We start from the raw sequence: 53,438 nt of genomic DNA on the forward strand, positions 1-53,438 counted from the left end.
GATCGACGCAGTGAAGGACACCCCGCGCTGGGATCAGGTATCGCTGACCGACCGCCAGGTCGCCCGCCCGCAGGAAGGGCTGATCGTCGTCGCCTACAAGGCAGAAGCGCAAAAGGGCGGCGAGGCGTATCTGGCCTATTGCACCTCGACCTACCGCTGGATCGAGCACGGCGTCTGGACCGTCGTCCAGCACCAGCAGACCCCGCCGCTGACCTCGAAGGGCGAATAAGCGCTACGCCGAACCAGACGTCATTCCAGCGAAGGCTGGGATGACGCCGGGTGGCAGCGGCACGATCCAGCCGTCCCGCTCACGCCTCCAACTCGACGTCCCAGTACAGCCAGTCGTGCCACGTCTCGTGCAGATGGCCCGGCGGGAACCGCCGCCCCTGTTCCTGCAACTGCCAGCTCGTCGGGCGGATCGGCGCGACGTACAGCGGCATCGCCGCCTGCTTGGGCGTGCGGCCTCCTTTGCGCAAATTGCACGGCGCGCAGGCGGTGGCGACATTCTCCCAGGTCGTGCGGCCCCCTTGCGCGCGCGGGATGACGTGATCGAACGTCAGGTCGTGCGCCGCCCCGCAATATTGGCAACTGAACCGGTCGCGCAGGAACAGGTTGAACCGGGTGAACGCCGGAAATGCCGATGGCCGGACATATTGCTTGAGCGCGATCACCGACGGCAGCTTGATGCTGGCGGACGCGCTGCGCACTTCGCGCTCATATTCCGCCACGATGTCGACGCGGTCGAGGAACACCGCCTTTACCGCCGTCTGCCACGGCCAGACGCTCAACGGGTAATAGCTCAATGGCGTATAGTCCGCGTTGAGCACCAGCGCGGGACAGCCATCGGGATGGCGGAGGCGATCGGGATGGTACATGAAGTCCCCCTCGCGTAAAGGTCGCAGCCGATATGATCGGCATCGATTACGCTGGCATGACAGCACGGCGCGACCCCATGAGTCAAACCGGTGCCGTCGTCACCCGCTTCGCCCCCAGCCCCACCGGGCCGCTCCACCTCGGCCACGCGCTCGCCGCGATCGAATCGCATGATCGCGCGCGGACGTCGGGCGACCGTTTCCTGCTGCGGATCGAGGATATTGATGCCGGCCGCAGCCGCCCCGAGCATGTCGCCGGCATCGTTGCCGACCTCGACTGGCTCGGGCTGGCATGGGACGGCGAGGTAGTGTTCCAGTCGCAGCGGATGGCGCACTATGCCGCCGCCCTCGACCGGTTGCGCGCGCAGGGCCTACTCTACCCGTGTTTCTGCACCCGCTCCGACATCGCCCGCGAGGTCGCCGACAGTGCGTCGGCCCCGCACGGCGCGGACGGGGTGCGCTATCCTGGCACCTGCCGCGCGCTGCCCCGCGACCCCGCGCTGCTCGCCCGCCCGCACGCATGGCGGATCGACATGGCGCGCGCGGTCGCGCTCGCGGGTCTGCTCACATGGACCGACGAGATCGCCGGCACGATCGCCGCCGATCCGCTCCCCTCGGGCGACGTTGTCCTCGCGCGCAAGGACGCTGGCACCAGCTATCACCTCGCCGTCACCGTGGACGATGCCGCGCAAGAGATCACCCACGTCGTGCGGGGGGTTGATCTGTTCCACGCTACCCACATCCACCGGCTGTTGCAGGCGCTGCTCGACCTGCCGGTCCCGACATGGCGCCACCACCGGCTGCTGACCGGCCCCGATGGCCAGCGCCTTGCCAAGCGCAGCGGCGCGTCCGCGCTGGCGCTGCTGCGCGCGGGCGGCGTCGACGGACCGGCACTGGCCGACGATCTGCGTGCTGGCCGGCTACCGCTTGGCATCGGCACCACAAGTCCCTAGCTTCAGGCCCATGAACACCTTCCTCGTCCTGTTGCTGATCGCGGCGATGATCGCTGTCGTCGTCGCGCTCGTGCGCGGCATCGTGTCGTTTCTGGCGCAGGGCAGCGCCGAGGTGCGCGGTGAGGGGCCGAGCGAACACGCCATCAAATCGAACAAGATGATGCAGGCCCGCGTGCTGTTTCAGGCGATCGCGATCCTGATCGTCGTCGTGCTGCTGTTCGTCGCCGGCCGCACCTGATGGTCAAGCTCAACCGGATCTACACCCGCACCGGCGATGCGGGGACGACCGGCCTTGTCGACGGATCGCGCGTGGCGAAGGATGCCGCCGTGGTGCAAGCGATGGGCGATGTCGACGAGGCCAATTCGGCGCTTGGCCTTGCCATTGTCGCATTGGGCGACGATCCCGCCATGGCGACGCTGCTGACGATCCAGAACGACCTGTTCGACGTGGGAGCGGACCTTGCCACCCCCGCCGGCATCGACGGTGCGCTGCGCATCGTCCCCGGTCAGGTGACGGCCGTCGAGGCGGCGATCGACCGGGTCAACGCTGACCTCACGCCGCTCACCTCGTTCATCTTGCCCGGCGGGACGGGTGCCGCCGCCGCGCTGCACCTCGCCCGCGCCATCGTTCGCCGCGCCGAACGCTCGGCGGTCGCCGCCGATCATATCGCGCGGCTCAATCCAGATTTATTGGCCTATCTCAATCGCTTGTCTGATTTTCTGTTCGTACTGGCCAGAAAGCTGAACAAAAACGGGACATCGGACGTTTTATGGGTGCCTGGGGGGGAGCGCCCCCGGCCATAGCAGCGGGAGCAGGCCGGAATGCAGTCGATACCGGCCTCCGCCACTGCGCCATGTCTCTGGCTCGCCGATCGCTTCCGCGCCGTCCGCGCGCTTACCGACTCGCTCGCCGCGCCGCTGTCCGATGCCGATGCCAGCGTGCAGTCGATGGACGATGCTTCGCCGGTAAAATGGCATCTGGCGCACACCACCTGGTTCTTCGAAACCTTCGTCCTGCGCGACCTTGTACCCGGTTATGCGCTCCACGACGACCGGTTCCCGTTCCTGTTCAACAGCTATTACGAGGCGGAGGGGCGTCGCCACGCCCGCGCCCGGCGCGGCATGATTACCCGCCCGTCGCTGGACGAAGTGCGCGGCTACCGTGCCGCCGTCGACGCCGCACTGATCGCTGCCTTGCCCGATCTGCCGCCAGCCGCGCTCGAACTGGTGGCCCTGGGATGTCATCACGAGGAACAGCATCAGGAATTGTTGCTGACCGACATCCTGCATCATTTTAGCGAAAACCCGCTCGAACCGGCGATGTTCGCCCCCGAACCCAAGCGCCCGGTCGCCGTGCCGCCGCCGATCGGCTGGATCGAACACCCCGGCGGCATCGTGCAGGCCGGGCATTGCGGCAAAGGCTTCGCGTTCGATTGCGAAGGCCCGCGCCATGATACGCTGCTCCACCCCCATGCCATTGCCGATCGCACCGTCACCAACGGCGAATGGGCCGAGTTCATCGCCGATGGCGGGTACACGACCCCGAAGCTGTGGCTCGCCGACGGCTGGGCGTGGGTGCAGGCCAACCGCATCGACGCCCCGCTGTACTGGGAGCGGCGCGGCGACGTCTGGACCCGCTTCGGACTCGACGGGCGCCGCGCGATCGATCCCGCCGCGCCCGTCACCCATGTCAGCTTCTTCGAGGCCGACGCCTATGCGAGTTGGGCCGGCGCGCGCCTGCCGACGGAATTCGAATGGGAGGCGCATGCCGCGTCCCACGATCCGGCGGGCGGCAACCAGCTCGACGCCGCCGGCCCGGTCGAACCGCGCCCCGCCGCGCACGGCCCCGCCTTTTTCGGCGACGTGTGGCAATGGACGGGCAGCGCGTACCGCCCCTATCCCCGCTTCCGCGCGGTCGAAGGCGCGGTCGGCGAGTATAACGGCAAGTTCATGAGCGGCCAGTTCGTGCTGCGCGGATCGTCGTGCGCCACCCCGCGCGGCCATGCCCGCACCTGTTACCGCAATTTCTTCTATCCCCACCAGCGCTGGCAATTCACCGGCGTCCGGCTCGCCAAGGATCTGTGATGCTGCTGACCGACGAAGCGCCGATGGCGACCCGCGCCGACCCCGCGTTCCGCGCCGACGTGCTCGCCGGGCTGCGCTTGCCGCAAAAGGCGATTCCGGCGCGCTGGTTCTATGACCGGCGCGGCTCCGAACTGTTCGAGGAGATCACCGCGCTCCCCGAATATTATCCGACGCGCGCTGAAACCGCGATCCTTCACACCATCTGCCCCGAACTGGTCGGTGCGGTGGGGGATGGGGTTGCGGTGGTTGAATTCGGCTCGGGATCGTCGGTCAAGACGCCGATCGTGCTCAACTGCATCGAACCGGCGGCGTATGTCCCGATCGATATTTCGGGCGACTTCCTGCGCAGCTCGTCGGCCGCGCTGGCGAAGCAATTCCCCGGCCTGCCGGTGCTGCCGGTCGAGGCCGATTTCATGAAGCCGGTGCCGCTGCCGGCGGAAGTCGCCGACATGCCCAAGCTCGGCTTCTTCCCCGGATCGACCATCGGCAACATGGAGCCGCAGGCCGCGACCACGTTGCTCGCCGCGATGCGCGACTGGCTGGGCGAGGGGGCGTTGCTGCTGATCGGCATCGACCGGATCAAGGATGCGGCCATCCTCACCGCCGCCTATGACGATGCCGCCGGCGTCACCGCCGCGTTCAATCTGAACCTGCTCGAACGGATCAACCGCGAGTTGAACGGGACGGTGCCGATCGACGCCTTCGTCCACGAAGCGCGCTGGAACGACGATGCCGCGCGCATTGAAATGCACCTGAAGGCGGTGCGCGACATCCGCTTCACCATCGACGGCCACGACCTGTCGATGACGGCGGGCGAGACGATCCACACCGAAAACAGCCATAAATACAGCGACCGCGACGCCCGCCTGTTGCTGCGTGCCGGCGGCTGGACTCCCCGCCAGCAATGGTGCGGCACTGACGGTGCTTTCTGCGTAATTCTTGCCGAAGCCCGCCCCTTGCCCATCGCGCCCTGACGCAAGGGAGGCATCGTCATCCCGGCTAACGCCGGAATCCACTGTGCCACAACCGCAAAACCGTTACCGGACCCACAAAAGCGCAACCTTCACCGCACCACCTGTACCGTCCACGTGCGGATGAAATCGATACTCCCGCGACATTCCTCCATCTCGCGCCGCTCGATCAGGCGGAACTGCGCCCCGTCCCATGCGAAGCGCTGGCCGATCCCGCAATCGCCCAGCCCACGCCCCTTGGCATCGCTCGACAGTATGTCGTCAGCGAAATCGGCGTTGATGAGGAACGGCGTGCTCGCCGCCAGCCCCAGCGACCCGCCGTCGAACACCGTCGGCGTATCGAACGCCGCCGGCACGGCCTTGCCCGCCGCAACCACGAAGATTGCCGTCACGATATTATACGCCCCGGTCAGGCACGGCACCAGCGCCAGCGTCCGCCCCCCGCCCAGTGCCTTGGTGGTGACGTCGGGCAGGTCTTCGCCCTCGCACTTCGCGTTCTGCCGCATCGCCTTGACCAACTGCGGGTCGAGCAGCGCCGCCTCGCCCCGAATGGTCGGGGCCAGCACCACCGGCAGTGCCGGGACTGCCCGGTCGTCGGGGCGGTTCCCCTTGGCGATCAGCGCCCCGGTCGTGCCGGCGCGACCCTGCTGCGCATCCGCCCAGCGCAGCGCCGCCGACGCCCCGGTCAGCGACAGCGTACCGATCGCCTGTCCGTCGCCACCGGTGATCGCCGCTGACCGTCCGCCCGCGATCGCGCGGGCGATCGTCGCCGCCGGCGCGCCGGTCCACTGCGTGAACTCGCCCGCCCGCGCGCCGCCGCGCACCACCGCCACGTCATCGACCGTGATCGTCAGCGGCAGGCGCGGTTCGCCCTCGCTCTGTACCCGCACCCGGATCGCCCCGTCCGGCCCGGCCGCCCGCTCGATCGACAACAGCACCGGCGGTGCCGGGGCATCCTCGTTCATCAATGCGTTCGCCTGACAGGTGGCGCCATTGTCGCATCCCACCGTCCAGTCGGTGAAGGTCTTGAGTCCGCCCGGCGCCGGTGCGGTCCGGCTATCGGCGACCGTGGCGGGCGAGGATGCCGCCGGGGCGGGGGTGGCGCCGTTCCCGCCGGGGTCGCGATCGGTCGAACCGCCGCAGGCGAGGAGGGGCAGGGCGAGGAGCAGGGACAGGAGCGCGCGCATGGCCGATGCGTTACCGCCATGGACGAACCACGCAAACCCGCTATCGCGGGCGACAGGGCAGAATAGTCGAGAGAGGTAGCATATGCAGACGGTTGGAGTGATCGGCGCCGGACAGATGGGCGCGGGCATCGCGCAGGTATCGGCACAGGCGGGCTATGCCGTGTTGCTGTCCGACGTATCGGTCGACCGCGCGCAGGCGGGCAAGGACGGCATCGCGAAGCAGCTCGCCCGCGCGGTATCGAAGGAAAAACTGACCCAGGCGGACGCCGACGCCGCGCTCGAGCGGATCACGCCGGTCGGCGATCTCGCCGCCATGGCCCCGTGCGATCTGGTGATCGAGGCCGCGACAGAGCGTGAGGCCATCAAGCGCCAGATTTTCGAGACCGTCGGCAAGGCGCTGTCCGACACCGCGATCCTCGCGAGCAACACCTCGTCGATCCCGATCACCCGGCTGGCGCAGGCTTCGCCCGATCCGGCGCGTTTCGTGGGCGTGCATTTTTTCAATCCCGTGCCGGTGATGGGCCTGATCGAACTGATCCGCGGCCTCGCCACCAGCGACGTGACCGTCGCGGCGGTCGAGGCGTTCGGCCAGAGCTTGAACAAGCGCATCGTCCATGCCAACGACGCGCCCGGCTTTATCGTCAATCGCGTGTTGATGCCGATGCTCAATGAAGCCTGTTTCGCGCTAGGTGAGGGCGTGGCGACGATCGCCGACATCGACGCCGCCTGCCAGTTGGGGCTGAACCATCCGATGGGGCCGTTCACGTTGGCCGACTTCATCGGCCTCGACACCTGTCTGGAAATCACCCGCGTGCTGTTCGAGGGGACGGGCGATCCCAAATTCCGCCCCGCGCCGCTGCTGGTGAAATATGTCGAGGCCGGCTGGTACGGCCGCAAGGTCAAGCGCGGCTTCTACGACTATAGCGGCGCCGAACCCGTCCCGACGAGGTAAAGGACGCTTGACGTAAAGCGAGCTTGTCATGTAAAGCGTCCTTCACAATAGTGGAGGACGCCAACATGCCCATGCCGCAGGAAATCAAACGTTACACCGTCCGACTGGTGAGCGTCATGACGCTCTACGGTGTCGCGCTGGTCGGGGTTAACCTGTGGTTCCGCTACAGCGCGCCCACCGGCGCGCTGGCCTATCTGGCGGCGGTGTTGCCAGCGATGCCGATCGCGCTGGTATTCGTGGTAATCGGGCGGCTGCTGGTCGAGATGCACGACGAATATCTCCGGGCACAGATGGTCCGCGACATTCTGGTGGCGACCGGAGTCACCCTGTCGATCACCACCGCGCTGGGCTTCCTTGAAGGGTTCGACCTGATCGGGCACGTCCGGGGCTATTATGCCGCGACGATCTGGTTCGGTGCGCTCGGCGTCGCGACCTGCACCCGCACGCTTGCCAGCCTGCGGGGATCGGAATGAACAACCACCTGAGAGCCCTGCGCGCCGAGCGGGGCTGGTCGCAACAGCACCTGGCGGAGCGGCTGGAGGTATCGCGCCAGAGCGTCAACGCGGTCGAGACGGGCCGCTACGACCCGTCGCTCCCACTCGCCTTCCGCATCGCCGAACTGTTTGACCTGCCGATCGAGGCGGTCTTCGTCAGCCCGTCGCGCGGTTAGAGTGGTTTTCGATCAGATTGGATCATCATCACGGAGCCGGTTTCGGTTGGGGGCAAGGCGCGAGGAGGGCGCGATGCTGAAGCATCGTGACCGACGAGCAACGCAGCCCCGGATCGAAACCGGCCCGCCGCGCACGCGGTCGCCCGCAGGGCGATGACGATGGTTCAATCTGGTCGGAAACCACTCTAGATGAACATCCCCACCGTATTGCGCGCGATTGCGGGAATGATGATGCGATCGACGATCTGGATCAGGATCAGCACCACGAACGGCGCGAAATCCATTGCCCCGAAGTCGGGAAGGATGCGCCGGATCGGGCGATAGATCGGCTCGGTCAGCGTCACCAGACCACTGTAGAGCTGACGGACCACGTCGTTCTGCGTGTTGATGACGTTGAACGACAGCAGGATCGACAGGATCGCCTGAACGATGATGATCCACCACAGGATGTTCAGGAGCACCTGGACGATTTCGAGCAAGACGTTCAACGCAGCACCTTTCGAATGACGGCCTGACTATAGGGCGTGCGGGGCGGCACTCCAAGCCTCAGGCGCGAACCAGCGTGCCTGCACCCTGTTCGGTAAAGATTTCGAGCAGCATCCCGTGCGGCACCCGACCGTCGAGGATGACCGCCGCATCGACGCCCTTGGCTACCGCATCGACGCACGTCTCGACCTTGGGGATCATGCCGCCCTTGATCGTGCCGTCGGCCTGCAACGCGGCGATACGCGCGGGGTCGAGGTCGCGCAGCAACTCGCCCTGCTTGTCGAGCACGCCCGCGACATCGGTCAGCAGGAAGAAGCGCGACGCCCCCATCGCGCCTGCGATCGCGCCCGCCATGGTATCGGCGTTGATGTTATAGGTGTGGCCGTCTGCGCCCAACGCCACCGGGGCGACGACCGGAATGAAACCGTCGCGCGCGAGGCTGTGGAGGATCGTCGGGTCGACATTGCTGGGCGTGCCGACGAAGCCCAAGTCGACATGGCGCTCGATGCCCTGCGTCCGGTCCGGCTCACTGCGGTTGACCTTTTCGGCGGTGACGAGCTGCGCGTCCTTGCCCGAAATGCCGACTGCCTTGCCACCCGCCTGCGCGATCCACGCGACGATTTCCTTGTTGATCTTGCCGGCCAGCACCATTTCGGCGACCTCGGCGGTGGCGGCGTCGGTGACGCGCAGGCCATCGACGAAGCGCGATTCGACGCCGAGCCGCTTAAGCATCGCGCCGATCTGCGGCCCGCCGCCGTGGACGACGACCGGGTTGATGCCGACCGCTTTCAGCAGCACGACGTCCTCGGCGAAATCGCGCGCCAGTTCGGGGTCGCCCATCGCGTGCCCGCCATATTTCACCACGAACGTGCGGCCCGCATAGCGTTGCAGATAGGGCAGCGCCTCGGTCAGCGTTTCCGCCTTGGCGAGCATGCGGGGGTCGGGTGCGTTCGTCATGGCCGCGCCTTTAGCGGCCTATCGCGGGCGAGGGAAGAAGTTGGGTTCACGCGGAGGCGCGGAGTGAAGAAGGGAAGTGAATTTTCGCGCAGAGGCGCAGAGGCGCAGAGAGGGTGTGGACCGGAAGAGTTCGGCCTGTTCGGCGAAGCCTCTCGCTTCGCTGTATCGGCAATCAGAGAGCCGCTATCGCGGCAGGCGCAACCTCTCTGCGCCCTCTGCGCCTCTGCGCGAAAACCTCTTCTTCTCCGCGTCTTCGCGTGAAACCGAATCCCTATTCCTACCGAACCCGATCGAGCCACCGCCCCAGGCCGACGAACGCATAGATCAGCGGCGGCACCAGCACGATCGACAGAACGACCTTGGCCAGCATCTGCCCGACCACCAACTCGCCGATCGGGAACACGCCATAGAAGGCAACCGAGATGAAGATCAGCGTATCGACGATCTGCGACAACACGCTGGCGATCGCCGCGCGCAGCCACAGCAGCTTGCCTTGCCCACGCTTCAGCCAGTCGAAGATCGTGACGTTCAGCGTCTGCGAGATGCCATAGGCGAGGATACCCGCTCCCCAGATGCGCGGCGTGGCACGCATCATCAGGTCGAACGCCGCCAGTCGTTCGGGTTCCATCGATGACGACGGCGGGACTGCCAGCACGACCAGCAGCAACACGATCGAGGTCACGAGCGGGATGAATCCGAACTGCACCAGCCGGTTGGCGACCGACCGGCCATGCAGTTCCGCCACCGCGCTCGACACCGCGACCAGCAGCAGGAAAGCGAAGATGCCCGCTTCCACCGCCAGCGGCCCGATCGCGACCTGCTTGTTGCCCAGCACCCCGGCGATGCACACCATGCCGCCGTAGAAGATCGAGAGCAGGAACAGCGACCGCGGCATGTTGATGGTCGCAGGGGCGGAGGAGGGTGTCGTCATGACCCCTGCTACCGTTCAAATCGCCCATATGCAAAAGCGTTTGTCTCGGCTGGCATCGGCGAGCGCGCCATGGCATGTCACCGGCGTTTGGGTTGCCTTGGCGGACGGGCGACGGGGTAGGGTAGTTCAGCTTCACATGACACGGTTTCTCATCGGCATAGCCGGCATCGTCGTGATTCTCGCGATCGCCGTCGCGCTGTCCACCAACCGCCGGGCGATCCGGCCGCGCGTCGTGGGGTCGGCCTTTGCGCTTCAGGCCGGGATCGCCGTGCTGGTGCTCTATACGCCATGGGGCAAGGGCGTGCTGGGCTTCCTGTCGGGTGGCGTCGCCAATCTGCTGGGCTATGCCAATGCCGGCACCACCTTCCTGTTCGGGCCGCTGGCCCGGCCCGAGATCGGCGGCACCAGCTTCGCCATCGCCGCGCTGCCGGTCATCATCTTCTTCGCCTCGCTGGTGTCGATCCTCTATTATCTCGGCATCATGCAGTTGGTGGTGCGCTGGATCGGCGGCGGCATCGAAAAGGTGATCGGCGTCAGCAAGGTCGAATCGCTGTGCGCTGCCGCCAACATCTTCGTCGGGCAGAGCGAATCGCCGCTCGTCATCCGCCCCTATCTGTCGGGCCTGACCCCGGCGCAGTTGTTCACGGTGATGACCAGCGGCATGGCCGGCGTGGCGGGGACGATCCTCGCCGCCTATGCCTCGATGGGCATCCGCATCGATTTCCTGCTGGCGGCCAGCTTCATGGCGGCGCCGGGCGGCATATTGATGGCCAAGATCATCATGCCCGACACGCCCGAGCCGCCCGCCGGCGAATTGCCGCTGGGCGACGACCGCGAGGCCGAAGCGATCGCGCTGGCCGAGGCGACGCATGACGAGGAGCGCCCGGCGAACCTCATCATGGCGGCGGCGCAGGGCGCGCAGACCGGCGTCAAGCTGGCGGTCGCGGTCGGCGCGATGGTGCTGGCGTTCGTCGCGCTGGTCGCGCTCGCCAATGGTTTGCTCGGCGGGGTGGGCAACTGGTTCGGGGTCGCCGACCTCAGCTTCCAGCGGCTGCTCGGCTATGTCTTCGCGCCGGTCATGTTCCTGCTGAACGTGCCGTGGAGCGAGGCGGGCATCGCCGGCGGGCTGTTCGGGCAGAAGGTCGTGCTGAACGAATTCGTCGCCTATATCTCGCTCGGCGAAGCGGGCAGCGCGCTGTCGGCGCGGACGATCGCGATCGTCACCTTCGCGCTGTGCGGTTTCGCCAATTTCTCGTCGATCGCGATCCAGATGGCGGTGACGGGCAGTCTGGCTCCCAATCAGCGGCCGATGATCGCCCGGCTCGGCATTCGCGCGCTGATCGCGGGCAGCCTTGCCAATCTGATGTCGGCGGCGCTGGCGGGGTTGCTGATCGCCTGATTGTAACCCTTTGTTTACCGGGGTTCCGGTAGCCTTCGGGCGGGTCTTCGTGCGGGGCCATAACGGGTGGCAAGGGCAGGCGTGATGGAGCAGGGGCTGATCGATGCGGGGGCGCTTGCGGCCGCGCGCGCCGAGCTTGGCGGCAACTTCGTCCGCATTCTCGGCTATTTCCGCGAAGATGGCGTGAAATCGGTTTCGGCGATCGAATCGGCGATGCGCGATTCGAATGCGGCGGCGATGGTGTTGCCGGCGCACACGTTGAAGGGCGAGTCGCGCCAGTTCGGCGCGGAAATGCTGGCGGACATCGCCGAAGGGATCGAGACGATCGCGCGAAGCTGCGTCGAGACGCACGACGATCCGTCCGAGGCGCTGGAGCATGTCGCCCGGCTGCGTCCGTTGTTCGACGCGACGCTGGCGGTGCTGGAGCGGACCAGCAACCCGCTCGCCACGCGCCGGCCCGCCGGTTTCGGACGGCGCGTCGCCGTCATCTGACCGGGCCGGGACCCGACCGCATCCTTCGGATACGGTCGGGGATAATCCTCAGCCTTCCATCTTGTCGTATTCGGACTTCGAATTGAGCTGGATGTAGTTGTGGATGCCCATGCGTTCGATCATCTCGAACTGGGTTTCCAGCGTGTCGACATGCTCTTCCTCGTTCATGAGGATTTCGGCGAACAGGTCGCGGCTGACGAAGTCGCGCACGCTTTCGCAATAGGCGACGGCTTCACGCAACTGCGCCACCGCCTCGACCTCGATCGCGAGATCGGCCTTGAGCACTTCCTCGACCGTTTCGCCGACGCGCAGGCGGCCCAGAAGCTGGAAATTGGGCAGGCCGTCGAGGAACAGGATGCGCTCCGCCAGACGGTCGGCGTGCTTCATCTCGTCGATCGATTCATGCCGTTCGAACTGGGCGAGCTTGTAGACGCCCCAATGGTCGAGCAGGCGATAGTGCAACCAATATTGGTTGACCGCCGTCAGCTCGTTCCTGAGCGCCTCGTTGAGAAATTCGATGACCTTGGCGTCGCCCTTCACGGATACCGTCCCTTATCTGATGATCGGTATCGTTCTACGCGCATCGCCGGCAATGTGACAGCCAAAAATCGGCGGAAATCCGCGACTTTGGGCGGTTGCGAACGCTACGCAGCCGCGCGTTCCGAATCGATAATGGCTCGCGCGAACGGTACGCACTGGCCACATTTCGCCTGGCAGCCGAGCGCGCGATAGGCCTGGCAGGTGGTGTTCGCACCACAGCGCGCCGCGTGGCGGACATCGCGTTCCCGAATGGCATTGCAGACGCACACGACCATGATCGACCCCTCGCTCTGGACAGGGCCTTGATAGCGCTAGTGCAAATCGGTCGCAACACTTATTGCGTTTCAATCGCAAGTTTCATTGAGCGCTGATCCGTATCGGTTGTACCTGCCACCGCGACAACGACCGCCACAGCCACTCGAACGGGCCATAGCGAAAGCGCGACAGCCACCACGGCGACCAGAGCAGCATGGCGATGCACATCGCCGCGACGAACGGATAGAGACCCGCGCGCGAAAAGCGTCCGAACAGGCCCAGCCCCCAGCCGTAGAACAGGAAGCACATCACGATGCTGGTCGCGAGATAGTTGCTGAGCGCCATCCGCCCGACATCGGCCAGCCGCCGTGCCAGTGGTCCCTGTGCCCGGCCGGGCAGGACGAGGACGGCTGCCCAGCCGGCGATCATGATCGCACGGGGCATGATCGCCAGCACCAGCGGCCCTGCGACGATCGCCAGCGTGTCGAGGTCGCGCGACGCCATCCATGCCGCGATCAGCGTATAGCCGCCACCGCCGAGGCCGATACCGGTGATGGCCCAACCGAGGTAGCGCCGCTGCGACCACTGGCCGGTCAGCATGCCTGATCGCAGCGCGGCCATGCCGAACACCATGTACGCAAGGGTTTCGAACCCGATGAGGACGGTGTTCGACAGGTTGATCGCCAGTTGGTTCAGATTATGCGCGACGATGCCGCCGAACCCGCCGCGGAACAGCGCCAGTTGCGCGGCGATCGTGGCGGGATCGGGCACGCCGAAGCCTTCCTCGAACTCGCGAAGGCCGGCGGCGGCCTGCGCGGTATGGGCCGTTGTCATCGCCAGAAACGACAGCGGTATCGATCCCATGAGCAGCAGGTCGACGACGCTCAGCGCCACGCCGAACGCGATCAGCCGCCACGGTTCATGATGGCGGAACAGGAATGCGACCGACCCGATCAGCGCATACTGGACGAGGATATCGCCCGACCACAGCAGCACGGCATGCGCCAGCCCCAGCACCAGCAGCCACGCCATGCGCCGATAATGGACTAGCGCCGCATCGTCCCCGGCGCGATCGGCGATCAGCAGCAGCGAAGCGCCGAACAGGAACGAGAACAGCCCGCGCATCTTGCCGTCGAACGCGACGAATACCGCATAATAGGTCCAGCGATCCGCCGGCCCGTCCAGCCCATAGGCGCGCGGCGACAGATACGCCGCCTCCGGCATCGCGAACGACACGATGTTGAGGAATACTATCCCCATCACCGCTACCCCGCGCACCGTATCGAGCGTGGCGATACGGTGCGCGGGGGGAAGGTCAGGCAAGGGCGGCGTCTGCACCCATGAGCGCCGGGAAGAAGCCCTCGTGCGCGGTGCGCAGATCGGCGAGCGATACCGCGAAATCGCCGTCGGCCAGTTCGAAGATGATCCGGCTGCCGATGGTCCGGCCGATCGGCTCGGCATCGACCCCGGCCTTTTCCGCGCCCTGCAGGAAGCCCAGCAGTGCATGGTCGTGGACGGTGACGATATAGACGCCCTGATCCTCGGCGAACAGCGAGCGGGCGATGTCGTCGAACGGCAGCTTGCGGTCGAGGATCGCACCGACGTTCCCGGCGAGTGCCATTTCTGCGACCGTTACCGCGACGCCGCCGTCGGACACGTCGTGGCATGCGGTGATCTGACCCGACAGGATCGCCTGGCGGATATAGCCACCGGTGCGGCGCTCGCCATCGAGATCGACCGGCGGTGGCGGGCCTTCCTCACGGCCGTGCAGCTCACGCAGCCACAGCGACTGGCCGAGCGGGCCGGTACGGTCGCCGACGCGCAGGATGATGTCGCCGGTTTGCTTGAACGCGATCGTCGCCGACTTTTCCCAGTCGGCCAACAGCCCGACGCCGCCGATCGCCGGGGTCGGCAGGATCGCCGAGCCACCGCCGGTCGCCTTCGATTCATTGTAGAGCGACACGTTGCCCGACACGATAGGGAAGTCGAGCGCGCGACACGCCTCGCTCATCCCGTCGAGGCAGCTGACGATCTGGCCCATGATTTCGGGGCGCTGCGGGTTGGCGAAGTTGAGGCAGTTGGTGACGGCCAGCGGCGTCGCGCCGACCGCGGTAAGGTTACGATACGCCTCGGCGATCGCCTGTTTCCCGCCCTCGACCGGATCGGCGAAGCAATAGCGCGGCGTGCAGTCGGTGGTCATCGCTAGCGCCTTGCGCGTGCCATGCACCCGCACCACCGCCGCGTCGCCGCCGGGGCGCTGCACCGTGTCGGCACCAACCATGTGGTCATATTGTTCCCAGATCCAGCGGCGGCTGGCGATGTCGGGCGATCCCATCAGCTTGAGCAGATCGGCGGCCGGATCGGTGGATTCGGGCACGTCGGTCAGTTCGGCGGGCTTTGGCGTTGGCACATGCGGCCGGTCATAGAGCGGTGCGTCGTCGGCAAGCGGCCCTAGCGGAATGTCCGCCACCACATCGCCCTGCCATTTCAGCACCATGCGGCCGGTGTCGGTAACATGGCCGATCACCGCGAAGTCCAGTTCCCATTTGTCGAAGATCGCCTTGGCGAAATCCTCGCGGCCGGGTTTCAGCACCATGAGCATCCGCTCCTGGCTTTCCGACAGCATCATCTCATACGGGGTCATGCCGCGTTCGCGCTGCGGCACGTCGTCCATCACCAGTTCGATGCCGACCCCGCCCTTCGACGCCATTTCCACCGACGAGGAGGTGAGGCCGGCCGCACCCATGTCCTGAATCGCGACGATCGCGTCCGACGCCATCAGTTCGAGGCACGCCTCGATCAGCAGCTTTTCGGTGAAGGGATCGCCGACCTGCACGGTCGGGCGCTTCTCCTCGGCATCCTCGCCGAAATCGGCCGAGGCCATGGTCGCGCCGTGGATGCCGTCGCGTCCGGTCTTGGAACCGACATAGACGATCGGATTGCCGATGCCGCTGGCGGCCGAATAGAAGATTTTGTCCGTGTCGGCGATGCCGACGGTCATCGCGTTGACGAGGATGTTGCCGTCATACGCCGGGTGGAAGTTCACTTCCCCGCCGACGGTCGGCACGCCGACGCAATTGCCATAGCCGCCGATGCCGTGGACGACGCCCGCGATCAGATGGCGCATCTTGGGATGATCGGGCCGGCCGAAGCGCAGCGCGTTGAGGTTCGCGATCGGGCGCGCGCCCATCGTGAACACGTCGCGCAGGATGCCGCCGACACCGGTCGCCGCCCCCTGATAGGGTTCGATGTACGACGGGTGGTTGTGGCTCTCCATCTTGAAGATCGCCGCCTGTCCGTCGCCGATGTCGATGACGCCGGCGTTCTCGCCCGGGCCGCAGATGACCTGCCGCCCGGTCGTCGGCAGCTTCTTCAGGTGGATGCGGCTGGATTTATAGCTGCAATGTTCTGACCACATGACCGAGAAGATGCCGAGTTCGGTGAGGTTCGGCTCGCGCCCCATGGCGTGGAGCACGCGCTCATATTCTTCGGGGCTCAGGCCGTGTTCGGCGACGATCTCGGGCGTGATCTGGGTCATGGCCAGCGCCTCTAGCGCGCGGAGGTCGCGGGTGCCAGCGGGTTTCGTGCGGCACGTGGCGTGGCGATCATTGTGCATGTGCAGCAAGTTTTGGTGTGACTATGGTGCCCGAACCTCTCCGTGCGTTGCAGCAAAGCTACAATCGGTACGCAACCGCATCCATTCCGGCGGATTCCCGGCAATTCCATTGTCCCGTCAATGGAACCCGTTATCGTCCTGTTGATCGGTATTCGACGCCGCACGTCGTGGCGTCGGGCCGAGGCAAGGGAGATAATGCCATGGTTTCGAAGTTCCTCACCGCGCTTGCTGCAAGTGCGCTGGTCGCCGCCCCGATCGCCGCCAACGCCCAGAATGCGTCGGCCCTGTCGATCGCCAAGTCGGTCCGCGCGAGCGCGCCGCAGAAGGCATCGAACAAGCTGGCCGGCGGCGGCATCGTGTTCCTGCTGCTCGCAGCGGCGATCGTCGCGGGCGGCGTGTACATCGCGGTCGACGACGACAACTCGGACAGCAACTAAGTCCGGGGTCGGTGCGGGGGCGCTATCGCCCCCGCCCGGTTTCAGCTTTTCGCGACAGGCTTCGGCCAGCCACGGCGGGCGATCAGGCCGACGATGCTGTCGCAGAACATTCCTGCCAACCACAACAAGAACACGGCATCCGGTTCGAAGGGCGCCCCGTCATGGAACCATCGCCACATCTGGATGACGAGCAACGATACTCCGACAAGTGCGACGATTGGCGTCAGCCATCGGGGAACATCGTACCGTAGTGCGATCACGCTGACCGTGAATTGCAGCCAAGCCCAGATCGCCAGTCCCCAGAGCATCTGCGCGCCTCTACCGCTGTCGCTTGTTCCACGCCTGCCATAGCATCATTCCCACCAGCGTCCCACCGGCTACCACGCCGCCGACCGCGACCGCCGTCACCACCGGGGACAGGGTGTCGTCGGCGCGGTGGAGATGCGGGCGGTGCTTCGCCAGCCGGCGCAGCAGCGGCTTGCGGGTCGAGAAGGCCTCGAACATCTCCTCGGGACCTTCGGGATCGAGGACCTTGTTGTCGGCCAGCCATTCCATGACGCCGTTGAGGTCGGGAATCTCATAGGGCCGCAGCGAGCGGCCGTCCCCGCGCAGTTCCTCGATCGTCGCGATCAGCGAGTCCGTCCGTGCCAGCGTGTCCTGTACCACCTGACAGGTTACGTCGAGGTGTTCGGCGAGCAGCGAATCGCGGATGCCAGCGATGGTGCGGCGTTCGTCGGCGTTGGCGCTGCGGGTCGCGTCGATCGTCACGTCGCATTCGGTGTCGAGCCGGAGCGAACGGTTGTTGAAGTTGGATGAGCCGACGCGCAGCAACTGGTCGTCGATCACCGTCACCTTGGCATGGACGTAGATCGCCGTGCCGCCGGCGGTGAAGGGATGATAGAGCCGCAGCCGGTCATGCCGGTCGCGTTCCTTGAGCGCCTGGAAAATCCGGGCGCGCGCCGAATCCATCGCGATCGGCTCCAGCCAGCCTTCGGCAGTGGTCGGGTTGACGATCACGACTTCCGGGCCATCGGCCTCGTCGAGCCGCCGGGCGATCGCCTCGGCGACCTTGCGCGAGGCGAAATACTGGCTCTCGGCATAGATGAAGCGTTCGGCGCGGGCGATCAGGTCGAGGTAGAGCGCCTCGATCTCGTGGACCGGCACCTGTTCGGCCATTTCGGGGATGGTGCGGGCAATCGCGACCTCGACATCGGTGAAGTCGGCTTCCAGCCCGTCGGGCCAGCAGCCACCGGCATCGGTCGGCCGGGGCAGGTCCTCGCCGCCCGACACCTGCCAGCGGGCGCGGCACATGTCGCCGAGCGCAGCGGCGATCGGCCCTTCCAGGGCGGTGGTGACGTCGTGCCACGGCTTGTAGGGGGTGCCGTCGGGTTCGATCCTGCGGGGATCGTCGTCGATATGTTCGCGCGTGTCCCACCGGTCGACGGTCATGTCGATGCCACCGCAGAAGGCGACGTCGTCGTCGATCACGACCACCTTCTGGTGATGCGATCCGGCGACCGGATGATGCCCGTCGAGCCGGAGGTGGACCTGCGGATCGTTGATCCATTTGGCGATGCGCAGCAGGGTCTGGCCGTGGAACAGCGTCTTGATCGCGCCGGTATCCCACCGCAGGATATGGACCTGAAGCCCCGGCGTCCGGCGGACCAGCCAGCTTATGAATTCGCCAACCTTTTCAGGGCCTTCGGTCGCCGCATCGGTCTTGAAGCGGATGCGCGCATCGAAATCCCAGCCGATCAGCAGGATCTGTTTGCGGGCTTTGAGCATCGCGGCGCGGGCGGCGGCGAAATAATTATCGGCATCGACCAGCACGGTCGCGCGGGTGGCCTGCTCGATCCGCCAGCAGTTGCGGTTCGGGTCGAGCGGAGGGGTATGAAGCGCCATGGCCGATGCAATGACAGGCAAACGTTACGGTTCCAAGCGATTACGGCGGGTTAGTCGAATGCGCCCGGTCCAAAGTTTACAAAGTTTACACTAACGACGTGTTTCGTTGCTGTTCCTGCCTCCCCCGATCGATGCGCTGGCCCATGCCGCACGCGAAGGCGGCGAGCATGGCAGGGCGCGCCGCTGTAGGACAGCGCTTCAGAGCAGGTCGAGCAGCCGTTCGGGTGGACGGGCGATCACGACGCCCTTGTCGGTCGCGACGATCGGGCGTTCGATCAGGATCGGATGCGCGGCCATCGCGGCGAGGATCGCGGCGTCATCGGCACCCTTCAGCGCTTTCGCTTCGGCTTCGCCGGTGCGCAGCGCTTCGCGCGCGGTAATGCCGGCGCGGGCGAACAGGGCGCCGAGGGTTTCGGCGTCGGGCGGGGTCTTGAGATATTCGACGACGGTCACGGTCGCGCCGGCTTGGGTGAGCAGCGCGAGCGCGGCGCGCGATTTCGAGCAGCGCGGGTTGTGATAGATCGTCGCGTTCATGGTGTTCCCCAAGTCCGATCGGCATTCTGTTCGCCGGTGCCGGCGACTTGCTCCATCATACGTCGTCACTTCCGCGCAGGCGGGAGTCCATATGCGCCAGCGTTGCGGGTCTGGCTGAAACGTCGGCGGTTATGGATTCCCGCCTGCGCGGGAATGACGAACATCCATGGCTGTCGCTCAGCGGCGATCGATCCGAGCTTTCCCTAAACGTCGCCCCAGCGAAGGCTGGGGCCTCTCGCGGTTCTTGTCGCGTGCTGTCACCGGGAGATCCCAGCCTTCGCTGGGATGACGTTGGCGGCGATCGGGATATGCGGGTTCCGGCGGGGAGGACCGTGCCCTCCCCGCCGGAGAGGGTCAGTCCGGGTTGCGGGCCAGCCATTCCTCCAGCCACTTGATCGTATAGTCGCCCTGGTTGAACTGCGGATCGTCGATCAGCGCCTGATGCAGCGGGATGGTGGTCTTCATCCCCTCGATCACGAATTCCTCCAGCGCGCGGCGCAGGCGCATGATGCAGCGTTCGCGGGTGGTGCCATAGACGATCAGCTTGGCGATCATGCTGTCGTAATAGGGCGGCACGCGGTAGCCGGCGTACAGGCCGCTGTCGACGCGGACGTGCATCCCGCCGGGCGCGTGGAAATGCTTCACCGTGCCGGGCGAGGGGGCAAAGGTCTTCGGGTCCTCGGCATTGATGCGGCATTCGATCGCATGGCCGTGGAAACGGACCTGTTCCTGACCACAGGTGAGGCCATGCCCTTCGGCGACGCGAATCTGTTCGCGAACCAGATCGATGCCGGTAATCATTTCCGTGACCGGATGTTCGACCTGAAGCCGGGTGTTCATTTCGATAAAATAGAACTCGCCGTTTTCCCACAGGAATTCGATCGTGCCAGCACCACGATAGGCCATGTCGGCCATCGCCTTCGCACAGACCATGCCCATGCGGTTGCGCTCTTCCTCCGACAATACGGGGGAGGGGGCTTCCTCCAGCACCTTCTGGTGGCGGCGTTGCAGCGAACAGTCGCGTTCGCCCAGATGGATCGCCTGGCCGTTGCCGTCGCCGAACACCTGGAACTCGATGTGGCGCGGGTTGCCGAGATATTTCTCCATATAGACGGTGGCGTCGCCGAACGCCGCCTTCGCCTCGGAGCCGGCCTGCTGCATCAGCGTTTCGAGCTGGTCCTCGGAATTGCAGACCTTCATGCCGCGGCCGCCGCCGCCCGAGGCCGCCTTGATGATGACCGGATAGCCGATCGACGCGGCGATCGCCTTGGCTTCCTCGACATCGGCGATCGGGCCGTCGGAGCCGGGGACGAGCGGCAGGCCGAGCTTGCCGGCGGTGCGCTTGGCCTCCACCTTGTCGCCCATCACCCGGATGTGCTCGGGCTTCGGCCCCACGAAGATCAGATTGTGCAGCTCGACGATCTCGGCGAACTTGGCGTTTTCCGACAGGAAGCCATAGCCCGGATGGATCGCGTCCGCGCCGCTGATCTCGGCGGCCGAGATGATGTTGGGGATGTTGAGATAGCTGTCGGTCGCCGACGGGGGGCCAATGCAGATCGCCTCGTCCGCCAGCCGCACGTGCATCGCGTCGGCATCGGCGGTCGAATGGACCGCGACCGTCTTGATCCCCATTTCGTGGCAGGCGCGGTGGATGCGCAGCGCGATTTCGCCGCGGTTGGCGATCAGCAGTTTCTTGATGTCGGGCATGTTATTCGACGACTACCAGCGGCTGGTCGAATTCGACCGGCTGGCCGTTCGATACCAGGACCTGCGTTACGGTGCCCGCCGCCGGGGCGACGATCGGGTTCATGACCTTCATCGCCTCGATGATGACCAGCGTGTCGCCGGCCGACACCTTCTGGCCGACCGCGACGAACGGCTTGGCTTCGGGATTGGCCGCCAGATAGACGGTGCCGACCATCGGCGATGTGACGGGCGGCACCGCGCTGACCGGGGCGACGGCGGCGGCGGCCTCGATCGTGGTGGTGGCGGCCGCCAGTTGCGGCTGGACGGGGGCGGGGGCATAGGCCGGGGCATAGTTTGCCGCCTGTACCGGCGCATGTTTGCGCACCACGCGGACCTTGCGCGCGCCGTCCTCGACCTCGACCTCGGTCAGATCGGTTTCGTCGAGCACCTGCGCCAGCGCGCGGACCAGATCGATGTCGACGCGCATCGCGTGGCTGGTGAACGGCGTTCCTTCGCCCTGATTGTCGTCTGCCATGCCTACCCCTTAACGATTCTCAAAAAACCGCGCCTGTGTCAGATGCGGGCGGCCGCTTCAAGCGCGACCAGATAGGAGAGCGCGCCGAACCCGGCGACGGTGCCCCGTGCCGCGCGCCCGATGAAACTGGTGTGGCGGAAGTCCTCGCGCTTGTGCGGGTTGGACAGATGGACCTCGATCACCGGGGTCTTCACCGCCTTGATCGCGTCATGGATCGCGACCGAGGTGTGGGTGAAGCCGCCGGCGTTGAGCAGCACCGCCTTCGCCCCTTCCGCCTGCGCCTCGTGCAGCCAGTCGATCAGATGGCCTTCGTGGTTCGACTGGCGCAGATCGATGGCGAGGCCCAGCTCGCGCGCGCGATCCTCCAGCATGCCGGCGATGTCGTCGAGCGTGTCCTGCCCATAGATTTCGGGCTCGCGCAGGCCCAGCAGGTTCAGGTTCGGGCCGTTCAGGACATAGACGGTGGCGGGCGCGGGGGATGGCACGGGCGGCGGCTTTCGGTTGCGGGTGCGCGGGCGCGGTCCCTATATGCAGCGCACCATACCCGGACCGGGGGGCGCAAGTCGAGACTTTGGCGTGCCCCGACAGGAGACGACATGCACAGCGACGGCACCATCACCATCACGGTCAACGGCGAGCACAGGCGGATCCGCGACGGGATCACGCTGGCCGAGCTGGCCGCGCAGATCGGACTGGTGCCCGAGAAGGTCGCGGTCGAGCGCAATCTGGAGGTCGTGCCGCGATCGACACTGGCGCAGGTCGTGGTCGAGGATGGCGACGATCTGGAGATCGTCCACTTCGTCGGCGGCGGCGATCATGGGGCGAAGGTGGCCGATGATCGCTGGAGCGTGGCGGGCCGGACGTTCCGTTCGCGGCTGATCGTCGGCACCGGCAAGTACAAGGATTTCGAACAGAACGCCGCCGCCGTCGCCGCATCGGGTGCCGAGATCGTGACCGTGGCGGTGCGCCGCGTGAACGTCAGCGATCCCAAGGCGCCGATGCTGACCGACTATATCGATCCGAAGAAGATCACCTATCTGCCCAATACCGCCGGCTGTTTCGATGCCGACAGCGCGATCCGCACGCTGCGGCTGGCGCGCGAGGCGGGCGGGTGGGACCTCGTCAAGCTGGAGGTGCTGGGCGAGGCGCGCACGCTGTATCCCGACATGGTCGAGACGCTGCGCGCGACCGAAGTGCTGGCCAAGGAAGGGTTCCTGCCGATGGTCTATTGCGTCGACGATCCGATCGCCGCGAAACGGCTGGAGGATGTCGGCGCGGTCGCGATCATGCCGCTGGGCGCGCCGATCGGGTCGGGATTGGGCATCCAGAACCTCGTGACGATCCGGCTGATCGTCGAGGGGGCGAAGGTGCCGGTGCTGGTCGATGCCGGCGTTGGCCAGGCGTCCGATGCGGCGGTGGCGATGGAGCTGGGCTGCGACGGCGTGCTGATGAATACCGCGATCGCCGAGGCGAAGGACCCGGTGCTGATGGCCGCCGCGATGAAGGCGGCGGTCGAGGCCGGGCGCATGGGGTATCTGGCGGGGCGCATGCAGCGGCGGCGCTATGCCGATCCGTCGAGCCCGCTCGCCGGTCTGATATGAATTAAGTTTAATGGAACCCGTGGTGGTGATGGTAGTTTGTATCATCGCAATCCAGCGAGGGAAACCTCGCCAACCCGCAGGAGCCAATCATGGGTGAATTCACCGACAAGCTCGCCGCCGCCGGCAACAAGATCGCCGGCAACGTCAAGGAAGCCGTAGGCAAGGCGACCGACAACGAGCGGCTGGAAGCCGAAGGCGAGGCCCAGCAGGCCAAGGGCACCGGTCAGGACGTCAAGGGCAGCGTCAAGGGCGCGCTCGGCGACAAGATCTGAGCCGTACGGCACCGCGTATCGCCGACGTAGTGGCGAATGGTGTCAAAGAGCCGCTCCGGGAAACCGGGGCGGCTCTTTTCGTTTCGGCCTATCGCGCGCGGATCGCGGCGATGGTGGTGCCGTGGGTGATGACCTCGATGTCGGTTTTCAGGTGGAGCAGGCGGACGCCGCTTCGCGCCAGCGCGCGGTCGAGCGCGGGGGCGAACTCCGCCGTCGTTTCGACAGTTTCGGCCCAGCCGCCATGGGCGCGGGCGAGCGCGGCGAAATCGGGGTTGGCGAGCGCGGTGCCGCTTAGGCGCGCAGGGTATTCGCGTTCCTGGTGCATGCGGATCGTGCCGTAGCCGCCGTTGTCGACGACGATGACGAGCAGGTCCGCGCCGTGCTGCACGGCGGTGGCGAGTTCCTGCCCGTTCATCAGGAAATCGCCGTCGCCCGCCACCGCGACCGCCAGTTTGTCCGGTTCGCGCAGCGCGGCGGCGACGGCGGCGGGGACGCCATAGCCCATCGCGCCGCAGGTCGGGGCAAGCTGCGTGCCCGACCAGCCATAATGCCAGTAGCGATGCCACCAGCCCGAGAAATTGCCCGCGCCGTTGCAGATGATCGTGTCGTGGCCCGACAGCCGCTCGCGCATCGCCGCGACGCATTGGCCGAGGTCGAGCGTGACGTCGCGCGGCGCGGGGGTCGACCATGCGAGCCATTCGGCATGGGCTTCGGCACCCGAGGGATGCGGATTGGCCGGCGGTTCGGCGCGGGCGAGCATGGCGGCGAAGGCGAACGGATCGGCGGCGACAGCGATATCGGTGCGGTAGACGCGGTCGAGTTCGGCCGGGTCCGGATGGACGTGGATCAGCGTCTGGCCCGGATGCTCGGGGGTGATGAGCGTGTAGCCGTCGGTCGTCGCCTCGCCCAGCCGCGCGCCGACGACGAGCAGCAGGTCGGCGTCCTTGATCCGCTGCACCAATTTGGGCGAGGGGCCGTAGCCGAGGTTGCCGGCCCAGGCGCGGGTGTCGTTGGCGATGGCGTCCTGCCGGCGGAACGCGCCGGCGACGGGCAGGCCCCAGTCTTTGGCGAAGGCGGCGAAGGCGGCGCCGGTCGCCTTGTCCCACCCTGCGCCGCCGACGATCGCGACCGGGCGTTCGGCGCGGCGCAACTGACCCAGCAGATCGGCGAAGTCCGCCGGGTCGAGCGTGGCTTCGAGTTTCGCGAGCGGCGGCCGGTCGGTGGTAACGGCCTGCTCGACCAGCATGTCCTCGGGCAGCGCGATCACGACCGGGCCGGGGCGGCCGGAGGTCGCGGTGCGCCACGCGCGGGCGATATATTCGGGGATGCGCGCCGGATCGTCGATGCGCAGCACCAGCTTGGCCAAGGGAGCGAACATCGTCAGGAAATCAACTTCCTGAAACCCTTCGCGGTCGCGATTGCCACGGTCGACATCGCCGATGAACAGCAGCATCGGCACCGAATCCTGCATCGCGACATGCACCCCGATCGAGGCATTGGTCGCCCCCGGTCCGCGCGTGACGAAGGCGACGCCGGGCTTGCCCGTAAGCACCGCATCGGCACAGGCCATGAAGCCGACGCCGCCTTCCTGCCGGCAGGTCACGAGATTGATGGCGGGCGTGTCGTGCAGCGCGTCGAGCACCGCGAGGAAGCTTTCGCCCGGAACGTGGAAGATGCGGTCGCAACCATGGATGCGCAGCGCGTCGACGAGGATGCGGCCGCCGGGTCGTGGACTTGTCATGACCCCACGCTATCGCCTGCGCCGGAGCAGCGCCAGTATTCGGCGAAATCGACGGCTGGTCCGGCTGCTTGACCCGGTGTGGCCGCCATGCCTAATCCGCGTCGAGCGACCAGAGGAGAGAGCGAGTGAAGAAGCTGTACCCCGATGCCACGGCGGCGCTGGACGGATTGCTCCACGACGGCATGACGATCTGCGCGGGCGGCTTCGGCCTGTGCGGCATCCCCGAACGGCTGATTGACGCGATCGAGGCGTCGGGCGTCCAGCGCCTGACCATCGCCAGCAACAACGCCGGGATCGACGGGCAGGGTCTGGGCAAGCTGCTGCGCAGCCGACAGGTCGCCAAGATGATCTCGAGCTATGTCGGCGAGAACAAGGAGTTCGAGCGGCAGTATCTCTCGGGCGAGCTGGAGGTCGAGTTCTGCCCGCAGGGCACGCTGGCCGAGCGGTGTCGCGCAGGGGGGGCAGGGATTCCGGGCTTCTACACCAAGACGGGCGTCGGCACGCTGGTGGCCGAGGGCAAGGAAGTGAAGTCGTTCGACGGGGAGGACTATATCCTCGAACGCGGCATCCGCGCCGACCTGTCGATCATCAAGGGGTGGAAGGCCGACGAGAGCGGCAACCTGATCTTCCGCAAGACCGCGCGCAATTTCAACCAGCCGATGGCGACCGCCGCCAACCTCTGCGTCGCCGAGGTCGAGGAGGTGGTGCCGGTCGGCAGCCTCGATCCCGACACGATCCACCTGCCGGGCATCTATGTGAAGCGGATGATCGTCGGCAGCCCGTACGACAAGCAGATCGAGTTTCGTACCGTGCGGGAACGGGCGTGATGCGGTTGGACGAGCGTGTTCCGCAACCACGCCTTCACCCCGGACCTGTTCCGGGGGCCGCTGATCCACGGCCACAACGCGCGTTGCTTTCGCAGCACGGTGGACCCCGGAACAAGTCCGAGGTGACGATGGGGCGGGGGATGATCCGCGCGCTTGCTACAGGCGCTGCGGCGTTCGCGCTGTCGGGGTGTGTCGTCGCGGTCGGCAACCAGTCGGCCCCGCCTGCCCCCGCGACCGTCGCGGGCGTGCCGGCGGGGATGCAGTATCTCTATGGATCGGGCGAGGCGGCGGCGGCCAGTCGCCAGACCTATGCCGCGCTGGTGCGCTATGTGCAGCAATATCAGCGTGACCGCATGACGCTGCGCCGGATGCCGTTGCAGGCGGTGCTGACGCCCGGCGCGACGCTGGCCGAGCCGGGGCAACTGCCCTGCACCGGGCCGGCCGCCGTGGTGTTCGACGTCGACGAAACCGTGCTGCTGAACACCGGTTATGAATATTCCGACGCGCGCGGCGGGCTGTCGTACGATGCGACGCGCTGGGAACGGTGGGAGCGGTCCGACGGACGCGCGACGCAGGCAGTGCCGGGCGCGGTCGAGGCGCTGGCGGCGCTCAGGGCGGCGGGGGCGACCGTGGTGTTCAACTCCAACCGCAACGCCGCGACCGCACGGTTCACCGAAGCGGCGCTCGATCGGGCGGGCCTCGGCCCGGCGAAGCATGGCGAAACACTGTTCCTGAAAGGCGACACGCCGGGCGGGTCGGCCAAGGACGCGCGCCGGGCGATGATCGCGAAGCGCTATTGCGTCGTGGCGCTGGTCGGCGATCAGCTCGGCGATTTCAGCGACCTGTTCAACGCCGGGCTGAAACCGGCCGAGCGGCGCGCGGCGGCCAATGCGCCGGCGATTGCCTCGCTGTGGGGCAATGGCTGGTTCGTGCTGCCCAACCCCGTCTATGGCACCGCGCTGGCGGGCGATTTCGACGATGTGTTCCCCAATGATCTGCGCTGGAGCGATCCCGGCGCGCGCAAGGAGTAAGCCCGCATGGCATGGACCCGCGACGAAATGGCGGCACGCGCCGCGCGCGAGCTGAAGGACGGTTTCTACGTCAACCTCGGCATCGGCATCCCGACGCTGGTGGCGAATCATATCCCCGAGGGGGTCGAGGTGACGCTCCAGTCGGAGAACGGGATGCTCGGCATCGGGCCGTTCCCTTACGCCGGCGAGGAGGACCCCGACCTGATCAACGCCGGCAAGCAGACGATCAGCGAACTGCCGCAGTCGGCCTATTTCAGCAGCGCCGACAGTTTCGCGATGATCCGCGGCGGGCACATCGACCTGACCGTGCTGGGCGCGATGGAAGTGGCCGAGAACGGTGACATCGCCAACTGGATGATTCCGGGCAAGATGGTGAAGGGCATGGGCGGGGCGATGGACCTCGTCGCCGGGGTGAAGAAGATCATCGTGGTGATGGAGCACACCTCCAAGAACGGCGATGCGAAGTTCATCCCCGCATGCACGCTGCCGCTGACCGGCAAGGGCGTGGTCGACATGATCGTCACCGATCTGGCGGTGTTCCAGCGGGCGGACCATGACAGCCCGTTCCGGCTGATCGAATGCGCGCCGGGCGTGACGCGCGAGGATGTTCGGGCCAAAACCACCGCGGCCTATGTTGAGTAGGAAAGCCGGGTTCACGCGAGGGCGTTGAGACGCGAAGGTGGAAGGGTTGTTCGCGCGGAGGCGCGGAGGTGCGGGAAGAAGGTAGTTTTCGCGCAGAGGCGCAGAGGCGCGGAGAGGTTGCGTTCCGGGCGGCTGTGGTTTGTCGGGCGAAGCCTTTATGTTCGTTGCGGCGGGGGTGAAGGGTCGCTGTCGCGACTGTCTTGTGCCGCACACGGTCTCCGCGCCTTCGCGTGAACCAGACTATCGCCCTGCCGTATCGTGCAGCCTGACCCCCACGGTAGCGTCACCTCGACAATGGCGATGGTCATCGCCACGCCTGTCATCGCATCGGCGAACCGGTAGCGGTTTCGGGTCCCCGAACCGGGTCTTTACGCAAGGAAATGTTGCCTTGCCTTCCGATCGGGCGCGTTTTCGGTTAACGGCAGGGCCATGAGCAACACCCCGCGCACGCTGTACGAGAAAATCTGGGACGATCATGTCGTCGAACGCCGCGACGACGGCACCTGCCTGATCTACATCGACCGGCATCTCGTCCACGAAGTCACCAGCCCGCAGGCGTTCGCCGGGCTGCGTGCCGCCGGGCGGCGGGTGCGCCGGCCCGACCTGACGCTGGCGGTGCCCGACCATAATCTGCCGACGACCGCGCGCAGGGATGCGGCGGGCAACCGGTTGCCGATCGCCGATCCGGCGAGCGCCAGCCAGTTGGCGGCGCTGGAGGCGAACGCACCCGATTTCGGCATCCGCTATATCGACGCGACGGCGGCCGAGCAGGGGATCGTCCATGTCGTGGGGCCGGAACAGGGCTTCACCCTGCCGGGCACGACGCTGGTCTGCGGCGACAGCCATACCAGCGCGCACGGGGCGCTGGGCGCGCTGGCGTTCGGCATCGGCACCAGCGAGGTCGAGCATGTGCTGGCCACGCAGACGTTGCTGCTGCAACCGTCCAAGACGATGGAGATCCGCGTCGACGGGACGCTGGGCTATGGCGTGTCGGCCAAGGACGTGGTGCTGGCGATCATCGGCAAGACGGGTGCTGCGGGCGGCACCGGCTATGTCGTCGAATATACCGGTGAGGTCATTCGTGCCCTGTCGGTCGAGGGGCGGCTGACGGTCAGCAACATGTCGATCGAGGGTGGCGCGCGTGCCGGCCTGATCGCGCCCGACGAAACGACCTTCGCCTATCTGAAAGGCCGGCCGATGGCGCCCAAGGGCGCGGACTGGGACCGGGCGGTCGAATACTGGCGGACGCTGCCGACCGACGTGGGCGCGGTGTACGACAAGGTCGTGCGCCTCCACGCCAGCGACATCGCGCCGTCGCTGACCTGGGGGACCAGCCCCGAGGACGTGGTGCCGATCACCGGCGTCGTGCCGTCGCCCGACAGCTTCGCCGATCCGAGCAAGCGCGTCGCGGCGCAGAAGTCGCTCGATTACATGGGGCTGACGCCGGGCACGCGGATGCAGGATGTGCCGGTCAGCTATATCTTCATCGGCAGTTGCACCAACAGCCGGATCGAGGATCTGCGCGCCGCCGCCAGCGTGGTGAAGGGGCGGCGGGTCGCAGGCGGCGTGAAGCAGGCGCTGGTCGTGCCCGGATCGGGGCTGGTCAAGCGGCAGGCCGAGGCCGAGGGGCTCGACCGCATCTTTACCGAGGCGGGGTTCGAGTGGCGCGAGCCGGGCTGTTCGATGTGTCTGGCGATGAATCCCGACAAGGTGCCGCCGGGCGAACGCTGCGCTTCCACCAGCAACCGCAATTTCGTAGGGCGGCAGGGACCGGGTGCCCGCACCCACCTGCTCAGCCCCGCCATGGCGGCGGCGGCGGCGGTGACGGGGCGGCTGGCCGATGTGCGCGAACTGGTGACGGAGCAGATGGCATGAAGCGGGTGTTGATGGCGTTGATCGCGGGCGCGGTGCTGAGCGGCATGGCGGCGGCCTATGCGTCGAGCGTGCGCCCGACGGGCAAGCCGATCACGCCGCGCGAGGATGCGCGTTCGTGATCGCACGGATCGCGGCGGCCGCCGCGCTGCTGCTGACGATGGGGCAGGCATCCGCTCCCAAGGCGGCCGACGTCGAGCTGTGGCGGCTGGATTGTGGCGGCGTGCAGGTCAACGACCTCAACGCCTTTTCCGACACGCTGGCCTATACCGGCCGGACCAAGCGGCTGGTCGCGAGCTGTTATCTGATCCGGCATGGCGGCGACTATATGCTGTGGGACACCGGGCTGCCCGAGGCGGTGCTGGGCAAGGCGCCGAACAACAGCGAAGCGATGTCGCCGGTGCTGACCACCACGATCAAGCGGCAACTGGCGCGGATCGGCGTCGCGCCCGAAAAGATCGGCCGCGTCGGCATCAGCCATTATCATTTCGACCATAGCGGGCAGGCGGCGGGCTTTCCCGGCGCAACGCTGCTGATCGGGCAGGGCGACATCGACGCGCTGAAAGCCGGCAAGCCGGGGACGAGCGCCGAACCGCTGAAACCATGGTTCGGCGGCGGATCGAGGATCGAGGGCGTGGCGGGCGACAAGGACGTGTTCGGCGACGGCACCGTCACGATGCTGGCCATGCCCGGCCACACGCCGGGGCATCATGCGCTGCTGGTACGGTTGAAGGGCAAAGGGCCGGTGCTGATTTCGGGCGATACCGCGCATTTCCGCGAGAATTACGACAGCAATGGCGTGCCGCCGTTCAACGTCGATCGCGCGCAGTCGCTCGCCTCGCTCGACCGGTTCAAGCGGCTGGCCGGCAATACGAAGGCGACGGTGATTCTCCAGCACGAGGCGGGAGACGTGGCGAAGCTGCCCGCCTTCCCGGCATCGGCCCGCTGATGGAACCGGTGGTTCATGTCGAGGGGCGCGCCTATCCGTGGGGCGCCAAGAATATCGACACCGACATCATCATCCCGGCGCACTGGCTGAAAACCACGACGCGCGAGGGGCTGGGCAAGGGCGCGTTCGAAAGCGTGCGCGCTGAGCCGGGCAATCTGTTCGACGATCCGCGCTATGCCGGCGCGCCGGTGCTGATCGCGGGTGAGAATTTCGGCTGCGGCTCCAGTCGCGAACATGCCGCATGGGCGCTGGGCGACATGGGTGTCCGCGCAGTGATCGCACCGAGCTTCTCCGACATTTTTTCGGGCAACGCGATCAAGAACGGGATCGTAACGGTCGTGCTGCCGCAGGACGCGGTCGACCGGCTGGTCGAGGTGGCGCGCGAGCATACGGTCGCGATCGATCTTGAGACGATGACGGTGACGACGCCGTTTCAGGATCGTTTTCCGTTCGAACTCGACCCGTTCCGGCGCAAATGCCTGATCGAAGGGCTCGACGAGATCGGCATGACGCTGGCGCGGGATACGGCGATCGGCGGCTATGAGGCGCAGGTCGCGACGGCGCGGCCGTGGCTGAACAGCGGTGGCTGACGCTACGGCGTTGCACGGGGGCGTCGGCGGACCTATCTGGTGCGTAACGACCACAGGGGACCGCCATGACCATGTTCGACGACCGGGAACGCGCTTTCGAGGCGAAATTCGCTCGCGACGGTGAGATGGCGTTCCGCGTGACCGCGCGGCGCAACCGGTTGCTGGGGCATTGGGCAGCAGGGCGCATGGGGCTTACCCCGGAAGAAACCGATTCCTATGCGACCGCCGTCGTGCAGGCCGATTTCGAGGAAGTCGGCGACGAGGACGTGGTGCGCAAGCTGGTGTCGGACCTGACCGCCGCCGGCGTATCCTTCGAGGAAGCCGAGATTCGGCAGGCGATGGCCGATGCCGCGGTCGAGGCGCGTCGCCAGTTGCTGGAGAGCATGTGACATGCCGATGGCAGCCGAAGACATTCAGGCGCTGATCGTCGCCGCCATTCCCGATGCGGTGGTCGAGATCACCGATCTGGCCGGTGACGGCGACCATTATGCCGCGCGCGTGATCTCCGAACAGTTTCGTGGGCTTAGCCGCGTCGCGCAGCAGCGCGCGGTCTATGCCGCTCTGGGTGGGCGCATGGGCGGCGTGCTCCATGCGCTGCAACTGACCACCGCCGTTCCGGCGGCCTGAGGACCAAGACCATGACCGACGACACGAACGCCCGCATCGATGCGGTGGTGAAGAACAACGACGTGGTACTGTTCATGAAGGGCAGCCCGCTGTTCCCGCAATGCGGTTTCTCCAGCCGGGCGGTGGCGATCCTGAACCACCTGAACGCCGAATTCGAGAGCGTCGACGTGTTGCAGGATCAGGGCATCCGGCAGGGCATCAAGGCCTATTCGGACTGGCCGACGATCCCGCAGCTCTATGTCGGCGGCGAATTCGTCGGCGGATCGGACATCATGATGGAGATGTACGAGAGCGGTGAGCTGGCCGAACTGCTGGGCGACAAGGCGGCCTGAGGCTCGGACTTAAGGAATAATCCTCCCCGTCATTCCCGCCTTCGTGGGAATGACGAAAGAGAACGATATGGCCCGGCGGCACGGTGGTGCGGTCGGGCTTTTTGCTATGCGGTGGGGAGGCCCCGGGTTGGGCGGATCGGCGACTGGAGAAAACCGATCCGCCCGTCGAGGCGCGAACGCATCGGGGTACGCGATAGGATGCAGTCGGCGTGCCAGTTGCCGGGGGTGGCGGATTTGCGCCGGGTGTAATCGTTAACGCGGTTCGGCGGGGTGGCGCGATCGTAAGATTTTCCGACAGTGTCCGTACTCCCCTCCCTGACAAGGGAGGGGTTGGGGGTGGGTAGGCTTGGGGCGGGTGCCGGCGTTCCCTCGCGGGCCGACCCACCCCCGGCCCCTCCCTGCCAGGGAGAAGAGATTGGCGCGCTATAGCGGCAGCAGCGCGCCCGCGAGCAGGCCAGCGACAAGGATCGCGGGCGTTACCCAGGTCCCTTTCAGCCGGATCGCCGCCAGCAGCGCGGCGGCGAACAGCGCGATCGCGATCGGCAGCCATGTCACCCGGCCGGCGGTGGCGATGGCGAGGCCGGCGAAGGTCGCGGCGATGATGCCGATCACCGCCGCCGCGACGCCGGTCAGCGCGCGCTGCAATGCCGGATGGGCGACGATCGCCTCCAGCCGTTCGTAGAAGACCAGCGAGAAGGCGAAGGCGGGGAGGAACATGCCGGCGGTGATCGCCAGCGCGCCCCACAGCCCGCCGCTGACATAGCCGACGAAGGTCGCGAAGATCACCAGCGGGGCGGGAAGCAGCCCGGCGATGGCGATGCCATCGAGGAACGCCGCATCGCCGATCCAGCCACGCCCTACGGTGTCGGCACGGACATAGGGGATGGCGGTATAGGCCCCGCCGAAGGTCAGCAGTCCGCCCTTCAATCCGGCGAGGAACAGCAGGCCGACGGTCGGTGTCGTGGCGGCGAGCGCCGCCGGGCGAAGGCCGAACGGCTGGACGAGCAGCGTGAGCGCCACCGCCAGCACCACGATGCCGACGACGACCAGCCGGCGCGCGATCAGCGCATAGACCGCGCCCGCCGCCGCGAGCACGATCCAGAACGGCCCACCGGCGAGCGTCGCGGCGAAGGCGGCAAGCGCGAGGAGGCCCAGCGCCGGCCCTTCGATCACATGCGCGCCGATCCGCCACACCGCGCGGGCGATCACCGCCAGCACGACGATCTGCACCCCGAGCAGCGGCCCGGCAAAGGCGGCCATGCCCGCGACGAAGCGGACATAGGCCCAGCCAGCGAGCAGCATCAGCAGCAGGCCGGGCAGCATGAAGCCAAGGCCGGCGAGCAGCCCGCCGATCCGCCCGCGCGCGACCATGCCCAGATGGACGCACAATTCATGCGCCTCGGGGCCGGGCAGGACCTGCAACACCGCGAGCAGCCGGTTGAAGCGGGCGGAATCGATCCAGCGTTCGCGCATGACCAGCGCGTCACGCAGCATCGCGATCTGCACGACCGGTCCGCCGAAGGCGAGCGCGCCGAAGCGGAGGAATTTGAGGAACAGCGCGACCAGCCCGATCGCGGGCGGGGCAGGGTTAGTATCCGGCATCATACGCTCCGATACCGTCGCGCTAGGGCGCGACGACAGGAGCGGAGCTTGGGCGGGAATACCGCCTGAACGGGCGTCCGCTGTTGGCCCGTGGACCGGACCTTCCGCAAGTGCTGCGACGGCGTCAATAGGGCTTCAAGTTTACGCTTGTAATCGTAACGACCACGGGTGTAGTCATCGACCATGGCCGAACGAATCAGCGATGCCGAGCATGCCGTGATGGAAGTGCTCTGGGACGAAGCCCCGCTCACCGCGCAGGAGGTGGTCGAACGCGCCGCGCCCAGCCGGGGATGGAGCGCCAACACCGTCAAGACGCTGCTCGGGCGACTGCTCGCCAAGGACGTGGTCGGGGCGGAAGAGGATGGCCGGCGCTATCGCTATCGTCCGCTGGTGGCGCGCGAGGAATATGTCGCGGGTGAATCGCAGCGGTTCATCGACAAGCTGTTCGGCGGGAGCCTGACCCCGCTGGTCGCCCATCTGGCCCAGCGGGACCAGTTGAGCGCGAAGGAAATCGACGAGATCGAAGCTCTGTTAAAGGCGCTGAAACAATGATCGGATGGGCGGTGGAAACGCTGGCGGCGACGACGCTGCTGATGCTGCTGGTGCTGGCAGTCCGGGGGCCGGTCGCGCGGCGCTTCGGGCCGCAGGTGGCCTATGCGCTGTGGGCGCTGCCCGCGCTGCGCATGATCCTGCCGCCCATTCCCGATGCATGGCGTCCGGTGGAGTTCCAGCCGATCGGGGCCGCGACCGAACCGGGTGTGGTGATGCTGGGCGTGCCGGTGATCGACGTGCCCGCGCTGCCGCAGGGCTGGGGGATGGCCGACGTGCCGCTGGCGGTCGTCGCGCTGTGGTTCCTCGGCACGATCGGCTTCGTCGGATGGCATGTCGTGCAGCACCGCCGGTTCTGTGCGAAGGTGCTGGCGTCGGGCCGGTCGAAGGGGGTGGCGGGGGGCCATGTCCGCATGATCGAGACGCCGCATGCCGCCGGGCCGCTCGCCTTCGGCGTGGTCCGCCGTTACGTCGCGATGCCGATCGATTTCCGCGAACGCTATGACGATCGCGAACAGGCATTGGCGCTGGCGCACGAACTGGGCCATCACGCGCGCGGCGACCTTGCCGCCAACTGGGCGGCGCTCGTCATCCTCGGCTGCCACTGGTTCAATCCGGTCGCGTGGCGCGCGTTCCGGGCGTTCCGCGCCGATCAGGAAATGGCGTGCGACGCGATGATCCTCGCCCGCGCCACGCCGGGCGTCCGCCACGCCTATGCCACCGCGATCGTGAAGTCGGCGCATGGCCAGGCATTGTCGGCCGCCTGCCATCTGCACAGCGTCAACGAACTGAAAGGGAGACTCGTCATGTTGTCGAAGCATCGGGTGATGTCGCCCGCCACCCGCCGCATCGCCGGCACCGCCACGCTGGCGCTTGCCGTCGCGGGGCTGGGGCTGACCGCATCGGGGACGCAGGCCGCCGAGACGATCCGCACCAAGGTGGAACATGCGACCGGTGTCGAGATCGCCGATGTCGAGGCGCAGGCGGCCGAGGCGCTGGCCCCGGTCCGCGCACTGGCGCCGATCGTGCCGGCGCAGGCCGCCCCGCTGCCGGTGGCGCCGGTCGCCGGGCCGAACCCGGCCGCGCGTCCTGCCACACCTGCCGGCCCGGCCACGGCATCGCAGCCTGCCGCGCCGGCGCGTAGCGAGGTGCGCAAGATCATGGTCCGCCAGATCGGCGACGACGGCACGGTGCTGAGCGAGAGCCTGACAGATATTCCTGAGATCGTGAGCGCCAATTGCGGCACCGGCGGCCCGGCCGGCGCGGACCGGCAGGTGACGATCACCCGCACCGAGAACGGCCGGGCCAAAACGATCGTGTGTCAGGACCGCGTCCAGCGTATCGCGAGCGTCGCGACGAGGGAGGCCGCGTTCGCCGAACGCTCCGCCGCCTTCGCCGAAGCGCAGTCCGAAGCAGCCGGTCGCCGTGCCGCCGCCGCCGGCGTACGCGCCGAGGCGCAGGGCCGGATGGCCGCCCTTTCAGGCCTGCGCGCCGGAATGGCCGCGCTGCGCGCCGCCCGCGCCTCGATCTTCGCGCAGACCGATATGCCTGCCGATGCCCGCCGTGAGGCGTTGGCCGGCATCGACGAGGGGATGCGCGAATTGCAGGCCGAAATGGCCGATCAGGACTGATCCGGTTTCCCCGAACGTCCTGCCCCGTTCGTTCGGTGGAAAGGGGGCCGGCCGCCAAAGGTGGTCGGTCCCCGTTCTCGTGTCGGCGGTTGCATAAGCGGGGTCGCGCCGCCATCTGCCAAGCCAATGGCCGACTTTCCCCCCGGTATCGCCCAGCCGCTCGAACCGCTGGTCACGCGGCTGCTGGCGCGCAATGCCTCACCCTATACCCATACGGGCACGCAGAGCTTCATCGTCGGCGGCAGCGGCGCGGTGGCGGTGATCGATCCGGGGCCGGACGATCCGGCGCATCTGGACGCGATCCTGAACGTGGTGGCCGGGCGCGAGGTCGCGGCGATCCTGTGTACCCATACCCACCGCGACCATAGCCCCGGTGCGGCCCCTCTGGCGGCCCGGACCGGGGCGGCGATCATCGGCTGCGCGCCGCTGACGATGGACGATGTCGGCCCGCGCGCCGATGCGGCGTTCGACACCGGATACCGCCCCGACCGGGTGCTGCACGATGGCGAGGCGGTGGCGGGCGACGGCTGGACGCTGATCGCGGTGGCGACGCCGGGCCATACCTCCAACCATCTGGCGTTCGCGCTGCCCGAAAGCGGTGCGCTGTTCAGCGGCGATCATGTCATGGGCTGGTCGACGACGATCGTCTCGCCGCCCGACGGCGACATGGGCGAGTATATGGCGAGCCTCGACAAGCTGCTTCAGCGCGACGACCGGGTCTATTATCCGGCGCACGGGGGTGTGGTCGAGAACCCGCGACGGCTGGTGCGCGGGATGCTCGGCCACCGCAAGCAGCGCGAGGGGCAGATTTTGCGCGGTCTGGAGCGGGGATTAGTGAGCGTGCCCGAACTGGTGGCTGCGATGTATGTCGGGCTGGATGCGAAGCTGGTCGGCGCTGCGGGGCGATCGGTGCTGGCGCATCTGATCGATCTGGAGCGGCGCGGGATCGTGGGGTTGGAGGGTGAGCAATGGCGACGCATGTGAGGCCGGGCGTGCTGCGCACCACGGTAGCGCTGGTGCTGGCAGTCGTCGTCGGGGTCGGGGCGTGGCTCGGCTATCAGCGCTATGCCGAGCGTTATGTGGTGACGACCGAGCCCGACAGCGGCGAGGCAGTGACGCGGATCATCACCGCGCGACTGTCGGGCAGCAGCAGTTTGAAGGTCGCGACCCTCTCTGGCACGTTGCAGGCGCGCGCCACCGACACGCGGGCGTTTGGCTTCCTGAAATCGGATCAGGTGGTGAAGATGCCTTATTCGGTCGACTATTTCGTCGATGTGTCGCGCATCACGTCAGCCGACGTCACCTGGTCGCCCGAAAGCCGGACGCTGGTGGTCGACGCGCCCGACGTGACCGTCTCAGCGCCCAATGTCGACGAGGCGGCGCGAACGCTGGTGCGCACACAGGGGCTGTACGTCAGCCGCGAGGCATCGGAGGCGTTGTTCCAGCGCACCTCCGTCGCCGCGCAGACCAAGGCGCAGGCCGAGGCGCTCAGCCCCGAACGGCTGGCGCAGGCCCGTGAAAAAGCGCGGGCTGCGCTGGGGACGTTGCTCGGCACGCCGCTCGCGACGCTGGGGTATGGCGATGCGCGGGTGCTGGTGACGTTTCCGGCGGAACGGGGAACGCGTGCGGGCGAGCGCTGGGACGTTTCGGCCGATCCGGCGGACGTGGTCGCCAATCGCCGATGACAAGCCATGCCGGTGCCGCTAGGGGCGGCACTTCAGGGAGACGATGATGAACGCGCGCACCGAAATGCCCACCGGCACCGACCTGCTGGCCGAGATCGACCGGCTGCGCCGGGAGCGCAATGCGGTGATCCTCGGCCATTATTACCAGCGGCCCGAGATTCAGGACCTTGCCGATTTCGTCGGCGACAGCCTCGACCTCAGCCGCAAGGCGGCGGCGACCGATGCCGATGTCATCGCGTTCTGCGGCGTGCGCTTCATGGCGGAGACGGCGAAAATCCTGTCGCCCGACAAGACCGTGATCCTGCCCGACATGGATGCTGGCTGTTCGCTGGAGGATAGCTGCCCGCCCGAACAGTTCGCGGCATTCCGCGCGCAGCATCCCGATCATATCGCGCTGACCTACATCAACTGTTCGACCGAGGTGAAGGCGCTCAGCGACATCATCGTGACCTCGTCGTCGGCGGAAAAGATCCTGTCGCAACTGCCCGCCGATCAGAAGGTGATCTTCGGGCCGGACCGCAACTTGGGCGGCTATCTGACGCGCAAGACCGGGCGCGAGATGCTGCTGTGGCCCGGCGTGTGCATCGTCCACGAGGCGTTCAGCGAAACCGAATTGCTCAAGCTCAAGGCGCAATATCCGACCGCGCCGGTCGCGGCGCATCCCGAATGCCCGGCGATCATCCTCGACCATGCCGATTATGTCGGGTCGACCAGCGGCATCCTCGCCTATGCCGCCGATTTCCCCGGTGACACGCTGATCGTCGCGACCGAGCCGCATATCATCCACCAGATGGAAAAGGCGCTGCCGCACAAGCGCTTCATCGGTGCGCCCGGCGCGGACGGGAACTGCAACTGCAACATCTGCCCGTATATGGCGCTCAACACGCTGGAGAAGCTGTACATCGCGCTGCGTGACCTCAGCCCGCGGATCGAGATCGAGGAAGGGCTGCGGTTGAAGGCGAAGGTGTCGCTCGACCGGATGCTGGCGATGGCGAGCGGGACGGTGGGGTTGGGCGATCTGGGGCCGTTGCGCGTTACCGGGGACTGAGGGTTTCCGGTTTGAAGAAGAAGGTTTTGTTCGCGCGGAGGCGCGGAGGCGCGGAGAGGTTGCTTACGCGGCTATAGCTTGCCGCGTAAGCGGCCGTGATCGCTCGTTGCAGCCGGGTTGAGAGGTGTTGCCGGACAGGCGGACAGCGCCTTGCACGCAACCTCTCTGCGCCTCTGCGCCTCTGCGCCTCTGCGCGAACCAACCTTCTCCGTGCCTTCGCGTGCCCCTATTGCGCCGGCAGCACCTCGACGCTCGCGCGTTGCCGGGCCAACACGTCGGGGTCGCTCGCCAGCGCGTGGAGATAGGCGTGACGTTCGGGGGTGCCGCGTCTGAGCGCTTCGAGATGCTCGCGCTGGTCGCGGGTCAGGGTGAAGCGGACATAGCCTTTTCCGGTCAGGCACTGGTCGGTCGTCGTCTGGAGCGCGGTGCGGACTTCACGGAAGCGGGCGCGGGGATTGGCCCCTTCGGTGATCCGCGCCACCTGCTGCGCGGTATTGAGCGCCACCGGATCGACCTCCAGCATGCCCCCGCCGCCGGACGATGGCGGCGGTGCGGCACCGCCGCCCGACGGCTGGTTGGTCAGCACCGAATCGAGCTGGCGCGAGGCGGTGATGAGCGTCTTGACCGCCTTCATCTGCGACACGTCGGTCGACAGTCCGGCGCGACCGCATTCGACCGCATCGGTGCGATACTGATCGAGGCTCACGCCCGCACGTCCCCAACTGCCACGCGGCGGATCGGCGGCCAGCGCGGACCCCGACAGGCACAGCGTTGCCAGCGCCAAACGTGCGATCATGACGACTCTCTCCTGATTTTCGTCGCAACCTAACGCAGCGAATGGCCAAGAACAACGCGCGCGGCCTTGCCGTGGCCGCAATTTAGGGCCATCTGGCGCACCATGCCCTTTTCTAAGTTGCCCGAACCGCTCGCCGCGGCGCTTTCCGCGCGTGGTTATGAATCCCCGACCGCCGTCCAGGCCGCCGTCCTGACCCCCGAAGCCGAGGGGCGCGACCTGCTGGTGTCCGCCCAGACCGGTTCCGGCAAGACCGTCGCTTTCGGCCTCGCCATCGCGCCCGACCTGCTCGACGCGGAGGCGAAGATGCCGCGTGCTGGCGCACCGCTGGCGCTGGCCATCGCGCCGACGCGCGAACTGGCGCTGCAGGTCGCGCGCGAACTGCAATGGCTGTACGGCGAGAACGGCGCGCGGATCGTGTCGTGCGTCGGCGGGATGGACGCGGCGCGCGAACGCCGCAACCTGAGCCATGGCACCCATATCGTCGTCGGCACGCCGGGCCGGTTGCGCGACCATCTGGAACGCGGTGCGCTCGACCTGTCGGCGCTCAAGGTCGCCATTCTGGACGAGGCCGACGAGATGCTCGACATGGGGTTCCGCGAGGACCTCGAAGGCATTCTCGACCGTACCCCCGCCGAGCGGCGCACACTGCTGTTCTCGGCGACGCTTGCCAAGCCGATCGTGGCGCTGGCCAAGCGCTATCAGAAGGATGCGTTCCGCATCGACACCCGCGAGGCGGAGCGCGGGCACGGCGACATCAGCTATCAGGCGATGACCGTTGCGCCGAACGACATCGAGAATGCGGTCGTCAATCTGCTGCGGCTGCACGAGCCGGATACCGCCTTCCTGTTCTGCGCCACGCGCGAGGCGGTGCGGCACCTCCATGCCAATCTGGTCGAGCGCGGGTTCGATGCGGTGGCGCTGTCGGGCGAGCATTCACAGTCGGAGCGCAACCATGCGTTGCAGGCGCTGCGCGATCGCCGCGCCCGCGTCTGCGTCGCGACCGACGTCGCGGCACGCGGCATCGATCTTCCGTCGCTCAGCCTTGTCGTCCATGTCGAACTGCCGCGCGATGCCGAGGCGCTCCAGCACCGCTCGGGCCGGACGGGCCGCGCGGGCAAGAAGGGCATCGCCGCGCTGATCGTGCCGTTCCAGCGTCGTCGCCGGGTCGAGGGGTTGCTGCGCGACGCCAAGATCAACGCCGAATGGATCGGCGTGCCGACCCCCGACCAGATTCATGCCGCCGATCGCGACCGGCTGCTCGCCAAGCTGGCCGAACCGGTCGAATTCGACGAGGCGGATGTCGAACTGGGCACGCGGTTGCTGACCGAAAAGTCGCCCGAGGACATCGCCGCGCTGCTGGTGCGCGCCTATCGCGCCAAGTTGCCCGCGCCCGAGGAATTGTCGGCAGGCGGCGCGCCCGAGCGGCGCGAGCGGCCGGAAGGTCCGCGCGCGGGCTTCGAGGATACGGTGTGGTTCCGCATGAACGTCGGCCGGCGGCAGAATGCCGACCCGCGCTGGCTGCTGCCGTTGCTGTGCCGTCGCGGGCACATCACCAAGAGCGAGATCGGCGCGATCCGCATCGGCAACGAGGAATCGGCGTTCGAAATCCCCAAAGCGATCGCGGCGAAGTTCGTCGCATCGGTCAAGCGGACGGCGACGCCCGACGAAGATTTGATGTTCGAGCAGATGGCCGGCCCGCCGGCGATGCCGCAGCGCCGCCCGCAAGGCGCGCCGCCGCGGCATGCGGCCAAGCCGTACCGGCCGGGCGCGCGGCGGAGCTGATCGGGTCTTTTACGCTGGGACGCGAAGGAAGAAGAAGGTTGGTTCGCGCGGAGGCGCAGAGGCGCGGAGTGGTTTCGATTCGGGCAGTCGTTGCCTGTCCGACGGAGCCTTTCAGCCTCGCTGCAACAAGCGATGACAGCCGCTGACGCGGCGATTGCTGTCCGCGCGCGCAACCTTCTCCGCGCCTCCGCGCCTCCGCGTGAACCGATCTTCTTTCTTCTTCGCGCCGAAGTCCTCCCGTTGCACGCTATTGCCAAAAAGCGTATGGCGCGCCGGTTCGACGAGTGCAGACTCGCGAAGGCCGGGCGTGTCATGCGCCCATTCCGCACCGCCGGGCCACGCCTTTCGCGACAAAGGATTCGCCGGATGCCGCAATCGACGTTCGGTCGCTGCGGCACTCCCGGTCAAAGACCGCCGGATTCAACCGGCCGGCCGGAAACAAGTACGTTTAGGAATTAATATCTGTATGGCCAGCATGGCAAATCCCACCCGTGACGATTTCGCGTCGATGCTCGACGACATGTTCGGTGCTTCGGAAAGCTTCGAGGGCCGTGTGGTCATCGGCACCGTCACCGGCATCGAGAACGATCTGGCGGTCATCGACGTCGGTCTGAAGTCGGAAGGCCGCGTGCCGCTGCGCGAATTCGCAGCACCGGGCCAGAAGGCCGATCTGAAGGTCGGTGACGAAGTCGAGGTCTATGTCGACCGCGTCGAGAATGCGAACGGCGAAGCGATGCTCAGCCGCGACCGCGCCCGCCGCGAAGCCGCATGGGACAAGCTGGAAACCGAATTCGCCAAGACCGCGCGCGTCGAGGGCGTCATCTTCGGCCGGGTCAAGGGTGGCTTCACCGTCGACCTGTCGGGCGCCGTGGCGTTCCTGCCGGGTTCGCAGGTCGACATCCGTCCGGTGCGCGACGTCACCCCGCTGATGGACATTCCGCAGCCGTTCCAGATCCTGAAGATGGACCGCAAGCGCGGCAACATCGTCGTGTCGCGTCGCGCCGTGCTGGAAGAAACCCGCGCCGAGCAGCGTTCGGGCCTGATCCTGTCGCTGGCCGAAGGCCAGATCATCGACGGCGTCGTCAAGAACATCACCGATTACGGTGCGTTCGTCGACCTGGGCGGCATCGACGGCCTGCTGCACGTCACCGACCTGAGCTACAAGCGCGTCGGTCATCCGAGCGAAGTGCTCAACATCGGTGACACGGTGAAGGTGCAGATCATCCGCATCAACCGCGACACGCAGCGCATCTCGCTCGGCATGAAGCAGCTCGAGAGCGATCCGTGGGATGGCGCCGGCGCCAAGTATCCGATCGGCGCCAAGCTTTCGGGCCGCGTCACGAACATCACCGAATATGGTGCGTTCGTCGAGCTGGAGCCGGGCATCGAGGGTCTCGTCCACGTTTCGGAAATGAGCTGGACCAAGAAGAACGTCCATCCGGGCAAGATCGTGTCGACCTCGCAGGAAGTCGACGTCATCGTTCTGGAAGTCGATCAGGACAAGCGCCGCATCTCGCTGGGTCTCAAGCAGGCACAGGCCAATCCGTGGGACAAGTTCGCCGAGGATCACCCGGTCGGGTCGACCGTAGAGGGCGAAGTCAAGAACGCGACCGAATTCGGTCTGTTCATCGGTCTGGACGGCGATGTCGACGGCATGGTCCACATGTCGGACATCGCATGGGGCATTTCGGGCGAGGACGCGCTCAACCTGCACCGTAAGGGCGAGACGGTTCAGGCAGTCGTGCTCGCGGTCGAGCCGGACAAGGAGCGTATCTCGCTCGGCATGAAGCAGCTCGAGCGTGGTGGCCCGGTCGTCGCGCAGGCGGGTGATCGCCTGAACAAGAACGCGATCGTGACCGTGACCGTGCTCGAAGTCCGCGACGCGGGCCTCGAAGTGCAGCAAGGTGACGATGGCGCGACCGGCTTCATCAAGCGCACCGACCTTGGCCGTGACCGTGACGAGCAGCGCCCCGAGCGCTTCCAGGTCGGCCAGAAGTTCGACGCGATGGTGACGGGCTTCGATCGTTCGAAGAAGCCGACCTTCTCGATCAAGGCGATGCAGATCGCCGAAGAGAAGCAGGCCGTGGCGCAGTACGGTTCGTCCGATTCGGGCGCGTCGCTGGGCGACATTCTGGGCGAGGCGCTCAAGGCGCGCACCGAACAGAAGTAAGTCCGCTTCCGGTCCACCAGCCGGCGGAAATCGACGGGGCGCTTCCACCACGGAAGCGCCCCGTTTTTTGTTCATTCAAAAGACCAATTGGCAGCGCGACTACATATAAGTTAAGCGTCACAATCGTATAACGGGCGTGGGGCGCGACCGCCGGGTGATCGGGGCGTGCAAGTCGAGGGCAAGATGATCCGATCCGAACTGGTGCAATTGGTCGCGCAGGATAACCCCGGTCTGCCGCAGCGGGACATCGAACGGATCGTCGCCACCTTCTTCGATTCGATCGTCGAGCGGCTGCGCGACGAAGGCCGCGTCGAACTGCGCGGCTTTGGTGCCTTCTCCACCCGCGCGCGAGACGCCCGCACCGGCCGCAACCCGCGCACCGGTGAATCGGTCGAGGTCGACGCCAAGCGCGTGCCCTATTTCAAGCCCGGCAAGGAAATGCGCGCGCGGCTGAACGTAGCGTAAGGCGGCGGCGGATAGCGAAGCTATCCGCAGACTCGCCGCACGCCGGCCGGCCTTGCTGCAAGCAAGGTCCGACGTGACGACGCGGCTTTGCCGCGGCGCGAGCGGGGGCGGTCTGGACAGCCTTCGACGGCACGCGATTTTCCTCGAAGTCACTGTCGAAACCGCTAGCATATCGCGCCGTCCTGCGCGTAGATCGCCTGACGTCGGACGGCCTTTCGGCCGCCGGCCGGCTCGACACGGTGACGACCAAGCTGCGCTTGCTCTGCTCTGTGTCAGCGCGCGGACGTGGCGAAATCGGTAGACGCAGCGGACTTAAAATCCGCTTCCCCTCGGGAGTGTGGGTTCAAGTCCCACCGTCCGCACCAACGGCAACCGTACTCGCGACTGGCGGCGGTCCTGCGATCCGTGGCATTGGCATAGCATGCGCTGCCGTATCCTTCTGCCGCTGTTCCTCATGCTCTCCGCCTGCGACCGGGGTGCCGACGATCGGCCGGTGGTGGTCAGCGTCGTGCAGGAGGGCCGGGGGGGCGATGCCGAGCGGGCGGTGCTGCGCGGCGCGGTGGCGCAGGGGCTGGTGCGGTTCGATGCGGCGGGCCAGGTCGAACCGGCGATCGCCGCGCGGTGGAACATGCTCGATGGCGGACGCAGCTATATCTTTCGCCTGGGCGATGCGACGTGGAGCGACGGGCGACCCGTTACCGCGGGCCAAGTGGTGCAGGCGCTGCGCCATGCGGTGCGGCCCGATACCGGGCACCGGTTGAGCCCGTTCCTGCGATCGATCGACGAGATCGTCGCGATGACGCCGCAGGTGATCGAGGTGCGGCTGAAACGGCCGAACACCGAATTGCTGACGCTACTGGCGCAACCCGAACTGGCGGTGATCCGGGGTCCGCATGGCAGCGGCCCGCTGCGCCGGTTGCAGCGCGCGGGCGTGTGGCTGCGCGCGCCGGCCGATCCCGATGCGCCGCCACCGGTCGCTGCCGATGAAATCCGGCTGCGGGGGGAGCGGGGCAGCCGTGCCATCGCGCGGTTCGTCGAGGGGCGCTCCGATCTGGTGCTGGGCGGGGGCGTGGCCGACTGGCCGATCGTCCGTGCCGCCGCGCCGACGCCGGCGGACCTCCGGGTCGATCCGGCGCGCGGGCTGTTCGGCTTCGCCTTTGCCGCGCGCAGCGGGTTCCTGTCACAGCCGCTGGGGCGTGCGGCGGTGGCGATGGCGTTGCAGTCGGGCGAACTTCCGGCGGCGATCGATGCAGGGTGGGGCGGGGCGACGACGGTGCTGCCCGAACGGCTCGATTCGGCGAGCGATCCGGCGCTGCCACCGTGGCGCAACCTGACGACCGAGCAGCGTTGGCAGACTGCGCGGGCGCAGGTGGCGGGGTTCGCAGGGCCGGTGAGCGTGCGCGTGGCGCTGCCCGACGGGCCGGGGGCGATGTTGGTGTGGGGGCGGACGGCGCGGGCGCTCGCCCGGATCGGCATCGCGGCGCGGCGGGTGGCGATCGATGCGCCGGCCGATCTGCGGCTGATCGATCAGGTCGCGCCTTATGACAGCGCGCGCTGGTATCTCGCCAATGCGTGCCGGCCGTGTTCGATCGAGGCGCTGACGCTGATCGCCGGTGCGCGCGATGCCGCGACGCTGGAGGTACGGGCGCAGCGGCTGGCGGCGGCGGACGCGGCGCTGGCGGCGGATGTCGCGTTCGTGACCCTTGCGCGGCCGTGGCGCTGGTCGCTGGTCGCGCGGCGGCTGGACGCGTTTCAGACCAATGCGCGCGCGGTCCATCCGTTGAACCATCTGCGTCGCGATCCCAGATAGGGTTCATGGCCAAGCCGACCCGCATCTCGCCCGAAATGTTCGACCGCATCGCCGGACACCTCGACCGTGATCCTGCCGCCGTCCGTCGCCGGGTGGTGGCGATCGAGCGGTTGATGGAACGATCGATGACGTTGCCCGGCACCAACCAGCCGGTGGGGCTCGATTTCCTGCTGAACCTGATTCCCGTGATCGGCAGCTTCATCGGCGCGGCGATGGGCAGCTACATGCTGTGGGAAGCGCGCAATCTGGGCATGTCGAAGTGGCAGATGACGCGGATGGCGGGCAACGTCGGCGTCGATTGGGCGCTGGGCGCGATTCCCTTGGTCGGGGCGATCCCCGATTTCTTCTTCCGGTCGAACACCCGCAATCTGGCGATCATCCGCAAGCATCTCGACCGCCACCATCCCGCGACGGTGACGGTCGAACGGTAATCATCCCGCGTCGCGCCCGCCCCGCCAGATCTTGATCGGGGTATTGGGCGTAACGCCGCCCTGATGCGCCGGGCAGCGAGCAAAGCGCCGCCGGGTGTCGAGGCACAGCCATACCTCGTCGAGCCAGCCGCGCTGGTTGGTGGTGATCCGCATCGAATTGGCGGTGATGCCGGGGTTGGCGCGGGCGATGGCGGTGGCGAGTTGCCCGGCGGTGAGGCCGGGGCGGCGCGACAGCGCCATCATGTCGGGAAAGCGCAGCCGCTGGAACAGCGCACGCGATTCGTTGAAATAGGCGATCGGGGTCACGCCCATGCAGGTGCCGTGCTTGGCATATTCATGCTGGAGCAGTTGCGCCGAGGGGGTGACGCACAGGTTCTGGCGGATCACCGCGTCGGGCAGGATCGGCGCGGCGCTGCAATATTGCGGCCAGGTCTTGCCCGTCCCGTCGGGCCACAGGCCGTGGAGGGTGAAGCCGAAGCGATTGTCGCCGCCGCACTGGAAGCCGTCGCGCGCGCTGTCGCGGCGAGTGCGGCAATATTCGGGGCTCCACGTGATCGCGAGCGTATAGCTGCCGATCGGCAGGACGCGGCGCGGCTGCCGGGGGCTGGGGCCGTCGGAGCGAGGGCGTTCGACCTGCGCGGGCGCGCTGCACTGGAGCGTCTGGGCATGGCCCATCGCCGGGGCGAGCAACGCGGCGAGGGTGAGGGCGAGGCGCTTCACGCGAGGTCCTCCGGGTAGGCCCGGTTGAACCACGGTCGGGCGTCGCGGCGGAACAGCGCGATGACCGCGATCAGTTGCAGGACGACGGCGACCATCCGCAGGATGCCGGTCGTGTCGCTCGCCACTGAGCCGGAGGAGATGCCCAGCAGCAGGCTGCCGAGCGACAGCGCGGTGAAGGCGGTGACGATCCACTTGGCGACCGTGCTGCCGCGCCGGGCGACGAGATACCACAGCAGCAGCGAGATCAGGACGCCTGCCCCGGCAAAGATCGCCGCCAGCACGACTCCTGCCGAGCGGACTGGCGCGAACGATGGATCGGTTTCGATCATCGCCATCAGTTGCGGCCATTGCAGGATCGTGCCGATCAGGCCGACGACGATCGCCAGCAGATAGAAGCGATCGAACCGGACGATCGAAGCCGGACGCACCATGTGCGCTTTCCCCAAATGATTCGTGATGCCGCCCGGGTTATGGGGCGTCGAGCGTGAAATCCAGCCCGATATCGGCTGCCGGGGCGGATTGGGTGAGGCGGCCGACGCTGACATAGTTCACGCCGGTTTCGGCGATGGCGCGGATCGTGTCGAGCCGGACGCCGCCCGACGCTTCGGTGGGCACGCGCCCGGCGACGCGCGTCACCGCTTCGCGCAGGGTGGCGGGAACCATGTTGTCGAGCAGCAGATGGGTGGCGCCGGCGGTAATGGCGGGGTCGATCTGGTCGATCGAATCGACCTCGACAATGATCCGTTCGATCCCGGCGGCGACCGCGCGGGCGGTGGCTTCGCCGACCGATCCGGCGACGGCGACGTGATTGTCCTTTATCATCGCTGCGTCCCACAGCCCGATGCGGTGGTTGGTGGCGCCCCCCATGCGGGTGGCGTATTTTTCGAGGCGGCGGAGACCCGGAATGGTCTTGCGGGTGTCGAGCAGCGTCGCGCCGGTGCCCTCGATCGCGGCGACATAGGTCGCGGTCAGCGTCGCCACGCCCGAGAGGTGCTGGACGGTGTTGAGCGCCGAGCGTTCGGCGGTGAGCAGCGCGCGGGCGTTGCCGCGCAGCCGCAGCAGGGCGGTGCCAGCGGCGACCCGGTCGCCATCCGCCACCAGCGGTTCGAGTTCGGCCGATGGGTCGAGATGGCGGAAGAAGGCGGCGGCGATGTCGAGGCCGGCGACGGTGATTGCGTCGCGGCTGTCCATGACGCCCGAGAAGATCGCATCGGCCGGGATGACGGCGGCGGCGGTGATGTCGCCCGCCTCGCCCATATCCTCGGCAAGCGTGGCGCGAATGAAAGTGGAGAGGTCGAAACCGGGGATCATGGACATGGGCGGGCTATAGGCCGGCGGAGTGGCTTGCGGAAGCGTGACGCGCGCAATCAGCCGCTCAGAACCATTTGCGGCGGCCGCCGCGGACGAGGCCGATCAGCGTGGCGACGACGATCAGCGCCCCCCCGGCAAGCGCGGCGAGGGCGACCGGCGCCGACGTGCTGCCGCCCGCCGCGTAGATCGCGGTCAGCGCCCACAGGAACACCAGCGCATAGGGCGGATTGCCGGCGCTCCGCAGCAGCGCCAGCGCGCCGATCGCGCTGGCGACGATCAGGACGGCGGCGGCGATCAGCGGGGCCGATCCGCCGGCGTCGACGCCGTGGAAGCGCAGCGCGGCGGCGATGTTGACGGTCGAGGCAACCGTCAGCCAGCTCGTCAGCGCCGACAGCGGCAGCACGGCGCACCAGCGCGCGCCGGCGGAGAAGCGCGTCGGCCATGCCGCCAGCGTTCGATAGGCGCGCAGCAGACAGCCGAGCGTGAAGAGAATGATCGCGACCGAGACGATGCTCAGGCCGAACGACTGGGTGTAAAGCGCCCACAGGCCGTTGCCGAGGAACGCGCCGGCGGCAGGCCAGCGCAGGCGGGCGAGCAGCGGGTCGTACCGGTTCGCGGGCAACGCCTGGTATCCCGCGAAAACGAGCGTGCCGAGATAGAGCGGCCCCCAGATCGCGAACGCCCAGCCCGCCGGGGTGACGAGCGTCGAGACGCTGTCCGACTGCGACCCGATCGGCGCGCCGATGCCGAGCGAGGGCAGCATCGGGGTCAGGATCTGGAACAGCGCGGCGGCAACGGGGGCGAGGATCACCGGGCCGACGGGACGGGATGCGGGGGCGTGGATCGTGGCCATGGCGGCAAAACGATCGACCGGGGCCGGGGTTGCGGCGGTGCCGCCGCACCCGGCCTATTTCGCCCGTTGCCCCTCGACGATGGCGATGGCGCGGTCGACCGCGGCGTCGATCGAGAGGAAGCTGGTGTCGAGCGGGGCGGCGTTGGCGGCCATCACCAGGGGCGCGGTGCTGCGGCCCGAATCGCGCTCGTCGCGGGCGCGGATGTCGGCCAGCACGCGGTCGTATAGCGTCGTGGGATCGGTTTTCAGCAGTTCGGCATGACGGCGCTTGGCGCGGATCGACGGCGTGGCCTTCACGAACAGCTTGGCATCGGCGTCGGGCGCGATGACCGTGCCGATGTCGCGCCCGTCGAGCACCGCGCCGCCCGGTTGCTGCGCGAAGCGGCGCTGGCGGTGGAACAGCGCGGCGCGCACCAGCGGATGCGCCGAGACGATCGAGGCGGTCTTGCCGGCATCGTCGGTGCGCAGCCATGGGTCGTCCAGCAGCGTATCGGGAAAGTCGCATGCCGCCACCCCGTCCGCCTCGCGTGTCGGGTCCATCCCCTCGCGCAGCACGGTCGCGGCGACCGCGCGGTAGAGCAGCCCGGTGTCGAGGTGCGGCAGGCCATAGTGGCGCGCCAGCGCGCGGGCGATGGTGCCCTTGCCCGAGGCGGCGGGGCCGTCGACCGCGATAATCACAAGGGTGCGCCCAGACCACGCAGCAGCGTGGTGAAGGTGGGGAAGCTGGTCGCCACCGGGGCCATGTCGTCGATGGTGACGGGTTCGCGGCTGACGAGGCCGGCGACGACGAAGCTCATCGCGATACGGTGGTCGAGCTTCGCGGCGATGGTGCCGCCGCCGGGCAACGGATCGCCGCCGGTGCCGTCGATGATGAGGCCATCCTCGGTCTCCTCGACGGTCGCGCCGATCGCGCGCAGTCCTTCGGCCATCGTCGTGATGCGGTCGCTTTCCTTGACGCGCAATTCTTCCAGCCCGCGGGTAATGGTGCGGCCCTTCGCCAGTGCGGCGGCGACGAACAGGATCGGAAATTCGTCGATCATCGCCGGGGCGACCGCCGGATCGACCTCGATTCCCGTGAGCGACGAGGCGCGGACGACGAGGTCGGCGACCGGCTCGCCGCCGACGTCGCGTGGATTCTCGAACGCGATGTCGCCGCCCATCGCGCGCAGCACGTCGAACAGCGCGGCGCGGGTGGGGTTCAGGCCGACGTTGGTGATCGTCACCGCGCTGCCCGGCACCAGCAGCGCCGCGACGACCGGGAAGGCGGCCGACGACGGATCGCCCGGCACCACGATCGTCTGCGGCTTCAACTCGGCTTCGCCATGGAGTTCGATGACGCGGCCCTGCGGCGTCTGCTCGACGGTGAGCTTGGCGCCGAAGCCGGTCAGCATCCGCTCGCTATGGTCGCGGGTCGGCACCGGCTCGACGACGCGGGTGATGCCCGGCGTGTTCAGCCCGGCGAGCAGGATCGCCGACTTCACCTGCGCCGAGGCGACCGGCAGCGTATAGTCGATCGGCACGGCAGGAACGATGCCGCGCAGCATGAGCGGCAGGCGACCGCCGGGACTGGCGGTGATCTCCGCACCCATCTGCCCGAGCGGATCGATGACCCGGCCCATCGGCCGCTTGCTCAGCGAGGCGTCGCCGACGAAGGTCGCGGTGATCGCGTGGGAGGCGACGAGGCCCATCAGCAGCCGGGTGGAGGTGCCCGAATTGCCCATGTCGAGCGCGGTGGCGGGTTGCAGCAACCCGCCGACGCCGACGCCGTCGATCGTCCACACGCCGTCGGTCCCACGCACGATGTGCGCACCCATCGCCCGCATCGCGGCGGCGGTGGACAGCACGTCCTCCCCCTCCAGCAGCCCGGTCACGCGGCTGGTGCCGACCGCCAGCGCGGAGAGCATCAGCGAGCGGTGGCTGATCGACTTGTCGCCGGGAACCGGGGCGGTGCCCCTGAGCGGACCGCTGGCGGCGACGGCGAGGGGGGTGGGGGTACAGGCGTGCATCGGGCGCGGCTTTGACAGCGCGTGCCCGCTATGGCAAGGCGCTGCCCGATGCGGGGCTGATGGCCCCCTTTTTTTACACAGCACCGAAAGGTTTGGGGCTACCCATGGTGAAGCCGGAATGGGGTACGAAGCGTACCTGCCCGAAATGCGCGACGCGTTTCTATGATCTTGGCAACGACGAACCCGTCACCTGCATCAATTGCGGCGTGCATTGGAACCCGGAACCGATCCTGAAGTCGAAGCAGCCGATGCCGTTCGAGCAGGTGAAGCAGGGCGTCGAGAAGGAAGGTCCCAAGGACGCCGATCTGGGCGACGATCTGGACATCGAGGGTGACGACGAGCCGTCGGCCGACGACGATGTCGACCTGGGCGGTGACGACGATCTGGGCGTCGACACCACCGACGAGGACAGCGACGCCGAGCGTTGATGTTTTTTCGGGGCGGCAGGCGCAAAAAGGCGCTTGCCAAACCGGCGCCCTCCGCATAGAGGGCGCTCCTCCCCGACGGGGACGCGACCACCGCCGACCAGCAGCGGTGTCGTGAAAAGGATGGGGCCGTAGCTCAGCTGGGAGAGCGCTGCAATGGCATTGCAGAGGTCAGGGGTTCGATCCCCCTCGGCTCCACCAATTTTTTCAAAAACCCCGCAGCGATGCGGGGTTTTTTGTTGTGGATGGCAGGCCGGTTTCCGGCGCAAGGCATTGATTTATCCCTGTTATCCGATGGTTGGCGGGTCGGCGTGACCGATCGGAAAAAGCGATGAATTTTCGCCGCTTAAACCAGTATATCGTGCGGTCGCGGAACAGCCGTTAGCTGACGTGCCCTATGACCGGGGCCAATATCGTACGGCGGCGCACAAGATTGCACGCCTATTCAGGACTGAACGATGCCGATCGCCGGCAAATCGACACGCTGCTCGACCAGCGGCGGCAGGTGGTGCCCGCGCGGCGCGACGTGGTGGGCGAGGGCGAGGTGCCGCGCTTCGTCCATGTCGTGCTGGAGGGATGGGGCTGTCGCTATCGCCAGATGTCGGACGGGCGGCGGCAGATCCTGTCGGTGATCCTGCCCGGCGACGTGTTCGACGTGACCGGGCAGGTGGCGATCCGCATGGATCACGCGATCGGCGCGATCACGCAGATGACCGTCGCCGAAGTATCGGCGGAGGCGCTCCACGACCTGCAACTGCATGTTCCGGCGGTGGCGCAGGCGGTGCGGTGGAACGGCCATGTGACGACCGCGACACACCGCGAATGGATCGTGAGCCTGGGGCTGCGATCGGCGCGCGAGCGGATCGCGCAACTGTTCTGCGAGGTCTATTTCCGGCTGAACCTGATCGGCCTGTGCCCGACGCAGGCGTGCGAATTTCCGCTGACCCAGGCCGATGTGGCGGATGCGACCGGGCTGACCCCGGTTCACGTCAACCGGATGGTGCAGGAAATGCGGCGCGACCGGTTGATCGAATGGGCGGGCAAGTCGCTGACGATCCTCGACCTCGATGCGCTGTGCGAGGTCGCGCAGTTCACGCCGGCCTATCTCCATCTGGAACATGCCGTGCCGGCATGAGACGACGGCTGTCCCGGAACTGGACGATGGCGGCGTATTTGGGGCGGGGCGAAATCGTAAACGGATTGTTAACGATGTCGCCATGCTACAGCGCTCCCCCCGCCGCCACCCGTTCCGCAGCCGTTTGTCGCAGGAGCGCGTCGAAACCGTCGTCCGCGTGGGCGAGGATGATCTGAAGCTGTTCGCGGTGAGCTTCACCGCGTTCTTCATCTGCTTCTACACGTTCCTGCTGTAGACTCCGGCCTGCTGTAACCGCAGACCGGCCTATTTTTCCTCGCAGGCGCGGTGTAGTCGCCATGCGAGCCATGCCGAGATCAGGCACATCGCCGCCACGATCAGCAGCATGTCGATCGGCCCGAGGCCGGCCGAGGTCAGCAGGATCACCCCGACCGCGCCCAGCGACATCGACGCGCAGTTGACGACGTTGTTGGCGGCGACCGTCCGCGCGGTCTGGTCCTTGGTCACGGTGGTGGTCAGGAAGGCGTAGAGCGGCACCACGAACATGCCGCCGAAGATCGCGATCATCGCCAGCGTCAGCAGCACGAACAGCGACTGCGGATGGGTCACGAACGCCCATGCGCCATAGAGCGTGCCGGCCGGCGCCGGGGTCCACGCACGCGCCTGAAGCGCGAAGGCCAGCACGCATACCGCCATCGCGATGACCGACGCGGGCGAATAGCGCGCCGAGATGCGCCCCTTGAGCATCGCGTTGATGATGACCGATCCGATCGCGACCCCGATCGAGAAGATGGCGATGGTGAGCGAGGCGACCTGCTTGTCGGCGGTCAGCACGTTCTTCACCAGCACCGGGAAGATCACGATCAGCACCGACCCGATCGTCCAGAAGAAGCTGATCGCGACGATGGCGAGGAACAGGCGGCGGATGTGCATCGTCGCCGCGATCAGGTGCCATGACGCGGTCAGGGGGTTGTAGTTGATCGTCAGTTCGGGGCCGCTGCGCGGGGCGGGGGGCACCATCCGCCCGGTGAACCAGCCGAGGATCGCGACGACCACGACGAGCCCCGCCGCCCATTCGACGCTGACCCAGCCGGCGACGATCGTGCCGGTCAGTACC

62 protein-coding genes and 2 tRNA genes (2 of these 64 running past the window's edge) are annotated in these 53,438 nt (G+C 67.2%); 39 read left to right on the top strand and 25 right to left on the bottom strand.

What is annotated here, in order from left to right:
* Nucleotides 1-229, top strand: partial view of a hypothetical protein gene (locus ASG37_RS09615; protein WP_055758989.1) — the 3' portion only. The gene continues 134 nt to the left of window position 1, outside the view; only the last 229 of its 363 coding nucleotides appear in the window; its start codon lies off the left edge, out of view; its stop codon occupies nt 227-229.
* 79 nt (nt 230-308) lie between these two features.
* Here the strand turns inward: ASG37_RS09615 and ASG37_RS09620 are convergent, their stop codons facing one another.
* Nucleotides 309-875 carry an HNH endonuclease gene (locus ASG37_RS09620; RefSeq protein ID WP_055758992.1) on the bottom strand — a complete coding sequence of 189 codons (567 nt, stop codon included), beginning with the start codon at nt 873-875 and terminating at the stop codon, nt 309-311.
* A 77-nt stretch (nt 876-952) separates the two neighbouring features.
* Between ASG37_RS09620 and gluQRS the strand changes: the two genes are divergently transcribed.
* The 5 genes from gluQRS to egtD are packed head-to-tail and all read left to right on the top strand — an operon-like array spanning nt 953 to nt 4,884.
* Nucleotides 953-1,825, top strand: coding sequence for a tRNA glutamyl-Q(34) synthetase GluQRS (gene gluQRS, locus ASG37_RS09625; RefSeq protein ID WP_055758995.1), 873 nt, complete (start codon nt 953-955; stop codon nt 1,823-1,825).
* A gap of 10 nt (nt 1,826-1,835) precedes the next feature.
* Nucleotides 1,836-2,063 (top strand): twin transmembrane helix small protein, encoded by a 228-nt coding sequence (locus ASG37_RS09630; protein ID WP_055758999.1) that lies wholly within the window; start codon nt 1,836-1,838, stop codon nt 2,061-2,063.
* Nucleotides 2,063-2,629, top strand: a complete 567-nt coding sequence (locus tag ASG37_RS09635; RefSeq protein WP_055759002.1) for a cob(I)yrinic acid a,c-diamide adenosyltransferase — start codon at nt 2,063-2,065, stop codon at nt 2,627-2,629. Before ASG37_RS09630 ends, ASG37_RS09635 begins: the two co-directional genes overlap by 1 nt.
* Before the next feature lie 18 nt (nt 2,630-2,647).
* Nucleotides 2,648-3,910 carry an ergothioneine biosynthesis protein EgtB gene (gene egtB / locus ASG37_RS09640; RefSeq protein WP_055759006.1) on the top strand — a complete coding sequence of 421 codons (1,263 nt, stop codon included), beginning with the start codon at nt 2,648-2,650 and terminating at the stop codon, nt 3,908-3,910.
* Nucleotides 3,910-4,884, top strand: a complete 975-nt coding sequence (gene egtD, locus ASG37_RS09645) for an L-histidine N(alpha)-methyltransferase (protein ID WP_055759008.1) — start codon at nt 3,910-3,912, stop codon at nt 4,882-4,884. The genes egtB and egtD overlap by 1 nt, the downstream gene beginning before the upstream one ends.
* Before the next feature lie 89 nt (nt 4,885-4,973).
* On the opposite strand, the gene ASG37_RS09650 is transcribed toward egtD, so the two are convergent.
* On the bottom strand, nt 4,974-6,068 hold the full coding sequence (locus ASG37_RS09650; protein WP_055759011.1) for a DUF1176 domain-containing protein: 1,095 nt from the start codon (nt 6,066-6,068) through the stop codon (nt 4,974-4,976).
* 82 nt (nt 6,069-6,150) lie between these two features.
* Here ASG37_RS09650 and ASG37_RS09655 point away from each other — a divergent pair, with 82 nt between their 5' ends.
* The 3 genes from ASG37_RS09655 (at nt 6,151) to ASG37_RS09665 (ending at nt 7,690) form a co-directional block, all read left to right on the top strand.
* Nucleotides 6,151-7,020, top strand: a complete 870-nt coding sequence (locus tag ASG37_RS09655; protein WP_055759014.1) for a 3-hydroxyacyl-CoA dehydrogenase NAD-binding domain-containing protein — start codon at nt 6,151-6,153, stop codon at nt 7,018-7,020.
* A gap of 107 nt (nt 7,021-7,127) precedes the next feature.
* Entirely contained in the window at nt 7,128-7,493 is a 366-nt protein-coding gene (locus ASG37_RS09660) for a hypothetical protein (RefSeq protein WP_414888071.1), read from the top strand.
* Complete coding sequence (locus tag ASG37_RS09665; RefSeq protein WP_055759016.1) at nt 7,490-7,690, top strand: helix-turn-helix transcriptional regulator; 201 nt, start codon at nt 7,490-7,492, stop codon at nt 7,688-7,690. Before ASG37_RS09660 ends, ASG37_RS09665 begins: the two co-directional genes overlap by 4 nt.
* Nucleotides 7,691-7,875: 185 nt before the next feature.
* Here ASG37_RS09665 and ASG37_RS09670 read toward each other — a convergent pair whose 3' ends face one another.
* The 3 genes from ASG37_RS09670 to ASG37_RS09680 all read right to left on the bottom strand — a co-directional run bounded on the left by ASG37_RS09670 (nt 7,876) and on the right by ASG37_RS09680 (nt 10,064).
* Nucleotides 7,876-8,178, bottom strand: a complete 303-nt coding sequence (locus tag ASG37_RS09670; protein WP_055759019.1) for a YggT family protein — start codon at nt 8,176-8,178, stop codon at nt 7,876-7,878.
* A gap of 58 nt (nt 8,179-8,236) precedes the next feature.
* On the bottom strand, nt 8,237-9,133 hold the full coding sequence (gene argB, locus ASG37_RS09675) for an acetylglutamate kinase (RefSeq protein ID WP_055759021.1): 897 nt from the start codon (nt 9,131-9,133) through the stop codon (nt 8,237-8,239).
* Nucleotides 9,134-9,410: 277 nt separating this feature from the next.
* Nucleotides 9,411-10,064, bottom strand: coding sequence for a queuosine precursor transporter (locus tag ASG37_RS09680; RefSeq protein WP_055759024.1), 654 nt, complete (start codon nt 10,062-10,064; stop codon nt 9,411-9,413).
* 136 nt (nt 10,065-10,200) lie between these two features.
* On the opposite strand from ASG37_RS09680, the gene ASG37_RS09685 reads away from it, so the two are divergent.
* Together ASG37_RS09685 and ASG37_RS09690 are read left to right on the top strand one after the other, a co-directional pair.
* Nucleotides 10,201-11,463, top strand: a complete 1,263-nt coding sequence (locus ASG37_RS09685) for a NupC/NupG family nucleoside CNT transporter (RefSeq protein WP_055759027.1) — start codon at nt 10,201-10,203, stop codon at nt 11,461-11,463.
* A gap of 84 nt (nt 11,464-11,547) precedes the next feature.
* Nucleotides 11,548-11,955 carry an Hpt domain-containing protein gene (locus ASG37_RS09690; RefSeq protein WP_082448214.1) on the top strand — a complete coding sequence of 136 codons (408 nt, stop codon included), beginning with the start codon at nt 11,548-11,550 and terminating at the stop codon, nt 11,953-11,955.
* A 48-nt stretch (nt 11,956-12,003) separates the two neighbouring features.
* Here the strand turns inward: ASG37_RS09690 and bfr are convergent, their stop codons facing one another.
* From bfr to purL, 4 genes are all read right to left on the bottom strand, one after another.
* Complete coding sequence (bfr, locus tag ASG37_RS09695) at nt 12,004-12,495, bottom strand: bacterioferritin (RefSeq protein ID WP_055759029.1); 492 nt, start codon at nt 12,493-12,495, stop codon at nt 12,004-12,006.
* A 104-nt stretch (nt 12,496-12,599) separates the two neighbouring features.
* On the bottom strand, nt 12,600-12,770 hold the full coding sequence (locus tag ASG37_RS09700) for a bacterioferritin-associated ferredoxin (protein WP_055759032.1): 171 nt from the start codon (nt 12,768-12,770) through the stop codon (nt 12,600-12,602).
* Nucleotides 12,771-12,852: 82 nt separating this feature from the next.
* Nucleotides 12,853-14,073 carry a DUF418 domain-containing protein gene (locus ASG37_RS09705; protein WP_156349105.1) on the bottom strand — a complete coding sequence of 407 codons (1,221 nt, stop codon included), beginning with the start codon at nt 14,071-14,073 and terminating at the stop codon, nt 12,853-12,855.
* Complete coding sequence (gene purL, locus ASG37_RS09710; protein WP_055760423.1) at nt 14,066-16,288, bottom strand: phosphoribosylformylglycinamidine synthase subunit PurL; 2,223 nt, start codon at nt 16,286-16,288, stop codon at nt 14,066-14,068. Before purL ends, ASG37_RS09705 begins: the two co-directional genes overlap by 8 nt.
* Nucleotides 16,289-16,566: 278 nt before the next feature.
* Between purL and ASG37_RS09715 the strand changes: the two genes are divergently transcribed.
* Complete coding sequence (locus tag ASG37_RS09715; RefSeq protein WP_055759039.1) at nt 16,567-16,803, top strand: hypothetical protein; 237 nt, start codon at nt 16,567-16,569, stop codon at nt 16,801-16,803.
* A gap of 41 nt (nt 16,804-16,844) precedes the next feature.
* Here ASG37_RS09715 and ASG37_RS17665 read toward each other — a convergent pair whose 3' ends face one another.
* From ASG37_RS17665 to aroQ, 6 genes are all read right to left on the bottom strand, one after another.
* Nucleotides 16,845-17,111, bottom strand: a complete 267-nt coding sequence (locus tag ASG37_RS17665) for a hypothetical protein (RefSeq protein WP_156349106.1) — start codon at nt 17,109-17,111, stop codon at nt 16,845-16,847.
* A gap of 10 nt (nt 17,112-17,121) precedes the next feature.
* Nucleotides 17,122-18,705, bottom strand: coding sequence for a phospholipase D-like domain-containing protein (locus ASG37_RS09720; protein ID WP_055759042.1), 1,584 nt, complete (start codon nt 18,703-18,705; stop codon nt 17,122-17,124).
* Between the two features lie 198 nt (nt 18,706-18,903).
* Nucleotides 18,904-19,239, bottom strand: coding sequence for an arsenate reductase (glutaredoxin) (arsC, locus tag ASG37_RS09725; protein ID WP_055759045.1), 336 nt, complete (start codon nt 19,237-19,239; stop codon nt 18,904-18,906).
* 354 nt (nt 19,240-19,593) lie between these two features.
* Entirely contained in the window at nt 19,594-20,946 is a 1,353-nt protein-coding gene (gene accC, locus ASG37_RS09730) for an acetyl-CoA carboxylase biotin carboxylase subunit (protein WP_055759048.1), read from the bottom strand.
* A 1-nt stretch (nt 20,947) separates the two neighbouring features.
* Entirely contained in the window at nt 20,948-21,460 is a 513-nt protein-coding gene (accB, locus tag ASG37_RS09735) for an acetyl-CoA carboxylase biotin carboxyl carrier protein (protein ID WP_055759051.1), read from the bottom strand.
* 38 nt (nt 21,461-21,498) lie between these two features.
* Complete coding sequence (gene aroQ / locus ASG37_RS09740; RefSeq protein WP_055759054.1) at nt 21,499-21,945, bottom strand: type II 3-dehydroquinate dehydratase; 447 nt, start codon at nt 21,943-21,945, stop codon at nt 21,499-21,501.
* A gap of 111 nt (nt 21,946-22,056) precedes the next feature.
* On the opposite strand from aroQ, the gene thiS reads away from it, so the two are divergent.
* Nucleotides 22,057-23,061 carry a sulfur carrier protein ThiS gene (gene thiS, locus ASG37_RS09745; RefSeq protein ID WP_082448216.1) on the top strand — a complete coding sequence of 335 codons (1,005 nt, stop codon included), beginning with the start codon at nt 22,057-22,059 and terminating at the stop codon, nt 23,059-23,061.
* An 89-nt stretch (nt 23,062-23,150) separates the two neighbouring features.
* Nucleotides 23,151-23,333 carry a CsbD family protein gene (locus ASG37_RS09750; RefSeq protein WP_055759057.1) on the top strand — a complete coding sequence of 61 codons (183 nt, stop codon included), beginning with the start codon at nt 23,151-23,153 and terminating at the stop codon, nt 23,331-23,333.
* Between the two features lie 88 nt (nt 23,334-23,421).
* On the opposite strand, the gene ASG37_RS09755 is transcribed toward ASG37_RS09750, so the two are convergent.
* Nucleotides 23,422-25,074 carry a thiamine pyrophosphate-binding protein gene (locus ASG37_RS09755; protein WP_055759060.1) on the bottom strand — a complete coding sequence of 551 codons (1,653 nt, stop codon included), beginning with the start codon at nt 25,072-25,074 and terminating at the stop codon, nt 23,422-23,424.
* A 125-nt stretch (nt 25,075-25,199) separates the two neighbouring features.
* Between ASG37_RS09755 and ASG37_RS09760 the strand changes: the two genes are divergently transcribed.
* From ASG37_RS09760 to grxD, 10 genes are all read left to right on the top strand, one after another.
* Nucleotides 25,200-25,901: a CoA transferase subunit A gene (locus tag ASG37_RS09760; protein ID WP_055759062.1), complete on the top strand. Its 702-nt coding sequence runs from the start codon at nt 25,200-25,202 to the stop codon at nt 25,899-25,901.
* 140 nt (nt 25,902-26,041) lie between these two features.
* Nucleotides 26,042-26,932 (top strand): HAD family acid phosphatase, encoded by an 891-nt coding sequence (locus ASG37_RS09765; protein ID WP_055759065.1) that lies wholly within the window; start codon nt 26,042-26,044, stop codon nt 26,930-26,932.
* A gap of 6 nt (nt 26,933-26,938) precedes the next feature.
* The gene (locus ASG37_RS09770) at nt 26,939-27,574 is read left to right on the top strand and encodes a CoA transferase subunit B (protein WP_055759068.1); all 636 of its coding nucleotides are present in this window, start codon (nt 26,939-26,941) and stop codon (nt 27,572-27,574) included.
* 429 nt (nt 27,575-28,003) lie between these two features.
* Nucleotides 28,004-29,449 carry a 3-isopropylmalate dehydratase large subunit gene (leuC, locus tag ASG37_RS09775; protein ID WP_055759071.1) on the top strand — a complete coding sequence of 482 codons (1,446 nt, stop codon included), beginning with the start codon at nt 28,004-28,006 and terminating at the stop codon, nt 29,447-29,449.
* Nucleotides 29,446-29,568: a hypothetical protein gene (locus tag ASG37_RS18140; RefSeq protein ID WP_268795720.1), complete on the top strand. Its 123-nt coding sequence runs from the start codon at nt 29,446-29,448 to the stop codon at nt 29,566-29,568. Before leuC ends, ASG37_RS18140 begins: the two co-directional genes overlap by 4 nt.
* Nucleotides 29,569-29,606: 38 nt before the next feature.
* Entirely contained in the window at nt 29,607-30,395 is a 789-nt protein-coding gene (locus tag ASG37_RS09780) for an N-acyl homoserine lactonase family protein (protein WP_055760430.1), read from the top strand.
* Entirely contained in the window at nt 30,395-30,985 is a 591-nt protein-coding gene (leuD, locus tag ASG37_RS09785) for a 3-isopropylmalate dehydratase small subunit (protein WP_055759074.1), read from the top strand. The genes ASG37_RS09780 and leuD overlap by 1 nt, the downstream gene beginning before the upstream one ends.
* 65 nt (nt 30,986-31,050) lie before the next feature.
* Nucleotides 31,051-31,374 (top strand): DUF1476 domain-containing protein, encoded by a 324-nt coding sequence (locus tag ASG37_RS09790; RefSeq protein WP_055759077.1) that lies wholly within the window; start codon nt 31,051-31,053, stop codon nt 31,372-31,374.
* 1 nt (nt 31,375) lies between these two features.
* On the top strand, nt 31,376-31,612 hold the full coding sequence (locus tag ASG37_RS09795; protein WP_055759080.1) for a BolA/IbaG family iron-sulfur metabolism protein: 237 nt from the start codon (nt 31,376-31,378) through the stop codon (nt 31,610-31,612).
* Between the two features lie 11 nt (nt 31,613-31,623).
* Nucleotides 31,624-31,944, top strand: a complete 321-nt coding sequence (gene grxD / locus ASG37_RS09800; RefSeq protein WP_055759082.1) for a Grx4 family monothiol glutaredoxin — start codon at nt 31,624-31,626, stop codon at nt 31,942-31,944.
* 423 nt (nt 31,945-32,367) lie between these two features.
* Here grxD and chrA read toward each other — a convergent pair whose 3' ends face one another.
* Nucleotides 32,368-33,546 (bottom strand): chromate efflux transporter, encoded by a 1,179-nt coding sequence (gene chrA / locus ASG37_RS09805; protein WP_055760433.1) that lies wholly within the window; start codon nt 33,544-33,546, stop codon nt 32,368-32,370.
* Between the two features lie 183 nt (nt 33,547-33,729).
* Here chrA and ASG37_RS09810 point away from each other — a divergent pair, with 183 nt between their 5' ends.
* The 5 genes from ASG37_RS09810 (at nt 33,730) to nadA (ending at nt 38,459) form a co-directional block, all read left to right on the top strand.
* Nucleotides 33,730-34,098, top strand: a complete 369-nt coding sequence (locus ASG37_RS09810) for a BlaI/MecI/CopY family transcriptional regulator (protein ID WP_055759085.1) — start codon at nt 33,730-33,732, stop codon at nt 34,096-34,098.
* On the top strand, nt 34,095-35,726 hold the full coding sequence (locus tag ASG37_RS09815; protein ID WP_055759088.1) for a M56 family metallopeptidase: 1,632 nt from the start codon (nt 34,095-34,097) through the stop codon (nt 35,724-35,726). Before ASG37_RS09810 ends, ASG37_RS09815 begins: the two co-directional genes overlap by 4 nt.
* A 126-nt stretch (nt 35,727-35,852) precedes the next feature.
* Nucleotides 35,853-36,710, top strand: a complete 858-nt coding sequence (locus tag ASG37_RS09820) for an MBL fold metallo-hydrolase (RefSeq protein WP_055759091.1) — start codon at nt 35,853-35,855, stop codon at nt 36,708-36,710.
* Nucleotides 36,695-37,411: a DUF4230 domain-containing protein gene (locus ASG37_RS09825; RefSeq protein WP_055759095.1), complete on the top strand. Its 717-nt coding sequence runs from the start codon at nt 36,695-36,697 to the stop codon at nt 37,409-37,411. The genes ASG37_RS09820 and ASG37_RS09825 overlap by 16 nt, the downstream gene beginning before the upstream one ends.
* A gap of 46 nt (nt 37,412-37,457) precedes the next feature.
* The gene (gene nadA / locus ASG37_RS09830; protein WP_055760436.1) at nt 37,458-38,459 is read left to right on the top strand and encodes a quinolinate synthase NadA; all 1,002 of its coding nucleotides are present in this window, start codon (nt 37,458-37,460) and stop codon (nt 38,457-38,459) included.
* Nucleotides 38,460-38,685: 226 nt separating this feature from the next.
* On the opposite strand, the gene ASG37_RS09835 is transcribed toward nadA, so the two are convergent.
* A complete protein-coding gene (locus ASG37_RS09835) occupies nt 38,686-39,255 on the bottom strand; it encodes a hypothetical protein (RefSeq protein WP_055759098.1) in 570 nt (189 codons plus the stop codon).
* Nucleotides 39,256-39,357: 102 nt separating this feature from the next.
* On the opposite strand from ASG37_RS09835, the gene ASG37_RS09840 reads away from it, so the two are divergent.
* The 6 genes from ASG37_RS09840 to ASG37_RS09865 all read left to right on the top strand — a co-directional run bounded on the left by ASG37_RS09840 (nt 39,358) and on the right by ASG37_RS09865 (nt 45,913).
* Entirely contained in the window at nt 39,358-41,037 is a 1,680-nt protein-coding gene (locus tag ASG37_RS09840) for a DEAD/DEAH box helicase (RefSeq protein ID WP_055759101.1), read from the top strand.
* A gap of 466 nt (nt 41,038-41,503) precedes the next feature.
* Nucleotides 41,504-43,207: a 30S ribosomal protein S1 gene (gene rpsA / locus ASG37_RS09845; RefSeq protein ID WP_055759105.1), complete on the top strand. Its 1,704-nt coding sequence runs from the start codon at nt 41,504-41,506 to the stop codon at nt 43,205-43,207.
* 183 nt (nt 43,208-43,390) lie between these two features.
* Entirely contained in the window at nt 43,391-43,672 is a 282-nt protein-coding gene (locus ASG37_RS09850) for an integration host factor subunit beta (RefSeq protein WP_055760438.1), read from the top strand.
* A gap of 279 nt (nt 43,673-43,951) precedes the next feature.
* A tRNA-Leu gene (locus tag ASG37_RS09855) sits at nt 43,952-44,037 on the top strand.
* Between the two features lie 56 nt (nt 44,038-44,093).
* The gene (locus ASG37_RS09860) at nt 44,094-45,482 is read left to right on the top strand and encodes an ABC transporter substrate-binding protein (RefSeq protein ID WP_235525173.1); all 1,389 of its coding nucleotides are present in this window, start codon (nt 44,094-44,096) and stop codon (nt 45,480-45,482) included.
* A 5-nt stretch (nt 45,483-45,487) separates the two neighbouring features.
* Complete coding sequence (locus ASG37_RS09865; protein ID WP_055759108.1) at nt 45,488-45,913, top strand: DUF4112 domain-containing protein; 426 nt, start codon at nt 45,488-45,490, stop codon at nt 45,911-45,913.
* Here the strand turns inward: ASG37_RS09865 and ASG37_RS09870 are convergent, their stop codons facing one another.
* From ASG37_RS09870 to aroA, 6 genes are read right to left on the bottom strand one after another with little or no spacing between them, the layout of a single operon-like run.
* Nucleotides 45,914-46,633: a ribonuclease T2 gene (locus ASG37_RS09870; RefSeq protein ID WP_414888079.1), complete on the bottom strand. Its 720-nt coding sequence runs from the start codon at nt 46,631-46,633 to the stop codon at nt 45,914-45,916.
* Entirely contained in the window at nt 46,630-47,064 is a 435-nt protein-coding gene (locus tag ASG37_RS09875; protein WP_055759111.1) for a hypothetical protein, read from the bottom strand. Before ASG37_RS09875 ends, ASG37_RS09870 begins: the two co-directional genes overlap by 4 nt.
* A 37-nt stretch (nt 47,065-47,101) precedes the next feature.
* Nucleotides 47,102-47,950, bottom strand: a complete 849-nt coding sequence (nadC, locus tag ASG37_RS09880) for a carboxylating nicotinate-nucleotide diphosphorylase (protein WP_055759114.1) — start codon at nt 47,948-47,950, stop codon at nt 47,102-47,104.
* Between the two features lie 58 nt (nt 47,951-48,008).
* A complete protein-coding gene (locus tag ASG37_RS09885) occupies nt 48,009-48,797 on the bottom strand; it encodes a hypothetical protein (RefSeq protein ID WP_055759117.1) in 789 nt (262 codons plus the stop codon).
* A gap of 54 nt (nt 48,798-48,851) precedes the next feature.
* Nucleotides 48,852-49,475, bottom strand: a complete 624-nt coding sequence (locus tag ASG37_RS09890) for a (d)CMP kinase (protein ID WP_055759120.1) — start codon at nt 49,473-49,475, stop codon at nt 48,852-48,854.
* Nucleotides 49,472-50,803 carry a 3-phosphoshikimate 1-carboxyvinyltransferase gene (gene aroA, locus ASG37_RS09895; RefSeq protein WP_055759123.1) on the bottom strand — a complete coding sequence of 444 codons (1,332 nt, stop codon included), beginning with the start codon at nt 50,801-50,803 and terminating at the stop codon, nt 49,472-49,474. The genes ASG37_RS09890 and aroA overlap by 4 nt, the downstream gene beginning before the upstream one ends.
* A 104-nt stretch (nt 50,804-50,907) precedes the next feature.
* On the opposite strand from aroA, the gene ASG37_RS09900 reads away from it, so the two are divergent.
* The 4 genes from ASG37_RS09900 (at nt 50,908) to ASG37_RS17670 (ending at nt 52,598) form a co-directional block, all read left to right on the top strand.
* Nucleotides 50,908-51,231, top strand: coding sequence for a TIGR02300 family protein (locus ASG37_RS09900; RefSeq protein WP_055759126.1), 324 nt, complete (start codon nt 50,908-50,910; stop codon nt 51,229-51,231).
* A 122-nt stretch (nt 51,232-51,353) separates the two neighbouring features.
* A tRNA-Ala gene (locus ASG37_RS09905) sits at nt 51,354-51,429 on the top strand.
* Between the two features lie 232 nt (nt 51,430-51,661).
* Nucleotides 51,662-52,363 carry a Crp/Fnr family transcriptional regulator gene (locus tag ASG37_RS09910; protein WP_055759128.1) on the top strand — a complete coding sequence of 234 codons (702 nt, stop codon included), beginning with the start codon at nt 51,662-51,664 and terminating at the stop codon, nt 52,361-52,363.
* 82 nt (nt 52,364-52,445) lie between these two features.
* Complete coding sequence (locus ASG37_RS17670; RefSeq protein ID WP_156349108.1) at nt 52,446-52,598, top strand: hypothetical protein; 153 nt, start codon at nt 52,446-52,448, stop codon at nt 52,596-52,598.
* A gap of 29 nt (nt 52,599-52,627) precedes the next feature.
* Here ASG37_RS17670 and ASG37_RS09915 read toward each other — a convergent pair whose 3' ends face one another.
* Nucleotides 52,628-53,438 carry the 3' portion of an MFS transporter gene (locus ASG37_RS09915; RefSeq protein WP_055759131.1) on the bottom strand. Its footprint extends 485 nt past the window's final position, so 811 of the gene's 1,296 nt are visible here — the last part of the coding sequence; its start codon lies beyond the right edge, outside the window; it ends in the stop codon at nt 52,628-52,630.

Source organism: Sphingomonas sp. Leaf407 (genome assembly GCF_001425385.1).
Classification (GTDB): domain Bacteria; phylum Pseudomonadota; class Alphaproteobacteria; order Sphingomonadales; family Sphingomonadaceae; genus Sphingomonas.

What these genes read in the sequence shown, in the direction of transcription:
- ASG37_RS09620 (WP_055758992.1), bottom strand. Translation starts at nt 875, where the DNA reads ATGTACCATCCCGATCGCCTCCGCCATCCCGATGGCTGTCCCGCGCTG.
- gluQRS (WP_055758995.1), top strand. Translation starts at nt 953, where the DNA reads ATGAGTCAAACCGGTGCCGTCGTCACCCGCTTCGCCCCCAGCCCCACC.
- ASG37_RS09630 (WP_055758999.1), top strand. Translation starts at nt 1,836, where the DNA reads ATGAACACCTTCCTCGTCCTGTTGCTGATCGCGGCGATGATCGCTGTC.
- ASG37_RS09635 (WP_055759002.1), top strand. Translation starts at nt 2,063, where the DNA reads ATGGTCAAGCTCAACCGGATCTACACCCGCACCGGCGATGCGGGGACG.
- egtB (WP_055759006.1), top strand. Translation starts at nt 2,648, where the DNA reads ATGCAGTCGATACCGGCCTCCGCCACTGCGCCATGTCTCTGGCTCGCC.
- egtD (WP_055759008.1), top strand. Translation starts at nt 3,910, where the DNA reads ATGCTGCTGACCGACGAAGCGCCGATGGCGACCCGCGCCGACCCCGCG.
- ASG37_RS09650 (WP_055759011.1), bottom strand. Translation starts at nt 6,068, where the DNA reads ATGCGCGCGCTCCTGTCCCTGCTCCTCGCCCTGCCCCTCCTCGCCTGC.
- ASG37_RS09655 (WP_055759014.1), top strand. Translation starts at nt 6,151, where the DNA reads ATGCAGACGGTTGGAGTGATCGGCGCCGGACAGATGGGCGCGGGCATC.
- ASG37_RS09665 (WP_055759016.1), top strand. Translation starts at nt 7,490, where the DNA reads ATGAACAACCACCTGAGAGCCCTGCGCGCCGAGCGGGGCTGGTCGCAA.
- argB (WP_055759021.1), bottom strand. Translation starts at nt 9,133, where the DNA reads ATGACGAACGCACCCGACCCCCGCATGCTCGCCAAGGCGGAAACGCTG.
- ASG37_RS09680 (WP_055759024.1), bottom strand. Translation starts at nt 10,064, where the DNA reads ATGACGACACCCTCCTCCGCCCCTGCGACCATCAACATGCCGCGGTCG.
- ASG37_RS09685 (WP_055759027.1), top strand. Translation starts at nt 10,201, where the DNA reads ATGACACGGTTTCTCATCGGCATAGCCGGCATCGTCGTGATTCTCGCG.
- ASG37_RS09690 (WP_082448214.1), top strand. Translation starts at nt 11,548, where the DNA reads ATGGAGCAGGGGCTGATCGATGCGGGGGCGCTTGCGGCCGCGCGCGCC.
- ASG37_RS09700 (WP_055759032.1), bottom strand. Translation starts at nt 12,770, where the DNA reads ATGGTCGTGTGCGTCTGCAATGCCATTCGGGAACGCGATGTCCGCCAC.
- purL (WP_055760423.1), bottom strand. Translation starts at nt 16,288, where the DNA reads ATGACCCAGATCACGCCCGAGATCGTCGCCGAACACGGCCTGAGCCCC.
- ASG37_RS09715 (WP_055759039.1), top strand. Translation starts at nt 16,567, where the DNA reads ATGGTTTCGAAGTTCCTCACCGCGCTTGCTGCAAGTGCGCTGGTCGCC.
- ASG37_RS17665 (WP_156349106.1), bottom strand. Translation starts at nt 17,111, where the DNA reads ATGCTCTGGGGACTGGCGATCTGGGCTTGGCTGCAATTCACGGTCAGC.
- ASG37_RS09720 (WP_055759042.1), bottom strand. Translation starts at nt 18,705, where the DNA reads ATGGCGCTTCATACCCCTCCGCTCGACCCGAACCGCAACTGCTGGCGG.
- arsC (WP_055759045.1), bottom strand. Translation starts at nt 19,239, where the DNA reads ATGAACGCGACGATCTATCACAACCCGCGCTGCTCGAAATCGCGCGCC.
- accC (WP_055759048.1), bottom strand. Translation starts at nt 20,946, where the DNA reads ATGCCCGACATCAAGAAACTGCTGATCGCCAACCGCGGCGAAATCGCG.
- accB (WP_055759051.1), bottom strand. Translation starts at nt 21,460, where the DNA reads ATGGCAGACGACAATCAGGGCGAAGGAACGCCGTTCACCAGCCACGCG.
- thiS (WP_082448216.1), top strand. Translation starts at nt 22,057, where the DNA reads ATGCACAGCGACGGCACCATCACCATCACGGTCAACGGCGAGCACAGG.
- ASG37_RS09750 (WP_055759057.1), top strand. Translation starts at nt 23,151, where the DNA reads ATGGGTGAATTCACCGACAAGCTCGCCGCCGCCGGCAACAAGATCGCC.
- ASG37_RS09755 (WP_055759060.1), bottom strand. Translation starts at nt 25,074, where the DNA reads ATGACAAGTCCACGACCCGGCGGCCGCATCCTCGTCGACGCGCTGCGC.
- ASG37_RS09765 (WP_055759065.1), top strand. Translation starts at nt 26,042, where the DNA reads ATGATCCGCGCGCTTGCTACAGGCGCTGCGGCGTTCGCGCTGTCGGGG.
- ASG37_RS09770 (WP_055759068.1), top strand. Translation starts at nt 26,939, where the DNA reads ATGGCATGGACCCGCGACGAAATGGCGGCACGCGCCGCGCGCGAGCTG.
- leuC (WP_055759071.1), top strand. Translation starts at nt 28,004, where the DNA reads ATGAGCAACACCCCGCGCACGCTGTACGAGAAAATCTGGGACGATCAT.
- ASG37_RS18140 (WP_268795720.1), top strand. Translation starts at nt 29,446, where the DNA reads ATGAAGCGGGTGTTGATGGCGTTGATCGCGGGCGCGGTGCTGAGCGGC.
- ASG37_RS09780 (WP_055760430.1), top strand. Translation starts at nt 29,607, where the DNA reads ATGGGGCAGGCATCCGCTCCCAAGGCGGCCGACGTCGAGCTGTGGCGG.
- leuD (WP_055759074.1), top strand. Translation starts at nt 30,395, where the DNA reads ATGGAACCGGTGGTTCATGTCGAGGGGCGCGCCTATCCGTGGGGCGCC.
- ASG37_RS09790 (WP_055759077.1), top strand. Translation starts at nt 31,051, where the DNA reads ATGACCATGTTCGACGACCGGGAACGCGCTTTCGAGGCGAAATTCGCT.
- ASG37_RS09795 (WP_055759080.1), top strand. Translation starts at nt 31,376, where the DNA reads ATGCCGATGGCAGCCGAAGACATTCAGGCGCTGATCGTCGCCGCCATT.
- grxD (WP_055759082.1), top strand. Translation starts at nt 31,624, where the DNA reads ATGACCGACGACACGAACGCCCGCATCGATGCGGTGGTGAAGAACAAC.
- chrA (WP_055760433.1), bottom strand. Translation starts at nt 33,546, where the DNA reads ATGCCGGATACTAACCCTGCCCCGCCCGCGATCGGGCTGGTCGCGCTG.
- ASG37_RS09810 (WP_055759085.1), top strand. Translation starts at nt 33,730, where the DNA reads ATGGCCGAACGAATCAGCGATGCCGAGCATGCCGTGATGGAAGTGCTC.
- ASG37_RS09815 (WP_055759088.1), top strand. Translation starts at nt 34,095, where the DNA reads ATGATCGGATGGGCGGTGGAAACGCTGGCGGCGACGACGCTGCTGATG.
- ASG37_RS09820 (WP_055759091.1), top strand. Translation starts at nt 35,853, where the DNA reads ATGGCCGACTTTCCCCCCGGTATCGCCCAGCCGCTCGAACCGCTGGTC.
- ASG37_RS09825 (WP_055759095.1), top strand. Translation starts at nt 36,695, where the DNA reads ATGGCGACGCATGTGAGGCCGGGCGTGCTGCGCACCACGGTAGCGCTG.
- nadA (WP_055760436.1), top strand. Translation starts at nt 37,458, where the DNA reads ATGAACGCGCGCACCGAAATGCCCACCGGCACCGACCTGCTGGCCGAG.
- ASG37_RS09835 (WP_055759098.1), bottom strand. Translation starts at nt 39,255, where the DNA reads ATGATCGCACGTTTGGCGCTGGCAACGCTGTGCCTGTCGGGGTCCGCG.
- ASG37_RS09840 (WP_055759101.1), top strand. Translation starts at nt 39,358, where the DNA reads ATGCCCTTTTCTAAGTTGCCCGAACCGCTCGCCGCGGCGCTTTCCGCG.
- rpsA (WP_055759105.1), top strand. Translation starts at nt 41,504, where the DNA reads ATGGCCAGCATGGCAAATCCCACCCGTGACGATTTCGCGTCGATGCTC.
- ASG37_RS09850 (WP_055760438.1), top strand. Translation starts at nt 43,391, where the DNA reads ATGATCCGATCCGAACTGGTGCAATTGGTCGCGCAGGATAACCCCGGT.
- ASG37_RS09860 (WP_235525173.1), top strand. Translation starts at nt 44,094, where the DNA reads ATGCGCTGCCGTATCCTTCTGCCGCTGTTCCTCATGCTCTCCGCCTGC.
- ASG37_RS09865 (WP_055759108.1), top strand. Translation starts at nt 45,488, where the DNA reads ATGGCCAAGCCGACCCGCATCTCGCCCGAAATGTTCGACCGCATCGCC.
- ASG37_RS09875 (WP_055759111.1), bottom strand. Translation starts at nt 47,064, where the DNA reads ATGGTGCGTCCGGCTTCGATCGTCCGGTTCGATCGCTTCTATCTGCTG.
- nadC (WP_055759114.1), bottom strand. Translation starts at nt 47,950, where the DNA reads ATGTCCATGATCCCCGGTTTCGACCTCTCCACTTTCATTCGCGCCACG.
- ASG37_RS09885 (WP_055759117.1), bottom strand. Translation starts at nt 48,797, where the DNA reads ATGGCCACGATCCACGCCCCCGCATCCCGTCCCGTCGGCCCGGTGATC.
- aroA (WP_055759123.1), bottom strand. Translation starts at nt 50,803, where the DNA reads ATGCACGCCTGTACCCCCACCCCCCTCGCCGTCGCCGCCAGCGGTCCG.
- ASG37_RS09900 (WP_055759126.1), top strand. Translation starts at nt 50,908, where the DNA reads ATGGTGAAGCCGGAATGGGGTACGAAGCGTACCTGCCCGAAATGCGCG.
- ASG37_RS17670 (WP_156349108.1), top strand. Translation starts at nt 52,446, where the DNA reads ATGCTACAGCGCTCCCCCCGCCGCCACCCGTTCCGCAGCCGTTTGTCG.